48 protein-coding genes (1 of these 48 running past the window's edge) are annotated in these 57,671 nt (G+C 71.7%); 31 read left to right on the top strand and 17 right to left on the bottom strand.

The annotated features are described in order from the left end of the window. The 4 genes from ACFHW0_RS27225 to ACFHW0_RS27210 form a co-directional block, all read left to right on the top strand. Positions 1-1,525 carry the 3' portion of a polymorphic toxin-type HINT domain-containing protein gene (locus tag ACFHW0_RS27225; protein WP_416612104.1) on the top strand. Its footprint begins 8,258 nt before the window's first position, so 1,525 of the gene's 9,783 nt are visible here — the last part of the coding sequence; its start codon lies beyond the left edge, outside the window; its stop codon occupies positions 1,523-1,525. A gap of 58 nt (positions 1,526-1,583) precedes the next feature. Continuing rightward, the gene (locus ACFHW0_RS27220) at positions 1,584-3,959 is read left to right on the top strand and encodes a hypothetical protein (protein ID WP_416612102.1); all 2,376 of its coding nucleotides are present in this window, start codon (positions 1,584-1,586) and stop codon (positions 3,957-3,959) included. 156 nt (positions 3,960-4,115) lie between these two features. Continuing rightward, complete coding sequence (locus ACFHW0_RS27215; protein ID WP_416612100.1) at positions 4,116-6,101, top strand: tachylectin-related carbohydrate-binding protein; 1,986 nt, start codon at positions 4,116-4,118, stop codon at positions 6,099-6,101. A gap of 233 nt (positions 6,102-6,334) precedes the next feature. Continuing rightward, complete coding sequence (locus ACFHW0_RS27210; RefSeq protein WP_416612098.1) at positions 6,335-7,366, top strand: ParB N-terminal domain-containing protein; 1,032 nt, start codon at positions 6,335-6,337, stop codon at positions 7,364-7,366. Here the strand turns inward: ACFHW0_RS27210 and ACFHW0_RS27205 are convergent. Beyond that, complete coding sequence (locus ACFHW0_RS27205) at positions 7,327-7,800, bottom strand: winged helix-turn-helix domain-containing protein (protein WP_416612096.1); 474 nt, start codon at positions 7,798-7,800, stop codon at positions 7,327-7,329. The two genes, ACFHW0_RS27210 and ACFHW0_RS27205, sit on opposite strands and share 40 nt — an antisense overlap. After that, positions 7,797-8,186: a hypothetical protein gene (locus ACFHW0_RS27200; RefSeq protein WP_416612094.1), complete on the bottom strand. Its 390-nt coding sequence runs from the start codon at positions 8,184-8,186 to the stop codon at positions 7,797-7,799. The genes ACFHW0_RS27205 and ACFHW0_RS27200 overlap by 4 nt, the downstream gene beginning before the upstream one ends. 264 nt (positions 8,187-8,450) lie before the next feature. Here ACFHW0_RS27200 and ACFHW0_RS27195 point away from each other — a divergent pair, with 264 nt between their 5' ends. The 9 genes from ACFHW0_RS27195 to ACFHW0_RS27155 all read left to right on the top strand — a co-directional run bounded on the left by ACFHW0_RS27195 (position 8,451) and on the right by ACFHW0_RS27155 (position 19,107). Further along, the gene (locus tag ACFHW0_RS27195; RefSeq protein ID WP_416612092.1) at positions 8,451-8,651 is read left to right on the top strand and encodes a hypothetical protein; all 201 of its coding nucleotides are present in this window, start codon (positions 8,451-8,453) and stop codon (positions 8,649-8,651) included. 116 nt (positions 8,652-8,767) lie between these two features. After that, a complete protein-coding gene (locus ACFHW0_RS27190) occupies positions 8,768-10,129 on the top strand; it encodes a glycosyltransferase family 2 protein (protein ID WP_416612090.1) in 1,362 nt (453 codons plus the stop codon). Continuing rightward, the gene (locus ACFHW0_RS27185; RefSeq protein WP_416612088.1) at positions 10,126-11,148 is read left to right on the top strand and encodes an ABC transporter ATP-binding protein; all 1,023 of its coding nucleotides are present in this window, start codon (positions 10,126-10,128) and stop codon (positions 11,146-11,148) included. Before ACFHW0_RS27190 ends, ACFHW0_RS27185 begins: the two co-directional genes overlap by 4 nt. After that, positions 11,148-11,942: an ABC transporter permease gene (locus ACFHW0_RS27180; protein WP_416612086.1), complete on the top strand. Its 795-nt coding sequence runs from the start codon at positions 11,148-11,150 to the stop codon at positions 11,940-11,942. Before ACFHW0_RS27185 ends, ACFHW0_RS27180 begins: the two co-directional genes overlap by 1 nt. Beyond that, positions 11,935-12,741, top strand: a complete 807-nt coding sequence (locus ACFHW0_RS27175) for an ABC transporter permease (protein ID WP_416612084.1) — start codon at positions 11,935-11,937, stop codon at positions 12,739-12,741. Before ACFHW0_RS27180 ends, ACFHW0_RS27175 begins: the two co-directional genes overlap by 8 nt. Before the next feature lies 1 nt (position 12,742). Continuing rightward, a complete protein-coding gene (locus tag ACFHW0_RS27170; RefSeq protein WP_416612082.1) occupies positions 12,743-14,335 on the top strand; it encodes a hypothetical protein in 1,593 nt (530 codons plus the stop codon). Next, positions 14,328-15,212, top strand: a complete 885-nt coding sequence (locus ACFHW0_RS27165; protein WP_416612080.1) for a TauD/TfdA family dioxygenase — start codon at positions 14,328-14,330, stop codon at positions 15,210-15,212. Before ACFHW0_RS27170 ends, ACFHW0_RS27165 begins: the two co-directional genes overlap by 8 nt. Further along, complete coding sequence (locus ACFHW0_RS27160; RefSeq protein WP_416612078.1) at positions 15,209-17,197, top strand: hypothetical protein; 1,989 nt, start codon at positions 15,209-15,211, stop codon at positions 17,195-17,197. Before ACFHW0_RS27165 ends, ACFHW0_RS27160 begins: the two co-directional genes overlap by 4 nt. After that, entirely contained in the window at positions 17,194-19,107 is a 1,914-nt protein-coding gene (locus ACFHW0_RS27155) for a TOMM precursor leader peptide-binding protein (RefSeq protein WP_416612076.1), read from the top strand. Before ACFHW0_RS27160 ends, ACFHW0_RS27155 begins: the two co-directional genes overlap by 4 nt. A 165-nt stretch (positions 19,108-19,272) precedes the next feature. On the opposite strand, the gene ACFHW0_RS27150 is transcribed toward ACFHW0_RS27155, so the two are convergent. The 8 genes from ACFHW0_RS27150 to ACFHW0_RS27115 form a co-directional block, all read right to left on the bottom strand. Continuing rightward, on the bottom strand, positions 19,273-21,048 hold the full coding sequence (locus ACFHW0_RS27150) for an ABC transporter ATP-binding protein (protein WP_416612116.1): 1,776 nt from the start codon (positions 21,046-21,048) through the stop codon (positions 19,273-19,275). Between the two features lies 1 nt (position 21,049). Next, positions 21,050-22,864, bottom strand: coding sequence for an ABC transporter ATP-binding protein (locus tag ACFHW0_RS27145; RefSeq protein ID WP_416612114.1), 1,815 nt, complete (start codon positions 22,862-22,864; stop codon positions 21,050-21,052). A 253-nt stretch (positions 22,865-23,117) separates the two neighbouring features. Continuing rightward, positions 23,118-24,098 carry a glycosyltransferase family 2 protein gene (locus tag ACFHW0_RS27140; RefSeq protein WP_416612074.1) on the bottom strand — a complete coding sequence of 327 codons (981 nt, stop codon included), beginning with the start codon at positions 24,096-24,098 and terminating at the stop codon, positions 23,118-23,120. Between the two features lie 124 nt (positions 24,099-24,222). Then, positions 24,223-24,759 carry a hypothetical protein gene (locus ACFHW0_RS27135; protein WP_416612072.1) on the bottom strand — a complete coding sequence of 179 codons (537 nt, stop codon included), beginning with the start codon at positions 24,757-24,759 and terminating at the stop codon, positions 24,223-24,225. Further along, entirely contained in the window at positions 24,749-25,135 is a 387-nt protein-coding gene (locus tag ACFHW0_RS27130) for a carboxymuconolactone decarboxylase family protein (protein ID WP_132233950.1), read from the bottom strand. The genes ACFHW0_RS27135 and ACFHW0_RS27130 overlap by 11 nt, the downstream gene beginning before the upstream one ends. 148 nt (positions 25,136-25,283) lie before the next feature. Continuing rightward, the gene (locus ACFHW0_RS27125; protein WP_416612070.1) at positions 25,284-25,811 is read right to left on the bottom strand and encodes an aromatic-ring-hydroxylating dioxygenase subunit beta; all 528 of its coding nucleotides are present in this window, start codon (positions 25,809-25,811) and stop codon (positions 25,284-25,286) included. Beyond that, entirely contained in the window at positions 25,808-27,139 is a 1,332-nt protein-coding gene (locus tag ACFHW0_RS27120) for an aromatic ring-hydroxylating oxygenase subunit alpha (RefSeq protein ID WP_416612068.1), read from the bottom strand. The genes ACFHW0_RS27125 and ACFHW0_RS27120 overlap by 4 nt, the downstream gene beginning before the upstream one ends. Then, positions 27,136-28,302, bottom strand: a complete 1,167-nt coding sequence (locus ACFHW0_RS27115; protein WP_416612066.1) for a nucleotide disphospho-sugar-binding domain-containing protein — start codon at positions 28,300-28,302, stop codon at positions 27,136-27,138. Before ACFHW0_RS27115 ends, ACFHW0_RS27120 begins: the two co-directional genes overlap by 4 nt. 656 nt (positions 28,303-28,958) lie before the next feature. Between ACFHW0_RS27115 and ACFHW0_RS27110 the strand changes: the two genes are divergently transcribed. Further along, on the top strand, positions 28,959-29,267 hold the full coding sequence (locus ACFHW0_RS27110; protein ID WP_416612064.1) for an NIPSNAP family protein: 309 nt from the start codon (positions 28,959-28,961) through the stop codon (positions 29,265-29,267). A 109-nt stretch (positions 29,268-29,376) separates the two neighbouring features. Here ACFHW0_RS27110 and ACFHW0_RS27105 read toward each other — a convergent pair whose 3' ends face one another. Then, positions 29,377-30,246, bottom strand: coding sequence for a peptidoglycan DD-metalloendopeptidase family protein (locus ACFHW0_RS27105; RefSeq protein WP_416612062.1), 870 nt, complete (start codon positions 30,244-30,246; stop codon positions 29,377-29,379). 191 nt (positions 30,247-30,437) lie between these two features. Beyond that, positions 30,438-31,460 carry an Lrp/AsnC family transcriptional regulator gene (locus ACFHW0_RS27100; protein ID WP_416612060.1) on the bottom strand — a complete coding sequence of 341 codons (1,023 nt, stop codon included), beginning with the start codon at positions 31,458-31,460 and terminating at the stop codon, positions 30,438-30,440. Positions 31,461-31,592: 132 nt separating this feature from the next. On the opposite strand from ACFHW0_RS27100, the gene ACFHW0_RS27095 reads away from it, so the two are divergent. The 7 genes from ACFHW0_RS27095 to ACFHW0_RS27065 are packed head-to-tail and all read left to right on the top strand — an operon-like array spanning position 31,593 to position 40,366. Beyond that, complete coding sequence (locus tag ACFHW0_RS27095) at positions 31,593-32,930, top strand: alkaline phosphatase family protein (RefSeq protein WP_416612058.1); 1,338 nt, start codon at positions 31,593-31,595, stop codon at positions 32,928-32,930. Between the two features lie 35 nt (positions 32,931-32,965). Beyond that, on the top strand, positions 32,966-34,339 hold the full coding sequence (locus ACFHW0_RS27090; protein ID WP_416612056.1) for an ABC transporter substrate-binding protein: 1,374 nt from the start codon (positions 32,966-32,968) through the stop codon (positions 34,337-34,339). Continuing rightward, on the top strand, positions 34,336-35,292 hold the full coding sequence (locus ACFHW0_RS27085; protein WP_416612054.1) for a carbohydrate ABC transporter permease: 957 nt from the start codon (positions 34,336-34,338) through the stop codon (positions 35,290-35,292). The genes ACFHW0_RS27090 and ACFHW0_RS27085 overlap by 4 nt, the downstream gene beginning before the upstream one ends. Then, positions 35,289-36,149: a carbohydrate ABC transporter permease gene (locus ACFHW0_RS27080; RefSeq protein WP_416612052.1), complete on the top strand. Its 861-nt coding sequence runs from the start codon at positions 35,289-35,291 to the stop codon at positions 36,147-36,149. The genes ACFHW0_RS27085 and ACFHW0_RS27080 overlap by 4 nt, the downstream gene beginning before the upstream one ends. 20 nt (positions 36,150-36,169) lie before the next feature. Next, positions 36,170-37,504, top strand: coding sequence for a Gfo/Idh/MocA family protein (locus ACFHW0_RS27075; RefSeq protein ID WP_416612050.1), 1,335 nt, complete (start codon positions 36,170-36,172; stop codon positions 37,502-37,504). A gap of 2 nt (positions 37,505-37,506) precedes the next feature. Then, positions 37,507-39,654 (top strand): alpha-N-acetylglucosaminidase TIM-barrel domain-containing protein, encoded by a 2,148-nt coding sequence (locus ACFHW0_RS27070; protein WP_416612048.1) that lies wholly within the window; start codon positions 37,507-37,509, stop codon positions 39,652-39,654. Positions 39,655-39,700: 46 nt separating this feature from the next. Then, entirely contained in the window at positions 39,701-40,366 is a 666-nt protein-coding gene (locus ACFHW0_RS27065; protein WP_416612046.1) for an NPCBM/NEW2 domain-containing protein, read from the top strand. Positions 40,367-40,468: 102 nt separating this feature from the next. Here ACFHW0_RS27065 and ACFHW0_RS27060 read toward each other — a convergent pair whose 3' ends face one another. Continuing rightward, a complete protein-coding gene (locus ACFHW0_RS27060) occupies positions 40,469-41,860 on the bottom strand; it encodes an MFS transporter (RefSeq protein WP_416612045.1) in 1,392 nt (463 codons plus the stop codon). Positions 41,861-41,953: 93 nt separating this feature from the next. Between ACFHW0_RS27060 and ACFHW0_RS27055 the strand changes: the two genes are divergently transcribed. After that, positions 41,954-42,538, top strand: a complete 585-nt coding sequence (locus ACFHW0_RS27055; RefSeq protein ID WP_416612043.1) for a TetR/AcrR family transcriptional regulator — start codon at positions 41,954-41,956, stop codon at positions 42,536-42,538. 219 nt (positions 42,539-42,757) lie between these two features. After that, the gene (ispH, locus tag ACFHW0_RS27050; RefSeq protein WP_416612042.1) at positions 42,758-43,702 is read left to right on the top strand and encodes a 4-hydroxy-3-methylbut-2-enyl diphosphate reductase; all 945 of its coding nucleotides are present in this window, start codon (positions 42,758-42,760) and stop codon (positions 43,700-43,702) included. Positions 43,703-43,795: 93 nt separating this feature from the next. Here the strand turns inward: ispH and ACFHW0_RS27045 are convergent, their stop codons facing one another. Next, positions 43,796-44,725 (bottom strand): isopenicillin N synthase family dioxygenase, encoded by a 930-nt coding sequence (locus tag ACFHW0_RS27045; protein WP_416612040.1) that lies wholly within the window; start codon positions 44,723-44,725, stop codon positions 43,796-43,798. A 178-nt stretch (positions 44,726-44,903) separates the two neighbouring features. On the opposite strand from ACFHW0_RS27045, the gene ACFHW0_RS27040 reads away from it, so the two are divergent. The 7 genes from ACFHW0_RS27040 to ACFHW0_RS27010 all read left to right on the top strand — a co-directional run bounded on the left by ACFHW0_RS27040 (position 44,904) and on the right by ACFHW0_RS27010 (position 54,057). Beyond that, on the top strand, positions 44,904-45,770 hold the full coding sequence (locus ACFHW0_RS27040) for a LuxR C-terminal-related transcriptional regulator (protein WP_416612039.1): 867 nt from the start codon (positions 44,904-44,906) through the stop codon (positions 45,768-45,770). Positions 45,771-46,015: 245 nt separating this feature from the next. Continuing rightward, positions 46,016-49,030, top strand: a complete 3,015-nt coding sequence (locus ACFHW0_RS27035; protein WP_416612037.1) for an amino acid adenylation domain-containing protein — start codon at positions 46,016-46,018, stop codon at positions 49,028-49,030. Further along, on the top strand, positions 49,030-49,788 hold the full coding sequence (locus ACFHW0_RS27030) for a leucyl/phenylalanyl-tRNA--protein transferase (RefSeq protein WP_416612035.1): 759 nt from the start codon (positions 49,030-49,032) through the stop codon (positions 49,786-49,788). Before ACFHW0_RS27035 ends, ACFHW0_RS27030 begins: the two co-directional genes overlap by 1 nt. Positions 49,789-49,805: 17 nt before the next feature. Beyond that, positions 49,806-50,549 carry an N-acetyltransferase gene (locus ACFHW0_RS27025; protein ID WP_416612033.1) on the top strand — a complete coding sequence of 248 codons (744 nt, stop codon included), beginning with the start codon at positions 49,806-49,808 and terminating at the stop codon, positions 50,547-50,549. Next, positions 50,546-51,595 carry a methyltransferase gene (locus tag ACFHW0_RS27020; RefSeq protein ID WP_416612031.1) on the top strand — a complete coding sequence of 350 codons (1,050 nt, stop codon included), beginning with the start codon at positions 50,546-50,548 and terminating at the stop codon, positions 51,593-51,595. Before ACFHW0_RS27025 ends, ACFHW0_RS27020 begins: the two co-directional genes overlap by 4 nt. A gap of 101 nt (positions 51,596-51,696) precedes the next feature. After that, a complete protein-coding gene (locus ACFHW0_RS27015) occupies positions 51,697-53,421 on the top strand; it encodes an acyl-CoA dehydrogenase family protein (RefSeq protein ID WP_416612029.1) in 1,725 nt (574 codons plus the stop codon). 3 nt (positions 53,422-53,424) lie between these two features. Then, the gene (locus ACFHW0_RS27010) at positions 53,425-54,057 is read left to right on the top strand and encodes a transcriptional regulator (protein WP_121396277.1); all 633 of its coding nucleotides are present in this window, start codon (positions 53,425-53,427) and stop codon (positions 54,055-54,057) included. Between the two features lie 28 nt (positions 54,058-54,085). Here the strand turns inward: ACFHW0_RS27010 and ACFHW0_RS27005 are convergent, their stop codons facing one another. The 3 genes from ACFHW0_RS27005 to ACFHW0_RS26995 are packed head-to-tail and all read right to left on the bottom strand — an operon-like array spanning position 54,086 to position 55,935. Further along, positions 54,086-54,574: a pyridoxamine 5'-phosphate oxidase family protein gene (locus ACFHW0_RS27005; RefSeq protein WP_416612027.1), complete on the bottom strand. Its 489-nt coding sequence runs from the start codon at positions 54,572-54,574 to the stop codon at positions 54,086-54,088. A 3-nt stretch (positions 54,575-54,577) separates the two neighbouring features. Then, positions 54,578-55,075, bottom strand: a complete 498-nt coding sequence (locus ACFHW0_RS27000) for a YbaK/EbsC family protein (protein ID WP_416612025.1) — start codon at positions 55,073-55,075, stop codon at positions 54,578-54,580. Beyond that, positions 55,072-55,935 carry a 3-hydroxybutyryl-CoA dehydrogenase gene (locus ACFHW0_RS26995; RefSeq protein WP_416612023.1) on the bottom strand — a complete coding sequence of 288 codons (864 nt, stop codon included), beginning with the start codon at positions 55,933-55,935 and terminating at the stop codon, positions 55,072-55,074. Before ACFHW0_RS26995 ends, ACFHW0_RS27000 begins: the two co-directional genes overlap by 4 nt. A gap of 240 nt (positions 55,936-56,175) precedes the next feature. Between ACFHW0_RS26995 and ACFHW0_RS26990 the strand changes: the two genes are divergently transcribed. Beyond that, positions 56,176-57,408 (top strand): cytochrome P450 family protein, encoded by a 1,233-nt coding sequence (locus ACFHW0_RS26990; RefSeq protein ID WP_416612021.1) that lies wholly within the window; start codon positions 56,176-56,178, stop codon positions 57,406-57,408. Positions 57,409-57,671: the final 263 nt, after the last annotated feature.

Raw genomic sequence — 57,671 nt, 5'->3', positions numbered from 1 at the left:
CCGGAAGGCGGCCAGCGCCATCTCCAGCGGCGCCAGGTGGCTCTACAACAAGGCCCGCACAGCCGTCAGCTGGGTCGGCAGCAAGATCAAATCATCGGCCACCTGGGTCGCCAGCAAGGTGTCGCGCGCATACCGAACGGTGAGCGGCGCGGTCTCGGCGGGGATGACCTGGGCCAGGCAGAAGGCCGAACAGGCGCGCCAGGCGATCCACGAGGCGAAGCGGCGGGTCACCGAGACCGCGCGTCGGGCCATCGAGTACGCGGCCAGGCACAACCCGGTCCAGGCGGTGGCCGCCGCGCTCAAGCCGGTCGTGTCGACCATCAAGACGGTGGTGTCGGCGGCGGCACACATCCCGGCCGCGGTGGTCGCCGGCGTCCGCGACGTGGTGGCCGACACGGTCCGGGGCGCCAAGGTCATCTACCAGGCGGCGGTCCACGCGGTCGGCACGGTCGTCGAGGAGGTCTCCAAGGCGACCGAGGCTGTGGTGGACTTCGCCCAGGCGGCGGCGCCCTACGTGAAGGACGGGCTGAGCATGGTCGCCGACGCCGTCGGCGTCACCGACCTCGTCGACTGCGTGAGCAAGGGCGACCTCGAGGCGTGTGCCTGGACCGTGGCGACGGTCGCCGGCTTCGCCCTCGGTGGCGTCGGCGGCGGGGCGGTGCGCGCGGCACGCGTGGCACGGCTGGCGACGCAGCACGGCGACGAGGTCGCCGACGTCATCCGTGGGGGAACCCGGGTGCCCACCACCCGGCGGGTGGACGACGCCGCCGACGTCGCGTCCTGCGCCACCGGCAACAGCTTCACCGGCGACACGCTGGTCCGGATGGCGGACGGCTCGACCAAGCCGATCAGCGAGGTCCAGGTGGGGGAGAAGGTGCTCTCCACCGACCCCACCACCGGCCGCACGGGCGCCTTCGCGGTCACCGCCGTCATCGTCGGCGAGGGACGCAAGGAGCTGGTCGAGGTCGAGGTGGACACCGACGGCCCGGGCGGTTCGGCCAGCGCCACGGTCACCGCGACCGAGGGCCATCCGTTCTGGTCACCGGAGCGGAACGCCTGGGTCGAGGCCGGCGACCTCGTCGCCGGTGAGGAGTTGCGGACCTCCAGCGGGGGGACCGGGACGGTGCTGGCGACCCGGGAACGTACCGAGCGGGAGCGGGTCTACAACCTGACCGTCGACTCGACGCACACGTTCTACGTGCTCGCCGGCGGGCTGGACCTGCTGGTGCACAACACCGACGCGGGGTGCCCGGTCCACGGCCCGTCGTCCCTGCCCGAGCAGTGGGGCTTCAAGCCCGATGGCAAATGCAAATGCGGCGGCGTCGAACTGGAGGACAGCGGCCTCAGCACGTACAAAGACGTTCTGGACCCCGAGCGCATGAAAGAGCTCGAGGAGGCCATCAAGAGGGGCAGCGAGCGGGCGAGCCTGGGGATGGACGTCCTTGACGAGGCCACAGGGGTTGCGGAAACCGTTCGCGATCTCTGGAAACTGCCGAACGCGCCGGACCCGGCGGACCTTGGCTGACGCCGGTCGCCCGAATACCCCCATCCACAGGCGAACAACAACGACAAAGGGAAGTGACGTGTTGACCGAAGGCACGTACAGATCGCGGCCGGCGCGGCTGCTGACCGTGCTGGTGCTACTGGTGGCGGCGTTGGGCGTGGCCGTCTCGCGCCCGTCGCCGGCCGCCGCGGACGCGGCCGGGCTGGGCGGCGACTACGTGTCGCTGCCGAGAGGCGCCGCGCTGCTCGACACCCGTACCGGGATCGGCGGGCGGACCGGCAAGGTCGGGGCCGGCGGCGTGGTGACGTTTCCGGTCCTGGGCGTCGGCGGCGTCCCCTCCTCGGGAGTGAGCGCGGTCCTGATCCGGCTGGTGACGACGGACGGCACCGCCACCACCTACCTGCGGGCCTACCCGGACGGCACCACCCCGAACGGGGTGTCGATGCTCAACACCTCGCCGGGGGAGCAGGTCTCCAACACCGCGGTCGTCCGCCCCGGCGGCAACGGCCGGATCGCCGTACGGCAGGACGCCGGCAGCTCGCACATCATCATCACCGCGCAGGGATACTTCCGCTCCACCGTCGGTGGCGGCGGCGGGTTCGTGCCGGTCGCGTCGGACAAGCTGGTCGACACCCGGGACGGCACGGGTACGACCAAGGCGAAGATCGCCGCGCAGGGCACCCGCACGGTGACGCTGACCGGCGGCGCGATCCCGGCGACCGCGACCGCCGTGCTGGCCAACGTGATCGCCGTCAACGTGACCAGGCCCGGCTGGCTCGGCGTGATGCCGGCCGGCGGCGGCGCGCCGCCGCACTCGGCGGTGAGCTTCGAGGAGACCGGGCACACCGGGCACCTCACCTCGGTGCCGCTCTCCGCGGCCGGCCAGGCCACGTTCACCAACCAGAGCGGTGCCGCCGTCGACCTGATCGTCGCGCCGTACGGCTACATCAGCGGCGACGCCGGTCAGGGAGCCGGCTTCCGGCACCTCGCGGCCACCCGGCTCCACGACGGCTCGGTCGCGGCCGGTGGGACGGTCGACGTGCAGGTGACCGGAAAGCTCGGTATGCCCACCCGGGGCGTCGCCGGCGTGGTCCTCAACGTGACCGCCGTCGCCCCGTCCGCCGCCGGCAGTGTCCAGGTGTGGCCGACCGGCGGCGCCGTGCCCGCCGTCTCCCAGGTGCACACGCGCAAGTCGCACAGCGTGACCGGCCTGGTCATCGTCCCGCCCGGCACCGACGGCGCGATCCGGCTGAGGCACACGCTGGCCGCGTCCACCCGCCTCATCGTGGACATCCAGGGTTACTTCGCCGACCCGATCCCGGCGGCCCCGGTGGAGTCGTTCGCGGCGTCGGTGGGCGTGCAGGCCGGCCCGGTGACGGGTGCGTCGCTGGGCATGGTCGAGTACGCGTACACGGACAACATCGGCCGGGTGCTGATCGGGCACCAGACCGACGTGGACAACTTCGGCTCGGTGCAGTGGACCGTGGTGTCGGGCAACGAGGCGTTCTCGGGCCGGCCGTCGCTGGGCGTGCTGGGTGACGGCAAGGTGCAGGTGGCGGCCCGCTACTCGGATTCGGACGTGTGGGCGCGCACCCAGACGGCGGTGGGTTCGGCGACGTGGGGTGCCTGGGCCGACTTCGGCGGCTCGATGGCCGCCGCCCCGGCGGTGACCCGGCTGCCCTCCGGCACGATGGCCGTGTTCGCCGTCGACGCCGACGGCAAGCTCTGGGTCTACCAGCAGGCCGGCACCATCCCGGCCTGGCGGGTACTGAGCGACCAGGACTTCGTCGGCACGCCGGTCGTCGCGCAGACCCGTACCGGCGTGCGGTTGTTCCTGCGCACCGCCGCCGGCACGGTGGTCACGGCCGAGTACGTCGAGGGCACCCTGTCCCCCTGGACGAACCTCGGCGGCACCGGCACCAGCACGCCCGCCGTGGTGGTGTACCCCGGCTACCGGACGCGGGTCTTCGTGCAGAACCTCGACGGCAGGATCGCGACGAAGTACCAGGACGCGGCGGGGACGTTCCCGGCGGCCTGGACCTCGCTGGGGTCGTACGTGTCGGCGGGCGCGCCGGCGGCGGTCCTGGACCCGGTGCTGGGCCGCACGGCGGTCGTCACCCGCAGCCCGTCGGGCGCGGTCATGCTGTCGTGGGAGACGGCGCAGGGTTCGGGGGTGTTCGGCGCGTGGTCGGCCGCGATCCCGGACCTGTTCGAGTCGGCGGCGACGGATCCGACGATCGTGCCGGTGACCAACGGCGCGGGGCAGACGTGGCTGATCCTGTTCCGCAACGCCAACAACGCCAGCCGCATCTACGAGCGGCAGCCGGTGACGGGTCTCGCCGCCGCGACCGACCGCAGCTCGACCTCGGGGGCGGAGCGGACCGGGGACGCCGCTCCCGCGGCGGTCGCGCGCGGCGTCTTCGCCGCACACACCCTCCCCGCCCCACCGGCCTGACAGCACACGGGTGGGCGCGGCCCGGTCCGCGCCCACCCGGTACCGGCACACAGCAACGTCACCTCTCGATATTGATCAGTCGGCCGTTCACCGGGCCGTCGCCCCCATCGGGAACCGGCGGCGCCCCGCGACGCCGGCTCGATGGGAAGGCATGTCATGAACCGGTCACGATGGCGCGGCGGGTTGGCCGCCGCGCAGGTCGCGGCGCTGCTGGCGGTGGTCCAGCCGGCTCCCGCGCGGGCCGCCGACACGGTGAGCTGCGCCGCCCAGACGTCGGTCTTCGCCGCCGAACCCGGCGGCCGGCTCTGGCGGTACGCGCTCAACGCGCCCGGTAGCACCAGCCTGAGCTTCTCGGGCCGCAGTCAACTCGGCACCGGCTGGCAGAAGTACGGGCGGGTGATCGGTGGCCCGGGTGGGCGGCTCTACGGCATCAACGCGAACGGGCTGTACCGCTACCGCTGGACGAGCAGCGGCTGGGAGCAGATCAACGGCAGCACCGCCCAGCGGATCAGCACCGGCTTCACCCAGTTCGCGACCGCCGGCGCCCGGGACAGGATCACCGTCGACGAGCGGGGCGACTTCTACGCCGTCGACGCGGAGGGCAGGCTGCGCACCTACCGGTACGACGAGGCGACCGGTGCCTGGGCCTTCTCGAATCGCCTGCTCGACACCGGGTGGGGCCGGTTCAACCTCATCGTCGCCGCCGGCCAGGGTGTGCTGTTCGCCCGGGACGCCACCGACGGTCGGCTCTTCCGCTACCGCTACGACGCGGACAGCCAGCGGTGGATCGACTACCAGTCGCAGCTCGGCACGGGCTGGAACGTGTTCACCAAGGGCATCTTCTCGGCCGGCGGGGACACCCTGTTCGGGATCGAGGCCAGCGGGACCCTGGCGCAGTACCGCTTCCGCGAGGACAACGGCACCTGGGTGCTCCTGCGGCGGACCGCCGGCAGCTCCTGGCACAGCTTCAGCAACGTGGCGGCCGTCACCAACGCCTGCACGTTGGCCGTGTCGCACGTCCCGGCCCGGCCGTCGGTGCCGGTGGCGCAGTACGCTCCGGCGAGCGTGACGCAGGCCAGCTCGAACAGCATCGAGCTCGCGCACACCGACAACATCGGCCGGCTGCTGCACGGCCGGATGAGCCCGGACAACTTCAGCTCGCTGCAACTGACCGCGGTCTCCGGCAGCGAGGGGTTCAGCGGCGTGCCGGCGCTGTCGGAGAACACGCAGAACCTGACGCGGGTCACGGCTCGCAACGTCAACAGCGACGCCTGGACCCGTACCCAGTCCGCCGCCGGGAGCCCCGGTTGGAGCGGCTGGGCCGACCTGGGCGGCCGGATGGCCACCGGGCCCGCCACGGTGCGCCTCTCCGACCAACGTGAGGTGGTGTTCGCGGTGGACGCGGGTGGCGCCCTGTGGGCCCGGCGGCAGGACCCGGTGCACGCGGACCTGCTGGCCTGGCGCAAGCTCGGTGGCAGCGGCCTGACCGGTACTCCGGTGGCGGTGCCGCTGGCCGGCGCGAGCGCCCTGGTCGTCGTCGCCGACCGCGCCGGCACGTTGCAGGCGGCCCTGTACACGGGCGGCACGCTGGGGGCGTGGACCAGCCTCGGCGGCAGCGGCTTCACCGGCACCCCGGCCGTCGTGGTGATGCCCGGCTACCGGCTGCGGATCTTCTCCCGCAACTCCGCCGGCCGGATCGCGGCCACCGAACGCCGCATCGACGGCACCTTCACCGGGACGTGGACGCCGGTCGGCGGCACCGGTGTCGTGCCTGCGGGCGCGCCGAGTGCGCTGCTGAGCCCGGTCACGGGCCGCATCGGCGTCTACGTGCGTGGCACCGACGGCTACATCCACTACGCCGCCGAGACGGCGCAGGGCAGCGGCACCTGGGGCGCCTTCATCCCGGCCCAGGACGCGTTCGAGAGCTACGCCACCGATCCGACCGCGTTCAGCTTCGTCAACGCCAACGGTGCGAACGTGGCCTACCTCGCCCGTACCCCCGCCGGCTCGCTGCGGTTGTACACCGTCCAGGAGCCGACCTCCTGGAACGCCGGCGCGGCCCGTGCCCGTACGACCAGCGCGTCGACCGAGCGTCCGGTCTTCCACCGGCACGTGCTTCCCCCACCGCCTCCCGTCGACTGACCGGAGGCCGGACCCGGAAGGGGCCCGTGGGCTGACCGCCCCCGGGCCCCTTCCCGCTGCCCGGGTGCGACCGGGCCGGTCACGCGGCCCCGGTCGTCGGCCGAGCCTGCGAGCGGCTTGTACGCAGCGTGTACGGCGGTTGTACCCACCGGTCTCCGGGGCGCGCTAGCTTCTAGCTGCCCACCCGACCGACGGGGTTGTCCGGGTCGCTGCTTCCTGATGGGAAAAGGCAGATGTGTCCTGTACCGACGGCGAGGACCGACGTCGCGCTTCCGCAGGCCGCTCCGGCGGAGGAGCACGCGGCGGACGCGCTCGAGCGCATCCGTGGCAAGGCCGAACAGGTGGACGTCGCCCTGCTGCGGAACGGGCTCTCACCCCGGCTCGACGGCATCGACGGCGCTCATGTGCAGCTCCTGGCCGGGCTGGCGGACGAGCTGCCGCCGCTGGTCGTGCACCGGTCGACGATGCGGGTGGTGGACGGGCTGCACCGGCTCGCCGCGGCGCGCACGCGCGGCCAGCGGCAGGTGCCCGTGGTGTACTTCGACGGGACCTCCGAGGAGGCGTTCGTCCTCGCGGTGCGGCTCAACGCGACCCACGGCAAGGCGCTGCGCGTGAAGGACCGGGCGGCTGCGGTGCGGCGCATCCTCGACACATATCCCGACTGGTCGGACCGCTGGATCGCCTCCGTGTGCGGGGTCGCGCCGCGCACGGTCGCCAAGGCGCGACAGGGTGCTGCCGACACCGGTCAGCGGCTCGGGACCCGGATCGGCCGCGACGGCAGACGCCACCCGCTCTCCGCCGAGGAGGGCCGCCGGACGGCCGAGCAGATCATGCGCGAGGAACCGTCAGCCAGCCTGCGCGAGGTGGCCCGCCGCGCCGGCGTGTCCGTCGGCACCACCCTGGACGTACGGCGGCGGATGTTGGGCGGCGAGCCCGAGCTGGTCAGCCACACCGCCGGCGCGGCACGGCCCGTGGCGGCACAGCGGGTCGCGGCGGACGCCGGACAGCTCAGCATGCGCAGGATCCGGGCCCAGTTGGGGTGGCTGGTCCAGGAGCCGGCTCTGCGCTACACGGACCAGGGCCGGGCGCTGCTCCGACTGGTGTCGGCCACGCTGGCGTTCCTCGAGCAGTCCGGCTCGATGGAGGGCGTGGCACCCGTCCACTGCCGGCACTCGTTGGACGCGATCGCCCGTGCCTGCGCCAGCGGCTGGCTCGACTTCGCCGATCAGTTCGGCGACGAGAAGACGCCGTCCCGAGTGGGCTGACCGCCTTCGAACGAGCGGTCGACTGTTGGCGAGGGGTGCCCACTGTCGTCGACGAGCCGGTCGGCGCCAGCCGGACGCTGCCGTGCGCTGTCGGCTGCGCCGCGCGCCCGGGCGACGAGATCCTCGAGGCTGGCCAGGTAGGCGTCGAACCTCGCGCGCCCGTTGTCCGTCAGGCGGACGGAGGTCTGGCGCCGGACGTTGTGGTCCTTGCGGATCTCCACGAAGCCGGCCTGTTCGAGCGTCGTGAGTTGTTTGGACAGCGCGGAGTCGCTGGTGCCGATGCTGTCCCGCAGGAAGGAGAACAGCACCCACTCGGCCGGGGCGAGCAGAGCGCAGATGTTCAACCGGGCGGGGGTGTGCAGGAACCCGTCCAGGCCGGCTGCGGGCAGCGGTGCGCCGGGAGCGGTGGGCGTCGCCGGTCGGGGGCGGTTCACGGGCGCAGGCTGGCGGCCAGGCGCGCCTGCACCGGCCGGCTGAGCAGGGCGATGGTCACGGCGGCGCCGAGGGCACCGATGGTGTTGGGCATCGGCCAGTGCAGGGCGCGGACGACGAACTGCACGGCGATGTCGGCGGCGAGGGCCAGGACGAAGGTCGCCACCAGCGCCACCTTCCAGTGCCGGGACGAGCGGGTCGGCCGGAGCTGGACGCCGCGGTTCCACGCCGTCCCCAGGCCGAGGACCACCAGCAGGGCCCACAGCCAGATCATGTCGGCGTCGATGAGCAGACCCAGGGCGATGACGCCGAGGCAGATGGTCCACAGCGCGCGTGGGGACCAGGCGGCGGTGCCGGCCTCGATGCTCTGACGACGGCGCTCGGCCACCTGTGCCAGTGTCTGTTCTGCTTCGCGTGGGTTCATGGGTCCTCTCCCGAACGGACGATTAGCTTTCCTCACAGGAAAGTAGCGCGTACTTTCCTCGCGGGCAAGTTGAGCCGCCTCCCGTGCCGGGATCGGAAAAGGGCTCTTCGTGGCGCTCAGGCCCGCAGTTCGTCTTTGCTTGACCATTCCGTGACCGGCGAGCCCGCCTGACGTGTGGGAGCGCTCCCTATGCTGCCCGGCGACGATCCCGTCAACTGGAGGTGGAACATGAATGGACCACTCGACCTGACCGCTCTGGACATCACCGAGGTGTCCTGGGCCGAGCAGACCGACGAGACGACCAACCTGTACGCGGTCGCCCCCGCCGGCAGCATCTCGGTCACCGAGGGCGCGAACGACGGCCGGAGCTGCTGTGGTGGCGGCTGCGGCGGGCGTCCCATCCAGTGGTGCTGCATCAACTGCCACTGATCGGGTGAGGGGCGCGTCCGGCGCCGGCCAGCCCGGCACCGGACGCGCCACGGTCGGGGTGCCGGCGCCGTCGGCGCCCCGACCGCACGGGGTGACCTTTGACGGGAGGAAGTCGGATGGCGGCACGGACGGACGACGAGATCGAGCTGAGCGTGGTCATACCGACGCACCAGGACGCGCAGTGCCTGGCGCCGACGCTGCGTTCGCTGACCCGCCAGACGCTGCGCCCCGAGCGCTTCGAGGTGGTGGTGGTCCGGGACGGCGGATCCCCCGAGGGCTACGCCGGCATCGCCCAGGTCGCGAGTGGGATCGACCTGCGCCTGCTGGAGTTCCCCGAGCGGCGGGGCCGGGCGGCCGCCCGGAACGAGGCGGTCCGGCACACCCGGGCGCCCCTGCTGCTGTTCCTCGACGCCGACTCGTACACCTCGCCGCAGTTGCTGGAGCGCCACCTGGCCCACCACGCGGTCCCCGGCCGGCCCGCCGTGCTGCTGGGCCGCCGCGACGAGTTGAGCCTGGCGCACGTCGAGGCCGCGCTGGAGGGCAAGGAGGTCGTGGACGTCCCCCGGCGCCGCGCGGACGGCGGCGGCGACCTGCGTTTCCCACACGGTGAGCCGCCGGGGCAGGAGTGGCTCCGGGCGGGCTGGCTGTTCAGCTACACCCACAACATCTCGGTCGCCCGTGACCTGTTCGACCTGGCCGGTGGCTTCGACGAACGCTTCGGGCTGCGCTGGGGCCTGGAGGACATCGAGCTGTTCTACCGGGTGCACAAGCACCTCGGCCTGAGCGGGCTGAACTTCGCCTTCGACGACGAGGCCCGCGCCTTCCACCTGCCGCACCACCGCAACATCGACCGGAACTGGGCCGAGTTCGCCGCCAACCGGGCGCTCGCCGCCGAGCAGGTCATCGAGTGGGAGTTCTACGGCATGTTGGAGGTGTACGACTCGGTGGAGCGGATCGTGCACTACCGCTCCGCCGTCACCGACTGCGTACGGCGGTCGACCTGCCGGATCGGGCCGGCGGTGGACCGGCTCGCCGACCGCCTCCCCGGCCCGCGCGTGCTGTGGGTGGGTACCGGCAGCGCGGAGGCCGACCTGCCGGCCGAGGCCGTCACCTTCGACTACGCCGCCCCGCCCGGCCCGACCAACCACCACCTGATCGGCATGGACCCGCCGATCGCGCCGGGCAGCCTCGACGCGGTGGTCAGTGTGGACTTCTGGCGGCACCTGCGGTGGGACGACCTCTGCCAGTTCGTCAACGTCGCCGGCCGGCTGGCCGGCGAGGTGCACCTGGTCCGCACCGCGGACCCCGGCTCGGCGTCGCTGCCCCCGGGGCCGGCAGGGCTGGACCACGTGCGCCGCGCCTTCGACGCCGCGTTCACCACCGACCTGACCCGCGTCGACGGGCTCGGTGACGTGCTGACCCTTCGCCCGCTGCCGGCGGCCTTCGCGCCGGTCCTCCCCGAGTCGGCCGGCCCGTGACCGCGCCGCTGATCCGGGCGCGCGGACTGACCAAGACGTTCCGGATGCCGGACAAGCCGCCCGGCCTGGCCGGCTCGCTCCGGCACCTGGTGCGGCCCCGGCACCACGAGCGCACCGCGGTCGACGGCGTGGACCTGAGCATCGGCTCCGGCGAGGCGGTGGCGTACGTGGGGCCGAACGGAGCCGGCAAGTCGACGACGGTGAAGCTGTTGACCGGCATCCTGCATCCGACCTCCGGGCAGGTCGAGGTGTGCGGGGTGACCCCGCACCGGGACCGGCACGCCAACGCCCGCAACATCGGGGTGCTCTTCGGCCAGCGCAGCCAGCTCTGGTGGGACCTCCAGGTGCGGGACTCCCTGGCGCTGCTGCGGGACATCCACCGGATCCCCCGCCGGCGGTACGCGGAGCGGCTCGCCGAGTTCGACGCGCTGCTCGGGCTGGGCGAGCTGCTGCCGGTGGTGGCCCGGCGGCTGTCACTGGGCCAGCGGATGCGGGCCGACCTGGCCGCCGCGCTCCTGCACTCGCCCCGGGTGGTCTTCCTGGACGAGCCGACCATCGGGCTGGACATCATCGCCCGGCAGGCCGTCCGGGACTTCCTGCGCGCCCAGTGCCGGGCCGGCACGACGCTGCTGCTCACCACCCACGACATCGGCGACATCGAGCAGGTGTGCCGCCGCCTGGTCGTCATCGACGGCGGCCGGATCATCTTCGACGGGCCGATGGAGACCGTCCGGCGGATGCTCGCCCGGGACCGGACGCTGCACCTGTCCCTGGACCGGGACTGGGCCGGCGACCTCGACGTCGGGCTGCCCGGCACGCGGGTCACCGCCGGGGGCTCGCCACGGCACCTGTCGGTCACCTTCGACCGGGACCGGTTCGGCGCCGGCGAGGTGGTCTCGGCGGTGTCGTCGGTGGCCGGGGTGGTCGACCTGCGCATCGACGAGCCGTCCCTGGAGGACGTGGTCCGCCGCGCGTACGCGGGCGAGCTCGGCCGGGCGGCCGGAGTGGTCCGGGCCTGATGACGCCGTACCTGACGCTGAGCCGGATGGCCTGGTCCACCGTGCTGGTCTACCGCACCGAGTTCCTGCTGCAACTGGTCGGCAGCGTGGTCCAGGCGGTGGCGCTGTTCGCGGTGTGGCGGGCGCTGTTCGCCGGTGACGCCGACGGCAGCCTGGCCGGGCTCTCCTGGGACCAGATGAAGGGCTACCTGTTCGTCTCGTTCCTCACCGGGACCGTCCTGTCCAGCTTCACCGACGGTCAGCTCGCGCTGCGGGTGCTGGACGGATCGGTCGCGCTGGACCTCGTCCGGCCGATCGACTACCAGGTGGCCCGCTTCGCCGAGTCGATCGGCTACCTGCTCGGCGAGCTGGTGGTGGTCGCGGCGATGGGCACGGCCCTGCTGGCGGTCTTCGGCGGCGCCCCGCTGCCCGACGCGCCCCAGGCCGCCCTGTTCCTGGCCAGCCTCGCCACCGTGGTACCGCTGAAGTTCGCCCTGGTCTACGCGGTCGGGCTGGCCTGCTTCTGGACGGGCAACTTCCACGGGCTCAGCATGTCCCGCGTCGCGGTGACGAGCATCCTGTCCGGCGCGCTGGTGCCGATCGCCCTGTACCCGCAGTGGTTGCAGACGATCTGCGCGTTCTCCCCGTTCCCGGGCATCGTCTCCACCCCGGCGCTGATCTTCCTCGGCGAGGCCCGGGGGACGGCGGCGCTGTCCCTGGTCGGGGTCCAACTGCTGTGGACCGTGCTGCTCTGGCTGGCGGCGCGGCTGTTGTGGCGGGTCGCGGTCCGCCGGCTGGTGGTGCACGGTGGATGACCGACTCCGCCCGCCGGGGACCCTGGGCATCTACCGGCGCCTGCTCGGCGCCCACCTGCGCGCCGTGCTGGAGTACCGCGCCGACGCGCTGCTCACCGTGGGTGCGACGGTGCTCGGCCAGCTCGCCGGGCTGGTGTTCGTCGTGACGATCTTCGCGCAGACCCCGGTGCTGGTGGGCTGGAGCAGGTGGGAGGTGCTCTGCGTCTGCGGGATGGTGATGCTCGCCGAGGGGATCGGGTCGTTGTTCTGCGAGGGCGCCTGGCAGCTCAGCGGCATGGTCAACCTGGGCGGCCTGGACTACTTCCTGGTCCGGCCCTACCCGGTGGTGCTCCAGGTGACCGGCTCGGCGGTCGGCGTCAACGGGCTCGGCAACGTGCTGATCGGCGGGCTGCTGCTCGGCCTGTCCGCCGGCCGGACCGCGGTGGCGTGGACGCCGCTCACCCTGCTGTGGGCGGCTGTCCTGCTGGTCAGCGGGATCCTGGTCAAGACCGCCGTCAGCCTCGCCACCAACGCCCTGGCGTTCTGGCTGCTCAGCCCGTCGAACTCGGTCGCGGTCAGCGTGCACCTGCTCGGTGACCTGGCCCGTTACCCGCTGACCGTGTACGGCCCGGGGCTGCGGTCGTTGTTGACCGTCGTCCCGGTGGCGTTCGTCGGCTACTTCCCGGCCGCGGCGCTGCTGGGCAAGGGCGCCTCGGCCACCGTCGGCGCGTCGACCCCCCTGGTCGCCCTGGCCGCCGTCGCCGGCGCGCTGGCGGTGTTCGGACTCGGGTTGCGCCGCTACGAGAGCGCGGGCACCTGACGTGGCGAGCACGCAACCGGCACGGGAGAAGACCGGCGTCGTCGCCGCCTACCTGAGGGCGGTCGCGGCGCAGTCGGGCGCCGCGCCCGCGACCTACCCGCCGCCGCGCGGCAAGCGGTACCCGGGCAGCCGGCGGTGGCCGCTGCGCTGGCCGGGGCCGGGCGCACCGCCGCTCGGACCGGCCGGCGTCGACCGCCTCAGCGCGCTGCTGCTGGGGTACGCGCCCCGCCGGCTGGAGCTGATCACCAATGCCGCCTTCGCCGCGATGAGCGGGAAACCCGCCGCCTCTCCCGAGCAGGCGCGGATGCTGCCCGCGTGGTTCACGTCCCGGCGCGCGGTGCCCTCCGGGGGCGCGTTCCACGCCGCCGAGCTGTACGTCGTCTGGGCCGGCACCGCCGAGCTGCCCGCCGGGGTCTACCACCACGACCCCGTCCACCACGCCCTGGAACTGCTCCGCCCCGGGGACCCGGGTGCCGCGCTGGACCGCCTGCTCGGTGCCGCCGGCCCGGAGCCGCGCCACGCGCTGGTGGTGACCTGCCGCGTCTTCAAGAACGCCGGCAAGTACCGGGCCTTCGGCTACCAGCTCGCGATGATGGACAGCGGCGTCCTGCTGGGTCAGCTCGCCGGGTCGCCGCTGGCCGGGCCGCTCCACCTGGCCGCCGACCCGCGCACCGCCGAGGACCTGCTCGGGTTGGCCGGCGAGCTGGAGACCGTCGTCGCCGTCGTCGAGCTGCCGGTGAGCCGTTGCGGCGGGGGCGCCGGCGTCAGCCCGCCGCCGTCGGACGCCGTGCCCCCGACGCCGGTCGGGCTGGACGGCGACCGGCACAACCTGGCTGCGGCCGACCCCGCCGTCACCGCCCTGCACCGGGCGGTCCGGGCCGGTGCCCGGCCCGTGCCGCGAGGTCCGTCGACCGACGCCGTCGCGCCACCGACGCCCGCCGGATCGGGGCCGTCGCCGTCCGCCGGGTCGCCGTCCGTCGCGTTGCCGCCGCCGGCCGCGCCGTCCCGCGCCGCCGCCGCCCACCGGGCGTCGGCCAACGACCTCGCGCCGGGCCTGACCGTCGCCCAGCTCGCCGGCATCCTCGCGTACGCGGGGGGCCGCCGGCCCGGCGGAGCGCTGGCCGAGCTGACCGGGCACCCGCACCACCCCGCCCTGTGGTGCCTGGTCAGCCGGGTGGACGGGCTGGCGCCGGGCGCCTACCGGTACGACCGGGACCGGCACCTGCTGTGCCCGTCGACCGCTCACGACGGGGCCCCGGGCCGGGTCCACAACCCGCTGGACGCCGCGATGAGCACGGCCGGCGCCAGTCTCTTCGTCGTGGCCGAGGGCCAGCCGCCGATCGACCGCCTCGACCCGCTCGCCCTGCGGGACCTGTACCTGCGTACCGGCGCGGCGGTGCAGCTCGCCGCGCTGGCCGCGCAGACCGTCGGGGCGGCCACCCGGCCGATGGGCGGCTTCGGCGTCGGGGCCGCCACCGCCCTGCTGGGGCTGCCGGCCGGCGCGGTACCCCTGCTGCAACTGCTGGTCGGCGTACCGAGACCACGGGCCGGCTCGCTGGCCGTGGCGTTCACGGAGGGAAGTGCGGATGCGTGACGACCAGGTGCCGGTGCTCACCGGTACGCGGGAACCGGCGGACGTCCTGGCGGCGGTCGCCGAGCAGGGGGCGGTGCTGCTGCGCGACGGCGGGTGGCGACGGGACACCTTCGTGGCGCTCGGCGACGCGTTGATGGCGCCCGTCGCGTACGCGGGCGGCTTCCACCAGGAACGCGACGTCATCGGCGACGACCGGACGACCACGACGGTCACCCGGGGCACCAGGGGCATGCCGCTGCACCGGGAGGCGTCGTACGCCCCCGGCTCTCCCGACCTGCTCACCTTCCTGTGCGAGCGGCCGGCGGCCGACGCGGGCCGCACCACGCTGTGCGACGGCGTCGCCCTGCTCGGCGCGCTGCCGGCCGGGACGCGGGCCGCGTTCGAGCGGCTGGAGATCGTCTGGGAGAACGCCCTGCCCACCGGCGAGTGGCAGCGGGCGTTCGGCACGGACGACCCGACCGCCGTCCGGACGGCACTGCGGCAGTGGGAGCCGTACCTGCGGCCGTGGGAGTCGGTGCACGTCCGCGCCAGCGGGACCGCGCTGGTCACCGGCTTCGGCACCCGGTGCACCCCGCCCACGCGGTTCGGCGGCGTCCCGGCGTTCTGCAACTCGCTGTTCATCAGCCGGCCCGGCGAGGACGAGTACCACGACCAGCGGCTGCGGGTACGCACGACGGCGGGCGGACCGGTCCCCGCGGACCTGCTGTCGGTCGCGGCAGAGGTCGCGCGCGAGCTGACCGTCGCGGTGCCGTGGCAGGCCGGTGACGTGCTGGTCGTCGACAACTCCCGCTACCTGCACGGCCGCCAGGCGTTCACCGACACCGGCCGGTCGGTCATGGTCCGGATGGGACACCTGCACCAGAAGGAGACGACATGAGGGCGAAACTGCGCGACGACCTGCTCTACGTGCCGGTCGAGAACGGCGTCTACCTGGAGACCGGCCGGGGCAGCACCGAGCTCAGCGGCGGCGCCGCGTACCGCCTGGTCCAGCAGCTCGCCCCGCACCTGGACGGCAGCCGTACGGTGGAGGCGCTCACCGCCGGCCTGCCGCCGGCCCAGCAGCGCGTCGTCGCCGACATGGTGACCATGCTCGTCCGGCGCGGCATCGCCCGGGACCTGGACGCCGAGCCGCCGCACGGGTTGCAGGACTGGGAACTCGACCGGTACCGGCAGGCGATCCTGTACGCCGAGCACGTCGCCGACGCCCCCGCGCACCGCTTCGAGGGCTTCCGCAACTCCCGGGTGCTGGTCGTCGGCGCCGGAGCGGCCCTGCACAGCCTGGTGCAGACCCTGTTCGACCTGGGGCTGCGGGCGGCGACGGTGATGGAGACCGGCGAGGAGCCGGCCGGCGGCGAGGCGTACCGGCGGATCCTGGACCGCTGCCGCGACGGCGACCCGACGGTCACGCTGCGGCAGGTCCCCGACGACACGGCGGGGCCCGGGGTCGAGGCGGCGCTGGCGGCGACGTTCGGCGGGTTCGACGCGGTGCTGCACTGCACCGGCCGCGAGTTGGCGGGCCGGGCGCTGGCCGTGACCCGGGCGGCCCGCGCCGCCGGGATCCCGGCGCTGCACGCGGTACCCGCCGGCGACGCCGCGTGGGTCGGGCCGACCAGCGGCGGTGTCGTCGCCGGCTGCTGGGAGTGCGCCGTACGCGCCGCGCACGGCGCGGGCCCCACCGGCGGCGTCCTCGCCGTGCACGACCGGCCGGACCGGCGGTCGGAGCTGCTGAGCGGGCCGATGGACACGCTGCTCGGCGCGGTCCTGGGCTTCGCCTACTTCCGTGGCGCGGTCGGCGGAGCGGGTGCCGGGGCGAACACCATGACCCATGTCGACCTGGCCTCCGGGGAGACCAGCGAGCACCTGCTCGGCATCCACCCCCGGTGCGGCACCTGCGCCGGGCCGGCCGCCCCGGGCGGGCTCGCCGAGCGGGTGGCCCGGATGGCGGGCCGACCGCCGCTCGACCCGGACACGTTCGCCAGCCGGGTGACGACGCTGATCGACCGGCGGCTCGGCCCGGTCGTCGAGGTGGGCACCGGCGACCACTCCCAGTTGTCGGTGAGCTGCCTGGCGGCGACCGTCGCCGACCTGACCGGCGACGGAGGCGGCCCCCGGGTCGTCACCGCCGTCGGCGCGAGCCGCCGGCAGGCTCTCGTGCGGGCCACGGTCGCCGGGCTCGAACTGCTTGCCGCGGAGGCCGCCGCGACCGGGCGCGGAACGCCGGCCGCCGGGGCCGGCACGGCGACCGCCGAAGTCGAACCGCCGGCCGCCGGGGCCGACGGCGGGTGGTGGGACCCACTGGCCGGGGCCGCCGTGCCGGCGGCCGAGGGGGCGTCGTACCCGGTCGTCGTCGCGGGCGGCCTCAGCTGGGCCGAGGCCCAGGGCCGGGCGGCGCTGCGGCTGGCGCACGCCACCGCGGACGGGCCGCCCGAGCCCGGGCAGGCCGCCGGGGACGGCGGACGGGACCGGTGGCCGGCCGCCGCCCGGCAGCTCGCCGACGACATGGCCGTGCTCGGTCACGAGCTGCACGCCTGGCACTGCGCGTCCGACGTGCCGACGGTGTTCGTCGGGACCGGCGAGCGCTGGCTGGCGCACGCCTGCGCCATCGATGTCCGGGTGGCGTGGGACCTCGCCACCCAGGCCGCCGCCGCCATCCTCACCGGTCGTGGCCCGCACGGCGCCGACGTCGGGCCGGACGCGGGCGCCGGCACCTGGGACGGCGACCTGGAGGCGCTGCTCAAGGGGTTCGCGGCAGGTGGCCGGCGGCTCCTGCTCCGCCCCGTCGACGCACTGCCGGCCCTGCGGGGCGTGCTCCCGTTCGTGGTCGAGGCCACCCTGACCGACGGCACCGGAGGAGAGCGATGACCCGCACGAGGGAACCGGGGCTGCGGCTGGGCGGCGAGGGCGACCTGCACCGGGCGGTGGCCGCGAGCGTCGATCCGCGCACCGCACCGGGCATCGACCTCGTCGTGGTAGACCGGACGGATGCCGAGCGGGTGCTCGCCGCCGCGACCGGGGCGTACCGGGCCGGGCGTGACTTCCTGCCGGTCTACCCGACCCCGCGCGGGGTCCGGGTCGGCCCCTACACCAGGGCCGGCACCCCGGGCTGTCACCACTGTGTCCGGATCCGGGAGGGCCGGGCCCGGGTCACCGGCACCCCGCGGCGCTCGGCGCTGTGGGAGGCCCTCTACGACGGCACGGCGCAGGCGCCCCCACCCGTACTCGCGCCGCCGGTCCGGTCCGTCGTGGCCGCCCTGGTCGCCGACGAGCTGGCCCGGGCGGGCGCCGGCGCGGTCCCCCGCAGCGCCGGGGCGGTGCTGGAGGTGGACACCGCGACCCTGCGCGTCAGCCGGCACCGGTTCATCGCCGACCCGGAGTGCGGACTCTGCGGCCACCTGCCCGACGACAGCCCGGCGGCGGGCAGCCTGAACCTGGTGTCCCGGCCCAAGCCCCGGCCCGACGAGTACCGGGCGCGCAGTCTCGCCGCCGAGCACGAGCGGCTGCTGGACCTGATGGTCGACGGCGAGACCGGCCTGATCTCGACGATGACCGTCTACCACCACCACCCGATGATCCTCGCCGCGGCGATCGGCGGCCCCGCCTGCTGCACCGAGCTGGCCGGGTACGGCCGGACGTTCAGCTACCCGGCCAGCGTCTCCGTCGCCATCGCCGAGGCGCTGGAACGTCTCGGCGGCACCCTGCCCCGGACCAGGCGGACCAGCGTCACCGCCTCCTTCCGCGAGCTGGGACCGGACCGGGCCGTCGACCCCGTGACCCTCGGACTGCCCGAGCGGCCACCGAGCCACAAGTCGGTCCGCTACCACCCGGACCTGCCGGTGGAGTGGGTGTACGGCTACTCGTTCCGGCGCGGCGGTCCCGTGCTGGTGCCGGAGAGCTTCGCCTACTACGGCTCCCACCAGACCATGTTCGGCGTGGAGAGCTCGAACGGCTGCGCCCTCGGCGGGACGATGGAGGAGGCGATCCTGCACGGCATCTTCGAGGTGGCCGAGCGTGACGCCTTCCTGGCGACCTGGTTCGCCCGGCTGCCGGTGCCCCGGGTCGACCCGATGACCTCCGCGGACCCGATGACCCGGCTGCTCGTGCGGTGGCTGGAACGCACCACCGGCAGCCGGCTGCACGTCTTCGACATCACCATGCCGGAGGGGATCCCGGCCCTGTGGCTGATGCTCGTCGACGAGGAGGGCCGGCCGGGCCAGCCCAAGGCGTTCTGCGGCGCCGGCGCCCATCTCGACCCCGAGCGGGCCCTGTGGGCGGGGCTCGTCGAGCTGGCCAGCGTCGCCGACGCCACCCGGGACATGGTCGCCGAGGACACCACCGCGCCGAGCCTGGTCGCCGACCCGGACCTCGTGGTGCGGATGGAGGACCACGCCCTGGTGGCGGCCGCGCCGGAGAGCTGGCACCGGTTCGGCTTCCTCTACGAGCGCGACGAGATCCTGTCGATGGCGCGGGCGTTCCCCGCCGCCGGGCGCTACCGGCCGGCCGACGACCTGCTCGACGACCTGACCGGCGTGGTCGACCGCTACCTCCGCGACGGTCTCGACGTGGTGGTGGTCGACCAGACGGCCCTCGAACAGGCCACGGCGGACCTGACCTGCGTCAAGGTCATCGTCCCGGGGCTGCTGCCGATGGCGTTCGGGCACCGCAACCGGCGCGTCGACCTGCCCCGGCTGCGCGACCTGCCGGTGCGGCTCGGCTACCGGGACACCCCGCTGACCCCGGAGGAGATCAACCCGCACCCGCACCCGTTCCCGTAGCCTCTGCCACGCTCCGACGGCCCACCTCACGGGCGGGAGGCGCAGGCGGCAGGATCATCCCCGCCCGCTTGACGGAACGCAGGGCGACGGCCACGTCGGCGTGCCGGAGGCCGGGGAGCTGGCCGATGGTGCCGGACAGGAACTCGTAGAGCGCGGCGTCGACGATCAGCGATATGCGGCCGCCTGCAGGCTGAAGAACTCGGCGTACATCCCGTTGAGCGCCAGAAGCTCGTCGTGGCTGCCGGACTCTGCGATCCGCCCGTCCGACACGACCAGGATCAAGTCAGCCATCCGGACGGTCGAGAACCGGTGTGACACGAAGACCGTGACGCCGCCGGTACGGATCCCCACGTCACGCGCCGCGTCGGAGTACCGATCGAACAAGGCATGCTCGGTCAGCGGGTCCAAGGCGGCGGCGGGCTCGTCGAGCAACAGCAGCAGCGGATCGTCGCGCATCATCGACCGGCTCAACGCGATGCGCTGCCACTGCCCGCCCGACAGTTCAGCGCCGTTGTCGTAGGACTTGCCCAGGTAGGTCTCCAGGCCGATCGGCAGCCGGTCGATCACCTCCTGCGCGTCTGCTCGCCGGACCGCCCGCTCCACCACGCCTGGTTCGCCGAGTCGAGGCAGGTCACCGAGGCCGACGCTGCTTCTGGCCCGCAGCTCCAGCCGGATGTAGTCCTGGAAGCTGGCGGAGATCCGTCGGCGCCATCCCAGTGGGTCGAGCCGCTGCAGGTCGGCGCCATCTATGGTGATCTCGCCTGCGGTCGGCCGGTAGAACTGGCAGAGCAGCTTGACCAGGGTGGACTTGCCGGCACCGTTGTCGCCGACGATGGCCACGATCGTGCCGGAAGGGATGCGCAGGCTGAGGCCTTGCAGCACGTCGGTATTGGTGCCCGGGTAGCGGAACGCGACGTCACGCAGCTCGATGCCGTCGGTGAGGACGGCGGGCGGTGTCTGGTCAGCCGGCGGGCCGGGTTCCGGCGGCGTGGCGTTGCGGATCCAGCTCAACCAGCCGAAGGCGCGGGCGTTGCGTTGCAGCGCCTGGGCGAGCGCGACGGCGCCGGCAGCTTGCGCGTTGGTTTGCACAGCCAGCGTGATGGCGAGGACAACGTCGCCGACGGTGCGCTCGCCGCTGATAGCGGCGCGGACGACCAGGACGATGGAGCCGATGTACCCGAGCGCAAAGATCAGCTGACCGGTGAACCGCAGGGCCGCGCCGGCACATTCAGCCCGGCGCAACCGGCTGTCCACCTCGCGGCGGACCACCCCATGGCGGCGGCGGAGCTCTCCGCCGAGCCCGAAGAGCCGAATCTCCTTGGCAGTGATCGAGCTGAGGGCCAGATCGAACAGGTGCCAGCTCATGCGGGTCGACTCGGCGGTCACGAGTTCGGCACGTTCCAGCCGCTTCTCGGCCAGCCGCCCGGCGATCAGCGGGGGGGCACCGAAGACCGGCAGCAGGAGCAGCCACGGCTCGATGCGGGCGAGCAGCACAGCGGTCAGGGTGATCTGGGTGAGTAGCACCCCGATCGTCAGGACGGTCTGCACGCTTTGACTCAGCGTCCACGACTGCTGTCGGAGCAGCTCGAAGCGATCTGCGGCGTCCCGCCGTTCGTGCAGCGCCAGCCCGACCGGCCCGTGCGCCAGGTCGCCGAGCTGACGTTCGGTATCCTGCTTGTGCAGATCACCGAGCTCGAAGAAGAAGATGTGGGCGAAGTGCTCCATCGTCAAGCTGAGCAGGACACTCACGGCGGCGGCCGCCGATGTCCAGACCGCGACATCGGTCCGCCGGTCGAGGGCCGCGTCGACTGCCACACTGAGAAAGAGCGCCAGCAGGGGTCCACTCACGGCGCCGAGCATCATCAACAGGGCGGCGGTGATCAGCCTTCCCGGGCTGAGCCGCCACGCCGAGGCCAGCGTCGCGCCGACACTGCGCAGCATTCTATTCACTGCCTTCTCCCTCTTCCTCGGTGAACCGCGCCGCCTGAAGCCGAAACAGCTCCGCGTAGCGACCGTTGAGGGCGAGCAGCTCTTCGTGGGTGCCTTCCTCGACGACGCGACCGTGTTCCAGCACGACGATCCGGTCGGCACGGCGCACCGTGGAGAACCGGTGCGAGATGACCACGCTGGTGACTCCCCGTGTCAGGTCGAGGAACCGCTCGAAGAACGCCACCTCCGACCGCACGTCCAGGTTGGCGGTCGGCTCGTCGAGGACGAGAATGCTGGCGCCACCCTCGACGGCGACGAGAGCGCGGGCGATCGCGATCCGCTGCCACTGCCCGCCGGACAGTTCGGTGCCGCCGGCGTATCGCCGTGACAGTGGAGTCTCCAGGCCGCAGGGGAGATGATTGACGAAATCCGCCGCGCCGGCCCTTTCCAGGGCAGCCCGGACCACCTTGTCGGCACGCTCCGGCTCTGTGAGCATCTCGATCGCGCCGAAGGCGACGTTGTCGCGCACTGGCAACTCGAAGTGGGTGAAGTCCTGGAAGATCGCCGCAACCCGGCGCTGCCACGCCGTGGCCGGGAAGGTCCGGATGTCGACGCCGTCAGCGGTGATCGCCCCGGCCGTCGGTTCGTAGAGCCGGGCCAACAGTTTCACGAGGGTGGTCTTGCCAGCGCCGTTGAGGCCGACGATCGCCAGCGACCGGCCGGCCTCGATGGTGAGGTCGAGGTCGTTCAGCACCGGTAGCCCGCCCGGGTAGGCGAAGGACACCTTGTCGAATCTCAGCACCGTCCTGGGCAGTCCGGCCGGATCGCCCCTGCCGCTCTCGGTGGCGCGGGCGTCGGCTTCGCTCATCCTCTCGATCCGCTCCACCGACCGGTAGGCATTGAGGCCCTGCTCGGTCGCCACATCGGACTCGGCGATGAACCCGCCGATCCTCATGGCGGCCAGGGACGCCTGGAATACGAGTATCAACCCGCCCAAGCCGAGCAGTCCGGCCGTCGTTGCCTGAGCCGCTCCCGTCAGCAGCGCGCCCAGCAGCACGAAAGCGACAAGAACATAGAGAACGTAGGGGCCGTAGAACAGCCGACGCCGGGCCCGCCAGACCGGGAGCGCGGCGTCCATGGCGGCCGACGTGTACTCCTGCTGCAACCAAGGTAGAAGGCCGAAGACCCGCAACTCCTTCGCCGCCGCGGGCTGGAGCAGCATGGTACGGAGATATTCGCTGCGGCGCCGCAGCCGGGCGGTGCTCCGGAAGACCTCCGTGAACACCGACAGGCCGAGGCGGTAGCCGAAGCGGATCGTCAGGGCCGCGACGAGCAGAGCTGGCCCGGCCCACCACACGAAGGCGACCGACGTGATCCCAGCGGCGAGCACGGTCTGTAGGTACCGCGAGATCAGCGCGATCTGACCGGCGCCCGCGGCACCCGGCGACCACATTTCGGTTCGCAGCCGGTCCTTGGCGTCGGCGACGTGATCGAGCAGCTCTGGATCCTCCATGATGGCCACGCCGCCGCTCGCTTGGGAGGCCGCCATCAACCGGTCACGGACGAGATCGTCGAGGCGACGGCGGATCAGGTTGCCGAGCAGTTCCTGTACCGGCAGCAGCAGCTGCACTCCGAAGAACGCGGCCGCCGCGAGGATCAAGCTGGTCCGAAGATCGCTCCAGGCTGCCGACCCGAGCCCGCCGGCTACCGCGTCCGGCACTCGGGCGACCACGGCTGAGGTGGCGAGGATGAACGCGACCGGCAGGATCCCTGCGGCGATCTGGATCATCACGGCGGACGAAACCAGCGGCCAGCCGGCATTGGGCACCAGGTGCAAGATTCTCATTCGCCCGTCAAGGCGCGACCTGTGGCCGTGAACAAATTCCGCCCACACAGACCTCTCGTGCATCGTCACCACCAGGCGCCTCCCGTGCGGCTGTGAACCCTATCGGCGCATGGCAGAGCCCTGCACGTGACGTGCCGACCGAGGCCGGCAACATCGACGACTTCGGCTCGCACAAGTTGTTTCATCAATCTCAATGGAATGAATTAGTGACGTAGGGAAATGTGGGCGTAGTTGTTCATGGATGCGTTTCGGAATCGTCCCCCAGCTCTGCCTGCGCGACAGGAGCAGGAAATTCGCCGACCTCAACCTCAACACGTGATCCAGGAAAGGCTGCGGGGGTCGACCTTGCGCACATCTCGAACTGCTCGTAGAGATCGGTCCAGTTGGCGCCGACCGCAGGGTTGAAGATTGGCGCAAGCATGGCCTGCAGGATCACCTCGGGAGCTTCCTTGTGCAGCGCGATGAATAGGCTCAAGTTCTTCAGCCAGTCCTCGTAGAAAGGCTTATTAGGGCTCAGGGGCGGCCCTTGATGGTAGGCGAAGCTTTCTTCGTCGAAGACGATCTGCGTGCCGGAGCGCCCCAGCCTGTACCCCAACTCGGAATCCTCCAGGCCCCATCCCCGAAATTCCTCGTTGAACCCACCGACGCGCTTGTAGTCGACGCTTGGAACAGAGACGTTGCACGTGAAGAACAGATGCCACGATGTCTTCAGATCGCCACCGAGATCGCTCAGGCGACTCAGCAGGTCCAGTCTGATGTCGCTCTTGATCAAGCTGCCAAGGAATTCCTCGGCGCCGTCCTTGATGAAGCGATCGTCGAACGCATCCGGAGCCCGCAGGTATTTTCTGAAGCCGATGACGGCCTTCTTCTCGGGCATGACGCGGTAGTGGCGAAGATGTCGATCGGTAAAGGTGGGCGGAACCAGTTGATCGCCATCGACAAAAATCAGGATGTCGCCGGTCGCCTCTTCTGCACCGCGATTTCTTGCGGCACTTCTGGATGACGTCGCGGAACGATGAAGATGCAGGTAGCGGAACCGGGAGTCGGCTGTCATATGACGCTGCACCGTTTCTGCTGTCGGGTCGGTCGATCCATCATCAACGATGAGTACTTCGAGGGAATCGGAGGCAGCCAGCTTCTGTGCGCGGAACGTGCGAAGGCATCTGTCCAGCAGCACGGACGAGTTGAATGTCGGCACAATGACTGATGCCTTCATCGGCGGTCTCCATTCCAGATCAGAAGCCGGAATTCCCGACGTGGGAAGCCGGGCATCAAGTTGCTAAAAGTTCGATGTCGAGCCGCCGGCCCGACATTCGACGACCGACGGCGCTGCTGTCGGTCTAATCTACGGTTCCGCCGCGGTCAGGTGACCCGGTCGCGCCGTCCCCTGAAGCGTGACGGGTTTCCGCGCGCCAGGTGCATCCGTCGCCTGACTGTTCGCACGACACCGTGACGTCCGATTCGACGTAGCGGGCGGCGATGGCGGTGTTGAGTTCCTGACAGTATGGACATGGTGATGCGAAAGTCAGTTTGACGCCAGCGCCGGCGGCCTGTTTGCGGTACCGCAGGATCCCACACTCGGCGTTGCGCAGGACGGTGCCAGAGGGCTGGGGCTCGCTGGTCACTGCCGAGTCGTAGAGCAGCAGTTGGCGCTGCAGCCGGGTCATGAAATGGACGGTGGCAGACTCTCCGGCGGGCCGCTGCGATTGCAGTAGGTCCGCAGTGATGCGCGAGTTCGCCTGGATCCACGCGGACACGCCCTCATCGCCGTGCACGCCGAGGATGAACTCTTCGGCGGCCGCCTGGGCCTCGAAGAACCGCTGGCGCCAGAGATCGACCTTGACGGCGGGGTCGAGGGGAGCAGGGTCACTGGTCATGGTCGGTGTCCTTGCCAGCGTCGAGCTCGGCGAATACCTCTTGGGCGATGCGCAGCCCGTTGTTGGCGACCGGCCAGCCTCCGTAGTAGGCGAGCTGGATGATGATTTCGACGATCTTCTCTCGTGGCATCCCGAGGTGCAGGGCGGCGCCGATGTGGCCGCGCAGCTCCCAGTCGGTCCGGGCCAGGGTGACCGCGGTCAGCGCAATCAACTCGCGCTCCTCGATGCTCAGGTGCGGGCGAGTCCAGATCTCACCGAACAAGTGATCGATGGTGAGCTGGAGGAAGTCGGGGTAGGAGCCTGGGCGAGGTTCACGGCCGAAAACGTGCTTGAACATGGCCTCACCCCGCTCATGTCGGGCAAGCGACTGGTCCATCGATCACTCCTTCGTGTTGCCAGGTGGCCTGTCGGACAGTGGTGAATTCCTACGACGCCACGAAGGCGACGAGCAGCGGTACGGCGCAGCCAGAACCAGACCCACCCCTGCGCCAGGGCTGTGTGGAGGGCCGTGTCCCTGCCAGGTCTCAGAGGATGATGCTGAGCTTTCCGTGTTCGTAAAGACTCTCGTGGTCGAGCACCACGAGACGTCTCCGGACCCGGAACGACTCGCCCTCGACGGCGAGTTCGAGCCGACATTTTCCGACGTAGGAGTCAGAGCGCCCGTGCCCGAACCGGTACACGACGACATTCGCCGTGACATCGAGGTGCTTGCCCCGATCAGCCAGGATCTCCACGTTGTTGATCATCCGATTCGTCCGCGACCGGGGATTCTCGCACCACACCTCGCCGTTGAGGAGTTGCTCGATCCGCTGGCGCAGCCGGGCGGCGTTGTCGTCGATGAGCCCGAGCGCATCGGTCGACTCGCCCCGGACGTCGGTAGCCGGCACCAGGTAGCGGATGTCGTCGGTCAGCATCTCGTCGTACCACTCGCGCAGGCGCCACTCGTCGAGCAGCCGCGCCTCACGGAAGAGGAACTGGCTCACCCGGTGCCACAGCCGCATCTGGGCCGTCTCGTCGACCGCCGGCTCGGTGTTGATCGCGTCGGTGGTCATCGCCGTTGCGCCCCTTGCCTCTCGGCCCGCTGAGTGACGTGGTGAGCTTCCTCGTGGTCGTCGTCGCCGTCGTGCATCAGCCGGTCCCACTGCCGCCAGAACTCGCGGGCCGGGAGTTCATCGGTGGTTTCGGGGACATCCTTGGCCATTCCGCGTGACAGGTCGGAGTAGCGGAGCGTGCGATTGAGGTAGCCCCGTTGACAGGACTCGATGATCTCGATGTCGTCGGGGGTGGCGAAGCCGGCGGGACCGAGGAAGGTCAGGTAGTGACTCTTTCGCAGTTCCCGGATGTCCGGATCCTCGTCCTTGGGGGCCAGCGCGACTGAGGTAATGGACATCTGGCCGGCGCCGGCCGGGTCGATCTTGCGGATGGTGATCCCAATCGCGTCGATGATCATCAGATTCGGGAAGATCATCAACGCCCGATTGGTGCCGGTGATCCGTTGAGCGCGTTCGGCGCCGAACCGTTCGACGAACCGTGCGGCCGTCGCCTCCATCCGTGACCTGACCTCGGGGGGGAACATCGGCGTCCAGTAGGCGAGCGGTCGGGCTGCCGCCGGTACCAACTCATTGGCGCCATGCCCCCGTCCGAGAGCGCGGGCGAAGCCGCCTCGTCGTCGCGGTGCCATTGTCCCAAGCGACTCGATGTAGCTCACGTAACGCTTGTGCAGGGCGCGGAAGTGGTAGATGTCGACGCTGTTCTCCATCATGAGCTTCCAGTTGGCCCGAGCCCCGTGCAATTGCGCGCCTTGGATCACCTCCATTCCCACTTCGGACTGGTCGGCGATCAGATCGAGGTACTCCGTCGCGCCCGCCAAATGCTCGGTCAAGGTGCGTGGCTGCTCGGGATCGAAGGTCGCGAACACGAAACCCCGGTAACTGTCGCTACGGTGCCGCGACAGGCCGAAGTCGGACTTGCGGAAGCCTGGGCCGTACCCGTCCGGGAGCGGAACTCCGACCAAGTCACCCCGGTTGGAGAATGTCCAGTCGTGGTACGGGCAGCGGAACGATCTGGCCTGCCCGGCTGACTGCGAGCAGATCAGAGCCCCGCGGTGCGGGCAGCTGTTGGCGAACACCCGAATCACCCCGTCGGAGCCGCGCGCCATGACCACCGGGCGCCCTCCGACATCACGTGACACGTAGGAGCCCGGCGCGGGCACCTCCGATTCGTGCCCGACGTACAGCCAGCAGCGATCGAAGATCTTGGTCATCTCCTGTGCGGCCACGTCGTCGTCTGTATAGGCCCGGCGGTCCACCCGGAATGAGAAACTCTCAAGATCATCGAAGACGATCCGATCGTCCACCGGCCGCTGCAGTTCTATCGTCACTGCTCCCCCTTTCGCTGTAGCTTCTCGCCCATGCTGATGACCAGTTCTGCCGTGCGCGCGGCGGAATCGCCGCACTCGGGCTGCGCCGCGCGCAGCCGCGCCCGGTAGTCCCGGCCGGGATCAAGCAGATTGGTGACAGCGTCAGCGACCGCCTGTTCTGTGACGTCGGCCGGCTCCAATGCCGTCCCGAAGCCCGCGGTTTCTACGAAGTGCGCCTGAATGGGCTGGTCCACAGCCAGCGGGATCACCAGCATTGGTGTCGCCGCCCGGATCGACTCCGCCACCGAGTTGTAGCCGCCATGGGTGATGAACGCATCGGCGCGCTCAAGCACCTCACGTTGTGGCACGTACGGGGCGCTAAGCACGTCAGCGGGCAGCGCGAGTTCCTCAGCGAGATCTCCCACTGAGGCGATCACCTGCGCACCGGTCTTCACCGCCCCCATAATCACCGTGCGGAGGAGGTCGGGCCGCCTGAAAAAGATCGTGCCGAAGGAGACGAACACCAGCGGCCGACCGGGGTCGATCTCCTCCAAGCCGGGAAAGGCGACCTCGTCGCCGCGCTTGCCTGCCGCACCCGGCAACCCGACCAGCTGCACACCGTCGTCGGTGACTGCCTCATCCCCGACGAGCGAGGGAATCGTCGGCATGAGATTGAGAATCGGCGAACGCGCCGAATGAGTCCGGGTCGACCACAACACTCCGCGCCTGGTCAGATAGTCGCCAACCTGTTCGTCGTACAGCCAGCGACCTTGCCGACGCTCCCTTGGACATACTCCGCCGAGATTTGCCCATATCATCCCGTACGGCATATCGGATGCCTGCGCCCCGGCCATCGCTGCCGCCAGTACCGGCAGCGAATCGAGCAGCGTGAAGTCCGGCGCCGTCGCCCGCAGCGCATCAGCCACCTGGTCCGCCACCGGTGACGACTCGAGCATCGGACCGATCTTTGCCGGATCGTCGCTCCACGGCGCCATCTGGACCTCCCCGACCATGTGGACCTCCGCCGCGCCCAGGGCCTGGCGACGCTGTTCACCGAGCGCGCCACCGTCCGCAGACAACAGCAGCAGCACAACCTCATTGCCGGCGGCTTGGAGCGCATTGACCACCGGAATGTACGGGTTGAGGTGACCATGCTGAGTCGTGGTGAGGAAGGCGATGCGCACTAGATCTCCGATTCATGGAAAAAGATGGGGCGAACTCACGATCTGGGCCTGGATCAACCGCCTCGGCCACGAATGCGACACCCGGCATTCAGTGGCGAGTCGAGACCGCTAGCACGTTTGGCAGAACTCCGCCACGCAGTCGCGCAGGCACGCGAAAGCGCCCGGCAGGCGACTGACCCACCGACGACCAGATGCTCCTACAAGGTTTTACGCATTCTCACGATCATTGTGAGGACGCGGCCCAATCTATGTATCCTGCTCGAAACACGCTTGCTACAAGGGGCTCACCGTCTGCGCTGAGGCGACTGCGGAAAGTGTGCCCGAAAGCTTGATCAGTGTCAATGCTTTGAAGTTGTCGGTACGCCCGCAACGCCGCTGACTGCGACCGGACTCCGCCTCGACCTGCGGCGCGGGTCCGGTTCCTCCGCAGCGAAGGCGTGGAGGTCGTGGGCTTACAGACCTTCCGGCCGAGTCGCCGGATTTCATGCAATTCCCTTATCCTCGTAACGTGGTGGCCAGAACTTGAGGGATAGGGTCTTCGGGAGCAGAAACACCGGTGGCCTGCACTCGGCGACGGCGGTGGGCGTCCCGGTCGGCCGCTTGGGCGGCACCGGCCGATGTCTGCCTGACGCTTCCGCGCGGCCTATGGTGGCCTCATGATCACTTGCGTGGTGCACTACACCATCGACCCGACCAGGCTGGAGGCGTTCGAGCGCTTCGCCCGCGAGTGGATGCGACTGGTGGCACGGCACGGCGGTATCCACCATGGCTACTTCCTGCCGGCCGAGGGTGCCAGCGACCGGGCGGAGGCACTGTTCAGTTTCGACAGCCTGGCCGCCTACGAGCGCTACCGCTCACGGTTCGGTGAGGATCCGGAGTTCGTCGACGCGGACCGGATCCGCGACGAGTCAGGATGCGTCCTGCGCTACGAGAGGACGTTCATGCGCCCGCTACTGCCGGACTGAACGCGCCGCGCCGCGCCTCGCCCGTCCCCGGCGCGGCGCCCTGGCCGGCGGGTCGACCGGGGCACCCGGTCTGGTGCCTGGGCCGACCCGCCCTGGTGGATCGTCACTGTCACATGACGTGTACGAAGGTGGCCCAGCCGTATCCGATCTTGACGGGGTTGCCGAGGCCGGCTCCGTTGTGGGGGTAGTACCAGAGGTTTCCGTTGGCGTCGACTCCCAGGGCGTCGGCGGCGCCGTCGCCGCTCCAGTCGGCGGCCATGACGTGCGTGAAGGCCGCCCAACCGTTCCCGATCTTCACCGGGGTGCTGAGACCGGCAAGATTGTGCGGGTAGTACCAGAAGTCACCGTTGGCGGCGACCCCCAGGACATCGGCGGCACCGTCACCGCTGAAGTCGGACACCCGTTCGCCATCAGCCCCCGGCAGGCTGGTGGAAAGGCGGTTCTGGCTCACGGGGGCGGTGCCGGTGGGATAGTTGGTGCCGGTCTCCACCGTATTGGGGATCTCGCGGCTGAGCTGAGAGTCGCAGTAGACGACGTTCCAGTGAAGATGTGGACCGGTCACATTTCCGGTGGCACCGGACGCGCCGATGTGCTGCCCCTGCGCCACCCATTGCCCTCTGTCGACGATGGTGGTGCTGAGATGGGCGTACTGGGAGCATCGATTGTTGCCGTGGTCGATCAAGGCGATGATGCCTCCGCCGCTGTTCCATCCCTCGTAGCGGACGGTGCCGGCGGCCGAGGCGACAATCGGGGTGCCCTGCGGCATGGCGAAGTCGACGGCATGTCGGTTGTAGCCGTCGTTGTGGGAGTAGCCGCTCCCAGGAGTCTGGGTGATGGTGTAGGCGTGTCCAGCCCGGTAAGGCAGCTTGAATGGTGCGCCACTGCCGGCGAGCGCGGATCCCTGGGGAACCAGGATTCCGAGCACGGCGACAAGCGCAGCCATGCTGACTGCGATATCGCGACGCAGATGCGCCTCCATGTATCTGTGTGGAATGTCGACGTTGCCACCGCGTGCCCGTGAGCCACGGGCCTTCGGGCGCGATCTGGCCCAGAGGGTGTCCCAACGGGGCCGAGACTGTCAAGATCGCCAATGGCTCTACGCGCAACGCCGATCCGCCCCGGGGGTGACCCCGGTGGGCTGTGACTCTGCCCTGCGGGCGCGCAGGTCGGTCATCTGGGTGGGGCGGCCACACTGCGACGGTTGGTCTCGCCTGCGGGGGGCGCGGGCGGCAGGATCATCCCCGCCCGCTTGACGGAGCGCAGGGCGACGGCCACGTCCGCGTGCTGGAGGCCGGGGAGTTGGCCGATGGTGCCGGACAGGAACTCGTAGAGCGCGGCGTCGCTCTCCAGCGCGATCTCGCCGCACAGGTTCCGGTCCCCGGTCGTCGCAGAGATCATGAGGACGGCCGGGTGCGCGGCGAGCAGTTCGCCGGCCTGCCCGAGCTGCGTGGGGTTGACGCTGAGGGTGACGAAGGCGTTCACCGCGAGCCCGACGAGGCTGGGCTCGACGACGGTCCGCATGCGCAGGAATCCCGCCGCCATCATCGCCTCGGCCCGCCGCCGTACGGTGGCGGGGCTCGCGCCGCACCGCTCGGCGAGCTGCTGCCAGCCCTGGCGACCGTCCGTGGCGAGGCTGGCGATGATCAGCTCGTCGAGTCGGCTGAGCCGGGACGGCGTCTCGACGGGTGTCTGTTCGTTCCAGTGGTCCGTCCGCTGCGCCCGTAGCTCGTCGACGACCTCGGCCGGCAGCAGGCTCGGGCTCCAGTTGTGTGGCGTGCAGAACCTCCGGATGACCTGGTTGCTCCATATCGCCAGGACACCGTCCAGGCCGGGCAGTTGCTCGAACATGAGCTGGAGCAGGTGCTCGTTGGAGGTGTAGGAGACCTCGGCCACGCAGTCGACGCTGCCCGTGAGCAGCTTGACGGAGCCGCACTCCTGCCACCGGGCCAGGTGTTCGGCGGAGCGGCCGGCGGCGTCCGGGCGGCAGCGCAGCCGCACGAACAGCGAGCGCGCCCGGCGGGTCGCCTCGCCGTCCATGACCCCGATGATCCGCACCGCGCCGCTGCGCAGGAGTCGCGGGACCCGGCGGGAGACGGTGGCCTCCGAGGTGAACACCGCCTCGCCGATCTGCGCGTGGGTGGCTCGCGGGTGAGCGAGCAGGGCGCCGACGATCTGCCGGTCGAGTTCGTCCAAGGATCGACCATTCCCGTCAGCCGAGAGGTTCTGCATGCGCGTATCTTGCATCTCACACTGGCATCTTGACAATCTCCCTCGTGTCTCCGGCAGACTCTCGCCCACGGGTCCGACGGTTCGAGGAGGCAGAGGGTGGCGCATCCGATCAGGCGTTCCAGCGCGGTCAGGGCCGGCGCGGCCGGCGCGGTCGTACTGCTCGCGGCGGCCGTGCTGCCGGCGACCCCGGCGGTGTCGGCACCGGCGGCGACGGCGGGCGGCGTGCGGCCCGCGCAGCACGTGATCATGTTCGACTTCGACGGGTTCGACCCGCGCTTCCTCACGGGGCGCTACGCCGGGCTGGCCGAGCTGCCGAACATCCGGGCGCTCATCGGGGAGGGCACCTTCGGCGTGGCCGACGGGTCGTACTCGTCGTACTCCAACTCGTCGCGGACGACCACCGCGACCGGCGCGTACCCGGCCGTGCACCGCAACACCGGCTACTACTACAACCAGGAGACCGGTCGCGGCGTCTCGCAGGAGCGCTACATCGAGCCCGGCGTGGAGACGATCGCCCACTCGCTGAAGCGGCAGGACCGGACCGCGGCCTACCTCCAGTGGTACGCGGTGCAGAACTACGGCGCCACGTACGGCGACCCCGCCGCGCTGTACACCCAGCCGGGCGGCAACTGCGAGACCCGCGCCGACCAGGCGATCGCGCTGCTGCGCGGCGAACCGGTCAACTCCGGCGGCACCATGGTCGACCCCGCCGCGATCCCGGACCTGATCACCGTCTACTGCGACGACGTCGACGGCGTACTGCACGACGGCGGGTTCTCCGACCCCGACCTGCCCGCCGCCCTGGCCCGCGTGGACGCCCAGATCGGGCGGGTCCGCGAGGCCGCCCGCGAGGCCGGCGTCCTGGACCGGACGGCGTTCGTCGTCACGGCCGACCACGGCGCCCGGGAGTGGACCGTCCCGCTGCTGCCCGAGGTGCTCGACCGGCTCTCCGCGACCGGCCTCAAGGTCCAGGTCGTCGCCAGCTCGGGCGGCGTACCGGATCCGGCCAGCGAGATCGTCGTCGTGCCCGCCCCGCGTACCGCCGACATCACCCTGCGGGGCCGGGCGGACACCCCGGAGAACGCCCGCCGCATCGCCGGGATCATCCGGGGCATCCCGGGCATCGCGGCCGTCCGCGACCAGCAGGACCTGCGCCGGTTGAAGGCCAGCGACAAGCTCGGCGACCTCGTGGTGGAGCCGGTCGAGCCGTACCACCTCTCCACGCTCGCCGACGGCGCCCCCCGCGCCTCGCACGGCGCCCTGCCGGAGGCGCAGGTCCCGATGGTGCTCTCCGGCGCCGGGATCCGCCGCGGCGTCCCGCTGCGCAACGTCGGCCTGGTCGACGTGGCCGCCACCATCACCGCCCTGCTCGGCGTGCGCCCGCCGGCGAACTCGCAGGGTCACGTCATGCGCGGGGCCGTCGAGCGGTCCTGACCGTCGTCACTACGCAGATCGAGGAGAGACAGCAGATGGGTCACCTGACGAAGCGCCGGTTTGCGGCGGCGATCGCCGCCGCGACGGCGCTCACCACGCTCGTCGCGTGCGGCGGGTCGGATTCCGAGGCGGAGACGGCCAAGGAGATCACCTTCTGGACGCCGCAGACGACCCCGCAGCGGGTCGCGGCGCAGGAGAAGGTCGCGGCCCGGTTCACCGAGAAGAGCGGCATCAAGGTCAAGGTCGTGCCGCTCAGCGAGACCGACCAGCAGCAGTCGCTGGCGACCGGCGCCGCCTCCGGCGACGTGCCCGACGTGATGCTGCACAGCTCCACCACCACGGCCGCCTGGCGGTCGCAGGGGCTGCTGAACACCAAGGCCGCCGAGGAGGTCGTCGAGGAGCTCGGCGCCGACACGTTCAACGCGAACGCCGTGAAGGCGTTCAGCCTGGACGGCAAGGTCGGCGCCGTGCCGAGCGACGGCTGGGTGCACCTCCTGGTGTACCGCAAGGACCTGCTCCAGGCCGCGAACGTCAAGGTGCCCACCAACCTCGAGGAGGTGGCGAAGGCCGCCACCGCGATGAAGGCGACGGGGGTGACCGGCATCGCCCTCGGCACCCAGTCCGGCACCGCGTCCGGCACCGAGGGCGTCTACTCGACGTTCCAGAGCGCCGGCTGCCAGCTCGTCCGGGAGGGCACCGTCACGATCGACTCGCCCGAGTGCACCCGGGCGGCCGAGCAGTTCAAGATCCTGCGCGACTCGAGCACGCAGGGCGACTTCGACGTGACCAGCGCGCGGGCGGCGTACCTCGCCGGCAAGGCCTCGATGCTGCTCTTCTCGACCCACATCCTCGACGAGCTGGCCGGCCTCGACCCCGCGAACCCGGCGACGTGCCCGCAGTGCAAGACCGACCCGGCGTTCCTCTCGAAGAACTCGGGATTCATCACCGTGCTCGACCGGAACCACCCCGCCCAGTACGGCGCCACGCTCGGCTACGGCATCCCCGAGGGGGCCAACACCGCCGGGGCGAAGGAGTTCATCAAGTACATGCTGGAGGAGGGCTACTCGGACACGCTCGCCTCGGCGACCGAGGGCCGGATCCCGCTGCGCAACGGCACCAAGGCCGACCCGGACGCCTACCTCGACGCGTGGGGCAAGCTCGGCGTCGGGCCGGACGCCAAGAGTTCCGTCGCCGAGTTGTACGGCCCGGAGATGGTCATCCAGATCCGCGACGGCATGAACGCCGTCGGCCTGTGGGGCATGGGCACCAAGGACTCGCCGCTGGCCGGGGCGGTCACCGCGCAGGGAGTGCTGGCGCAGTTCCTGGAGCGCCTCTACGCCGGAGACCCGCCCGCGCAGGTCACGAAGGCGATGGCCGAGCAGGTCAAGAAGGTCCAGGCCGAACTGTGAGTGCGCCCACGGTGCGGTCCTCGCGCTGGGAGCGGCTCAGCCGCTCCCAGCGGGAGAACCTCAACGGTCAGCTCCTCACCGGCCCGACGCTGGTGCTGATCGCCCTGGTCGTCCTGCTCCCGTTCGCCCTCGTCGTCGTCTTCGCCTTCTCCGACACGAGACTGATCGACATCCCCCGGTTGTCGCCGTCCACCATCGAGTGGACCTTCGACAACATCGCCGACGCCTGGCGGTCCGACGCGTTCTGGGGGGCGCTCTGGACCACCGTCGCGTACGCGACCCTGACCACTGTCGGGTCCATCGGCGTCGGGACGGCCCTCGCCCTCGCCCTGCGCCGCCCCTTCCGCGGCCGGGGGCTCGTCCGCGCGCTGCTGCTGATCCCGTACGTGCTGCCGGTCATCGCGGCCGCGATGATCTGGCGCACGATGCTCAACCCGCAGTACGGCATCGTCAACGCCGTCGGCCAGGAGTACCTGGGCTGGCAGAACCCTGTCGGCTTCCTCAGCACCACCTCGATGGACGTCGCGGGACTGCCCGTACCGGTGTCGTTGCTCGTGGTCGTCTGCTTCGAGGTCTGGAAGTCGTTCCCGCTCGCCTTCCTGTTCGTCATGGCGAGGTTGCAGAACGTGCCCGGCGGGATCGAGGAGGCCGCGGCCCTGGACGGGGCCTCCCGGTGGCAGAACCTGCGCCACATCATCCTGCCCCAGCTGCGGGGGGTGCTCCTGCTGCTGCTGCTGATGCGGTTCATCTGGTCGTTCCAGAACTTCAACGACGTCTACCTGCTGACCGAGGGCGCCGGCGGCACCCAGGTCATGGCGATCAAGGTCTACACGGAGCTGGTCACCCGGTCCGACATCGGCAGCGCCGCCGCCTACGGACTGCTGATGTCGCTGATCCTCTGCGTGCTGCTGGCCGGCTACGTCCTGCTCTCCCGGCGGAAGGAGGCGTTGTGAGCTCGGCGATGCGGCCCTCGCGCCCGGTCAACGTCCTGCGGTGGACGCTCGTCACCGTCGCGCTCGTCTGCGCCGTGGGACCCGTGCTGTACGGGGTGCTGCTCTCGCTGCGCCCGTACTCGGCGGTGCTGCTGGAACCCCTCGACGTCGTCCCCGGCCTCGGCGAGATCGACCTGTCCAGCTACGTCACGGCGATGAAGGACGAGTCGGCGGGTGGCTTCGGGCTCGGCCGGTTCGTGGTCAACTCCCTGCTGGTCGCCCTCGCCACCGTCGCGGTGTCGATCGTCGCGTGCATCTTCGGCGCGTACGCCGTGGCCCGCCTGCGGTACCGGGGCCGGCGCTTCACGAGCGGGATCATCCTCGCCGTCTACCTGTTCCCGGGCATCGTGCTCGCGGTGCCGAAGTTCGTCATCCTGAGCCGGCTGGGACTCTCCAGGTCGCTCGTCGGGCTGCTCGTCATCTACGTCGCCGCCACCGTGCCCGTCGCGCTGTACATGATGCGCAACTACTTCCTCGCCCTGCCGGAGAGCGTCGAGGAGGCGGCGCTGCTCGACGGCTGCTCGCTGCCGACGATGCTGCGCAAGGTCGTGCTGCCGATCGCGCTGCCCGGCGTCGTGGCGACCGCCATCTACGTCTTCATGATCGCCTGGAACGAGTACTTCTACGCGCTGCTCTTCCTCGTGCAGGACCGGTCGCGGTGGACGGCCCCGCTCGGTCTCGCCCAGCTCACCGACTTCCAGGTGCCCGTGACCGTGCTCCTGGCCGGCTCCATCGCGGTGACCGTACCGGTCATCGTCATCTTCTTCCTCGCCCAGCGCTACATCGTCACCGGCCTGACCTCCGGGGCGGACAAGTGAACACCGAAAGGATGATCGACGTGGCAGGCCCTGTGTCACCGGGATCGGGACCGGTACGACTGCTCGTGCTCGGCGCGGGAGGGCGTGGCGCGCACGCGTACGCGCAGTGGTGCCTGGAGCACCCCGAGGCGGCCCGGGTCGTCGCGGTCGCCGAGCCCGACGCGGAGCGCCGCGACGGGCTGGGCGACGCCCACGCCATCCCGGCGGACCGACGGTTCACCGGCTGGCGGCAGGCGCTCGCGGAACGGGGGCCGTGGGACGCGGTCATCGTCGCCACCCCCGACCGGGACCACGTCGATCCCACCCTCCGGGCCCTCGAACTGGGGCACCACGTCCTGCTCGAGAAGCCCATCGCGCCGACCGCTGAGGAGCTGCACCGGCTGACCGTCGCGGCCCGCGGCAGCGCCGGCACGGTCACCGTCGCCCACGTGCTGCGCTACACCCCGTTCTTCCAGACCCTGCGCCGCCTGCTCGACGACGGCCGGATCGGCGAGTTGCAGGGCATCTCGCACATCGAGAACGTGGCGTACTGGCACTTCGCGCACAGCTACGTACGCGGCAACTGGCACCGCGCCGACCGGTCCAGCCCGATGCTGCTGGCGAAGGCGTGCCACGACATCGACATCCTCCGGTGGCTGGTGGGGGCGCCCTGCACGACTGTCGCCTCGTTCGGCGAACGCCGCCACTTCCGGGCCGAGCACGCGCCGAAGGGCTCGACCGAGCGCTGCGTCGACGGGTGCGCCGTCGCCGACACCTGCCCGTACAACGCCGAACGCCTCTACGTCGACCAGCTCGCCGACGTCGACGGGCCGCCCGTCACGGTCGTCACGAACGACACGAGCGTGGCCGGCCGCCGGCGGGCCCTGCGGCTGACCGACTACGGCCGGTGCGTCTACCGGATGGACAACGACGTCGTCGACCACCAGACGGCGGCGCTGCGCTTCGGCAACGGCGTCACGGCGTCGCTGGTGGTCTCGGCGTTCACCGCGTGGAACACCCGGACCCTCACGTTGATGGGCAGCCACGGGCAGATCACCGCGGACATGCGTTCGGGCCGGATCAGCCTGGCGACCTTCACCGACACGCCGCCCACCGTGGAGGGACGGCAGACCGACGAGACGTTCCAGGTCGGCAGCGGCAGCCAGGGGGTCGTCGACGAGGTCATCGAGGCGTTCTCCGGACACGGCGGCGGCGACGCCGGGCTGATGCTCGACTTCACCGGGCGGGTCCGGAGCCGGCTGTCCGGCGAGGACGTCGAGGCGGCCCCCAGCTCCCTGGAGGAGAGCGTGGAGAGCCACCTCGTCGCCTTCGCCGCCGAGCGGTCGCGGCTGAACCGCACCGTCGAGGAGCTGTGACGGTGGACGAGGTCCGTGCCCTCGTGGCCCGCGTCGCCGGCACGGCCGACGACGTGCGGGTGGAGCGGATCCCCGCCGGGGACGAGGCGGCCGTCGCCGAATACGAGTGCCGCGACGGCGTCCTGACGCTGCGCGGGTCGGATCCGGTGGCCGCGGCCGCCGCGTTCGGGCAGTACCTGAAGGCGTACGCCGGTCGTCAGGTGACCTGGGAGCAGCCCCGGCTCGCGCCCCGGCCCACGCCCTGGCCGGACGCGCCCCCGACGCGGCTGACCAGCCCGTTCGCGGTCCGCTACCACCTCAACACCGTGACCTACGGCTACTCGGCGGCGTTCTGGGACTGGGACCGCTGGGAGCGGGAGATCGACTGGATGGCGCTGCACGGCGTCACCCATCCGCTCATGCAGGTCGGCCACGAGGCGGTGCTGGCGGAGACGTTCCGGCGGGCCGGGCTCGACGCGGCCCGGGTCGACGAGTGGATCGGCAGCGCGGCGCACTTTCCGTGGACGTTCATGGGCAACACGAACTCGTTCGGCGGGCCGCTGCCGTCGCGCTGGATCAGCCGCCACGTCGAGCTGGCGCAGCGGATCCTCGACCGGCAGCGCACGCTGGGCATGACGCCCGTCCTGCCCGTGTTCGGCGGGCACGTCCCCCCGGAGCTGGCCGACCCGTCGGCCGGCGAGATCGAGTGGCAGGGCTGGCGTACCCCGATCCTCGGCCCCGACAGCGAGCGGTTCGCGTCGTTGACGGCGGAGTTCCTGGGCATCCAGCGGGAGCTGTTCGGCACCGATCACCACTACGCCGTCGACCCGTTCATCGAGTCGGTGCCGCCGTCCGGGGAACCCGACTACCTGGCGTCGGTCGGCCGGGCCGTCTACCGGGCGATGGCGGACGGCGACCCCGAGGCGACCTGGGTGCTCCAGGGCTGGCCGTTCCACTACCAGCGCGACTTCTGGCGGCCCGAGCGCGTGCGCGCGTTCCTGGCCGACGTGCCCGACGAGCGGCTGCTCCTGCTGGACCTGTGGGGCGAGCACGCCCCCATGTGGCGCCGCGACGGCATGTTCGGGCGGCGCTGGGTGTGGTGCGCCATCCACAACTTCGGGGGCCGCTTCGCGCTCTTCGGCGACCTGGACGGGCTGCGTCGCGACGTCGACGAGCTGCGGCGTACGCGGCCGGCCCGGCTGGCGGGCGTCGGGCTGGCACCGGAGGCGGTCGAGAACAACAGCGTCTTCTACGAGTTGGCCACCGACCTGACCTGGGGCGTGCCCCGACTGGACGACTGGCTGCGGTCGTTCGCCCGGCAGCGCTACGCGTCCGGGCACGAGGACTTCGCCCTGGCCTGGCGGCTCCTGGCCGACACGCTCTACGCGCCGGGGCGCACCCGGTCCATCCCGTCTCCCGTCATCGCCCGGCCGTGGTCGGCCGACGCGCCGTTCGCCGCCCAGCGGCTGGCCGGCGAGTTCGTCCCGCAGGACGCGGAGCCGCAGCGGCAGTCGGCCAACATCGACGCCGAGAACGATCCGATGGTCCTCGGCGCCCTGCCGCGGATCGCCTCGGCCGCCCGGCTGCTGCTCGGGCGGGCGCCGGAGGCGGGGGTCCGGGAGCAGGTCGAGCGGGACGTGGTCGAGCTGGTCGGTCACGTGTTGGCGCAGGGATCGCGGGTCCACATCCGCGGGATGCTGGCGGCCTTCGCCGAGCGGGACGGGGATGGGGTCCTGGACCACTTCGTCCGGTTCCGGGTGGATCTGCTCGACCTCGACGAGCTCGCCGGCACGCGGTCCGAATCGCGCGTCGGCCGGTGGATCGACGACGCCCGCGCGTGGGGCGACTCGCCCGCCGAGGCCGACGTCATGGAGCGCGACGCCCGCAGTCTGGTCTCCGTGTGGGGCCACCAGACCAGCGGGCTGCACGACTACTCCGGGCGGCACTGGGCCGGGCTCGTCCGGGACTACTACCTGCCCCGGTGGGAGCTGTGGGCGACCTGGTTGGCCCGGGCGGCGACGACGGGGCAGGCGCCGGACGTCGGCGTCCTGCGCGCCCGCGTCGTCGCGCACGAGGAGCGCTGGCGGGGAACGATCGGCGGCTGTCCCGCCGCGCCCGAGGGGAACGCCCTCGACGTGGCGGCCAGGATCCTCGACCGGCTCGGGCACTGACCGGCGGCGGCCCGGTCCGCGTGCGCGGAGTTGCCATAATCGAGCCGTGTCTGTCCCGAGACGGCGTCGCTCGTCCCATCCCGCGATCGTCGGCGCGGTCATCGCCGCCGTGGCCACGGTGGTCGCGGCGGCCGTTCCCGTCGCGCTGGAGCTGAACCGCGACACCGGCGGCGGCGCCGCACCGCCGGTCCAGGGCGCCCCGTCCACCGGGCCGCCCCAGCCGACCGCACCGGCGGCGTCCACCAGTACCGATCCTTCCCCGACACCCGCGTCGCCCGCGGTCACCGCGTCACCGTCGCCCCAGGCCGACGTGGTCCCGCTGACCGAGATGCGCGAGATGGACGACTTCGAGGGCTGGGAACAGGAGCCGCTGACCGTGGCCGGGAAGCCGCACCAGGCGGTGCTGACCGCGTCTCCGTGCTGGTTGAACGACCACTACACGGTCACGTTCGTGGTGAGCCGGCAGTTCCGGGTCCTCGAAGCGGCCGTGGGCATCGCCGACGAGTCCCCGAAGGCCCGGCCGCTGCGGTTCAGCGTGCTCTCCGACAGCAAGGAGGTCTTCACCACCACGGTCGGCCTCGGGCGGACCCGCCCGGTCAAGGTGGACATCAGCGACTCGACCCAGGTGTCCCTGCGGGTCAGCACGACCAGCGTCGAGCAGTGCCACGGCGACAGCCTCGGCGCCTGGATCGCGCCGCGGCTACGCCGCTGAGCGCCGGCTCGTCGACGGGGCGGCGTGCCCGCGCGGCCGCAGCGTGCCGGTGTCCGAACCGGTGGTCGGCGGGCGGGCCCCCGCCGACCACCGGCTCGGGGCTCAGTGGGTCGGCCGGGGGGTGAGGAAGAAGGCGAGGACCGCGGCGGCGACGGCGATGACGGCGCCGGTGGTGAAGCCTCGGGAGAAGCCCGCCGTGCTGGTGCCCGCGATGCTGGCCGCGGCCATGCTCGACACGACGGCGGCGCCGAGCGAGGCGCCGAACTCGTGGAAGGTGCTGACGATGCCGGAGGCGAGACCGGCCTCCTGCGGCGCGACCTGACCGAGCGCGACGGCGGACGCCACGACGAAGAGGACGCCCGTGCCGGCGGCGGCGACGCTCACCCCGACGACGAGGGCCGCGGTCCCGTCGACGGCGGCGGGGACCGCCATGCCGGCCGCCGAGACGAGCAGGCCCAGGACGCCGAGGGTGCGCGCCCCGATCCGGCCGATGACGCGGCCGGCGGCGTTCGCGCCGAGCATGGTCGTGATCGCCACGGGCAGGAAGAGCAGCCCGGTGCGCAGGGCGCCGTAGCCCTGGTGGTCCTGGAGGTAGAACGTGCCCAGGAAGAAGACGGTGATCATCAGCGCGGTCGCGACGAGGATCAGCAGCGCCCCGGTCGCCACCGGCCGGCGGAGCAGGAGCCGTACGTCCATCAGCGGGCTCGCGGCGCGGCGCTGGCGGACGACGAACGCGGCGTAGAGGAGCACGGCGGCCACCAGCAGCAGCAGGATCGTCGGGTTGCCCCAGCCGACGTCGCCGGCGCGGATCAGCGCGTAGATCAGCGATCCGGTGGCCGCCGTAACCAGCACCGCGCCGGGCACGTCGAGCCGGGCCGTCGCGCCGGTGGGCGCCTGGGGCGGAAGCTGCATCCGGAGGGCCAGCAGCAGGATGATCCCGACCGGCACGTTGACGAAGAACACCCAGGGCCAGCCCGGCCCGGCGGTGAGCAGGCCGCCGAGGAGGACGCCCAGGGCGGCGCCACCGCCGCCGAGCGCCGACCAGATGCCGAGCGCCTTGTTGCGCTCGTCGCCGTCGAAGATCGTGACGACGAGGGACAGGGCGGCGGGGGAGAGGATCGCCGCCGCGATGCCCTGCCCGACGCGACCGCCCAGCAGCATGGGGCCGCTGGTCGCCAGCCCCGCCGTCAGGGACGCGGCGCTGAACAGCAGGAGGCCGGCGAGGACGAGGCGGCGGGCGCCGAACAGGTCCGCGGCGCGACCGCCGAGCAGCAGCAGGCCGCCGAACGTGAGGGTGTATCCACTCACCACCCACGTGAGGGCTTCCCGCTCCATGCCCAGGTCCGCCCCCATGTGCGGCAGGGCGATCGCGACGACGGTGACGTCCAGGATCAGCATCAGCTGGGCGATGCCGACGAGGCCCAGGATCCGCCAGCGCTTCGGGTGGGGACTCGCGGGTGTGGGAGTTTCGGTTGCGGTCACAGGTTCCGCCATGGCTGCCAGGCTCCTCCGCCAAGTTGAACGGTAGTGTTCAAGTTACGGAGATACGTTAACTCATGCACGACTGTTCGACTTAGGGGAAGTTCCATGACTCGCCCACTCGCCAAGCCGACCCGCCGGGCCGACGCCCAGCAGAACGTGGAGAGGATCCTGGAGGCGGCGGTGACCTGCCTGAGCCGTGACCCCGACGCGAGCGTCAGCGAGATCGCGCAGGCCGCGCGGGTGGGCCGGGTGACCCTCTACGGTCACTTCCCCTCCCGGGACGCGCTGGTGGAGGCCGCGCTGACCCGGGTGCTGGCCGAGGGGGAGGAACTCCTGGCGGGTCTCGACCTGACCGGCGATCCGCGCGACGCGCTGCGCGTCCTGATCCGGTCGAGCTGGCTGCTGATCGCCCAGTCGAGTGCCGTCCTGGAGGCGGCGCAGGCGTCGCTGCCGCCCGAACGCGTGCACGAGCTGCACGCCGAGCCGGCGCGGCGCGTCGACCAGCTGATCCGCCGGGGTCAGGACGAGGGGGTGTTCCGGGCCGACCTTCCGGCCAGTTGGCTGACCAGCGTCCTGCACCACATCATGAAGGGCGCCGCCGTCGACGTGGCCAGCGGGCAGGTGGACCGGGCGGACGCCCCCCGCCTCATCTCCGAGACGGTCCTCGCCGCCTACCGGGTCGACGGATAGCGGACACGTCGGCGCGGCGGGCGGGCGCTGGCGTCAGCGGCGGCACCCGTCGTATCGTCGCGGTCCGACGGCGCGGGCCCGCCACCATCGGCGGCCCCGCCACCATCGGCGGCCCCGGCGCGGTCGGCGCGGGACGTCGTCCCTGGTGCTCCACCAGAACCCCACCGGATTGCGAGGTCGCGGCTCGATACTGCGGAGATGCGTGGGAAGGAGTGCGCGATGTCCGTAGCCGAGTCCGTAACGGTACTGCTCGCGGCACCGCGTGCGTTCTGCGCCGGTGTCGAGCGTGCGATCGAGATCGTCGAGCGTGCGCTCGCCAGCCGGGGCAGCCCGGTGTACGTCCGCAAACAGATCGTCCACAACGCGCACGTCGTCGCCGACCTGGAGTCGCGCGGCGCCGTGTTCGTCGAGGAACTCGACGAGGTGCCCGCCGGCGCGACGGTGGTGTTCTCGGCGCACGGGGTGTCGCCCGTGGTGCGCGCCGAGGCCGCCCGGCTCGGCCTGGAGGTGTTCGACGCGACGTGCCCGCTGGTGGCGAAGGTGCACACGGAGGCGCGCCGCTACGCCGACCGTGGGGACACCGTCCTGCTCGTCGGGCACGCGGGGCACGAGGAGACCGAGGGCACCCTGGGCGAGGCGCCGGACCGGATGCTCCTCGTGCAGTCGCTGGAGGACGCGCGCACGGTCGAGGTGCCCGATCCGGACCGGGTGTCGTACCTGACCCAGACCACGCTGGCCGTGGACGAGACCGCCGAGGTGCTCGACGTGCTGCGCCGACGGTTCCCGGCGCTGCGCGGGCCGTCCTCGGCCGACATCTGCTACGCCTCGACCAACCGGCAGGCGGCGTTGCGTACGGTCGCCGAGGAGTCCGACCTCGTGCTCGTGGTCGGCTCGACCAACTCGGCGAACACGCAACGACTCGTCGAGCTGGCCCGCCGCGCGGGCCGACCGGCCCACCTCATCGAGGACGCGGCGGAGATCCTGCCGGAGTGGCTGGCGGGTGTCACCACGGTCGGGGTCACCGCGGGCGCGTCCGCCCCGCCGCGCCTGGTCGAGGGGGTGGTCGAGGCGCTGCGGGCGCACGGCCCGGTGACCGTGGTGGAGCGCGAGGTCGCCCGCGAGACCATCGAGTTCACCATGCCGGGCGCGGTGCGTTCCCTCTGACGTCGGGCCGCGCCCGTGTCGGGTTGCCGCACCGGCGCGCCGCCGCCCCGCCGGACCGCGCGTGCGGGGCGGTCCGGCGGGGCGGGGAGCCCGCTACGCGGAAGCCTGGTACGTCGACTGCATCTTGTGCGAGAACCACTCCCCGACGGTCACCCGGTCGAGCCCGGCCTCGGCGCTCTCCTGGGCCAGCGGGCGCATCGGCTCGACCGTGGTGTCGTGGTTGGGCAGGTAGAAGAAGGGGATGGAGACGCGCGACGGCGCGTCCGTCCCCTCCGGGTTGACCACCCGGTGCACGGTCGACGCCCACCGGCCGCCGGTCCAGAACGCCATCAGGTCGCCGATGTTCACGACGAAGCTGCCGGGGATGGCGGGCACGTCCAGCCAGTCGTCGTCGCCGCGCCGCACCTGGAGCCCGCCCAGCTCGTCCTCCACGTAGAGCACCGTCAGGCTGCCCCAGTCGGTGTGCATCTCCCGCCGCAGCACGCCGTCTTCGGGCGTCGGGTAGTAGTAGTTGGCGATGATCAGGGACACGTGCTCGTCGAACTTGCTGTCGAAGAAGTCCTCCGGCAGCCCGAGCGCGAGCGCGAACAGCCGCATGATGTCCGCCGACAGCTCGGTCATGGCGGCGATGTACTCGTACCAGACCGCCTTGAAGTCGTCGTCCGGCCAGATGTTCGCCGCCTTCCAGGTGGCCGGGTGCGTGCCCAGCCGGGCGCGCTCCTCGTCGCTCAGGTCGCCCGTCACGTGCGCGGCGAACGCCTCGTACGGGCCGCCCGGGCGGCGCAGCCCCGACACTCCGGAACCGCGGTTCGCGCTCCGGTCCTTCTCCTCCTCCGGTCGGGTGAAGAAGGTCTTGGTGGTGGTGTACATGCGGTTCACCAGGTCCCGGGGCACGCCGTGCCCCACGACGGTGAAGAACCCCGAACCCTCGCACGCCTTGCCGATGGCTGCCGCGATGGCCGCGCGCCCCTCGGCGGTGGTGCGGCCCGACAGGTCGATCGCCGGTACGAAATCCTGGACCACAACGGGTTCCACAACTGCCCGCCTCTCTCGCGACGTCATTACATTGATCGAAGCAATCCCGGGTCACCCGCCGGGAAGCCGCTGCGGCCCCGCTTCCCCCACGTGCGGGTAATTGCTCGACGTACCTGGCGGTAAGGCAATGTTGAGACCGGCAGACATTCACGTGCACGATTGTGTTGTGGCGTACGAGGACGAGCAGTTGTCGCAGATGGTCGGGACGCTCGCCGACGCGGGCCGCCCGCTCTCCGGGGAGGCCGTGGGTCGGCTCGTCGCCGACCCGCCGGGTGTCGTAACGGAGCCGGCCGTGCGCCTGCTCGTCGCCGCCGCACAGGGGGACCCGCTGCTGCTGGCCGCCCTGCGCGAGGGAATCCGTGTCGAGGGCGTCACCGACGGGCCCGGCCGGGCGCGGACGCCGCGGCGGGTCCAGGAGCTGATCCGCGCCACGCTGCGCGGCGCGCCCACCGGATCCTGGCAGCTGCTGCGGGTGGCCGCCGTGCTCGGCCGCTCCTGCCAGCTGGCGGAGCTGGCGGCGATGACCGGGCGGAACACCGCCCAGATGCTGCCCGACCTGGACGCGCTGCTCGACGCCGGACTGCTCGACTGGGTGGGCGACGACCTCGCCTTCCGGCACGAACTGGTGTGGTGGGCGGTGCTCGACGCCCTGCCGCCCGCCGTGCGGCAGGCGCTTCGCGCCGACCGCGACCGCCTGCGCCGGCGCCGGGCCGTGACCGGTGCGTCCCGCGCCGCCGACCTGGCGGCCGAGCCCGTGGCCCCCGCCGACCTGCGGCGCAGGATCGGGCTGCGCTCCGCGCCGGCCGCCCGGGAGCACCGTCCGGACGCCGGCGGCGCGTGGGAGTCGTTCAGCGGCGTCGAGCGGGCCATCGCGCGACTCGTCGCCGAGGGCATGACCAACCGGCAGATCGCGACCCGGGTGCGGCTGTCGCCGCACACGGTCAACTACCACCTGCGCGGCCTGTTCCGCCGGCTGGGCATCTCCTCGCGGGCGGAACTCGTCCGCCACGTGCCGGTCTCCTCCGCGGCGTAGGGACGGTCCGGACCTTCCGGACACCACTGCCACATTACGTTTTCCGGCGCCGTTCACGCTCAATTTGACGAAGGGTCAACCGCGTCCAAAGGACTACCCTGATGAGTAGTGTCAATTCGGGTGCCGTGCTCATTCTGGTAGTCGGGGGAACCGCCGCCAGGCAGTAGTGTCGCCCATATCGAATTTCGTTGGGTCAGCGGCAGGTAAATCCACGGGTACGACCGTGCTCACACCCGAGGGAAAACATGAACATCCGTACGCAACCGCGTGTCCACGAACTCATCGCCGTCCGTGCGGCGTCGCAGCCCGACCGGACCGCGGTCGTGCAGGGCGACGCGCACATCAGCTACGCGGACCTGGAGCGCCGGGCCAACGGCCTGGCCCGCCACCTCGTCGACGGGGGCGTCGGCGCGGACTCCGTGGTCATGGTCCACCTGGAACGCTCCATCGACGCCATCGTCGGCCTGCTCGCCATCTGGAAGGCGGGCGCGGCCTACCTGCCCGTGGATCCGGGGCTGCCGGACAGCCGCGTCGAGGCGTTCGTGAAGGAGACCGACTGCACCACCGTCATCACCCACGGGCGTGACGTGGCGCGGTTCGCCGACCTGCCGGTCAGGGCGCTCACCGCGAGCGCCGCGGACGGCGCCGCGACCGCCCCGTCCGTGGCGGTGGGCGGCGGGGACGCCGCCTACATCATCTACACGTCGGGCTCCACGGGTACGCCGAAGGGCGTCGTGGTCAACCACGAGTCGCTGAGCTACCTGTGCGGGGAACTGACCGGCCGCTACGGCGTCACCCCCGACGACCGGGTGTTGCAGTTCGGCGCGCTCTCCTTCGACACCTCCATCGAGCAGATCACGGTCGCGCTGCTCGGCGGGGCGACGCTGGTGCTGCCCGAGCTGAGCTGGGCGCCCAGCGAGCTGCCGGAGCGGCTGCGCCACCACGGGGTCACCGTGATGGACCTGACCCCCGCGTACTGGCGCCGCTTCCTCGCCGAGGCCGGCGCGGGGGCCCGTGACCTGCCGGTCCGGATGGTCATCGTGGGCGGCGAGGCGGTCAACGCGGAGGACTGCCGCACGGCGCTGGACCTGATGCCCGGGGTGCGGCTGGTCAACGCCTACGGGCTCACCGAGACCACGATCACCTCCTGCCTGATGGACCTGACCGCCGACGTGCTGCCCGCCCGCGGCACGGCCCCGGTCGGCCGGCCGCTGCCCGGCACCGTCGTGTACGTCCTCGACGAGCACGACCGGCCGGTCGGACCCGGCGAGCGCGGCGAGATCCACATCGGCGGTCGCGGCGTGGCGCGCGGCTACCTGACCGAGGACGACGCCGGCCGCTTCCGCGCGGACCCGTTCGCGTCCGAGCCCGGCGCGCGGATGTACCGGACCGGTGACCTGGGCGCCTGGACCGCCGAGGGTAACCTCGAGGTGGTCGGGCGCATCGACCGGCAGGTCAAGATCCGTGGCTTCCGGGTGGAGCCCGGCGAGATCGAGGCGGCACTGGCGGCGCACGACGGCGTCGACACGGTCGCCGTCACCACGTACGAGCACGACGGCCAGCGGCGCCTGGTCGCGTACCACACCGGCCCACGGCCCCTGGACGTCGCGGAGCTGCGCGAGTTCGTCGGCCGCCACCTGCCCGCCTACATGGTGCCGACGGCGTTCGTCGCCCTCGACGAGCTGCCGCTGAAGACCAACGGCAAGGTCGACCTGGCCGCGCTGCCCGCGCCGCGGGCCACGGCGGTCGCGTCGGAGAGCGGCGACGACATGCCCGTCGACCTGGTGGAGCGCGGCGTGACCCGGCTGTGGGGGCAGGTGCTCGGCGTGCCCCGGGTGCTGCCGGACGACAACTTCTTCGCGCAGGGCGGCAACTCGATCCTCGCCGCCGAGCTGCTCGCGAAGATCCGCGGCTCCTTCGGCGTGCTCATCACCCAGGTACGTCCGCTGATCCGGCTGCTGCTGGAGGACGCGACGCCGCGCGGCCTGGCGCGGGCGGTGCGCGAGGCCCGGGAAGGCACGCTCGCCGGCGACGACACCCGCAGGCGGGTGGACTTCGCCGCCGAGACGGAGCTGGACGTGGAGATCCGGCGCGACGTGCCCGACGAGCCGCGCTGGCAGGACCCCCGCCACGTGTTCCTCACCGGGGCCACCGGCTTCCTGGGCATCTACCTGCTGCGGGAGCTGCTGACCAGCACGGACGCGGTGGTGCACTGCCTCGTGCGCGCCGACGGGCCGGAGCAGGGCCTGGCCCGCATCCAGGCCAACGCGCGGCACTACTTCGGCGAGGACCTCGCCGGCCACCAGGCGGCGGGCCGGATCGTCGCCGTCCCCGGCGATCTCGCGGCACCCGGGCTCGGCCTCTCCGAGGCGGCCTTCGACGAGCTGGCGCGCACGGTCGACGTCATCCATCACCCCGGCGGGGCCGTCAACTTCATCTACCCGTACTCGCACATGCGGCCGGCGAACGTCGACGGCACCCGCGAGATCATCCGGATGGCCGCGCGGCACCGCAACGTCCCGGTCCACTACACGTCGACCATGGCCGTCGTCGCGGGCTTCGGCACCGCCGGCGTCCGGCACGTCGACGAGGACACCCCCCTGGCGTACGCCGACCACCTCTCCGTCGGGTACGTGGAGAGCAAGTGGGTGGCCGAGGCGCTGCTGCACCGGGCTGCCGAGCGGGGGCTGCCGGTGGCGATCTACCGGGCCGCCGACATCTCCGGCGACCGGGTCAACGGCGCGTGGAACATCGCCACGGAGATGTGCGCGATGAAGAAGTTCGTGGTGGACACCGGCACCGCCCCGGTCGCGGAGCTGCCGCTGGACTACACGCCGGTGGACGTGTTCGCCGCCGCGGTCGCGCACATCGCCAGGTCGTCCCGGCCCGCCGGCGAGGTCTACCACCTCACCAACCCCGGGAAGGTCAACATCTCGGTGCTGGTCGAGCGCCTGCGGGCCCACGGGCACGACATCCGCGAGGTGTCCTGGGCCGAGTGGCTCGACGAGATGGTGCGGGTCGCGGTCGAACAGCCCGACCATCCGATGACCCCCTTCGCGCCGCTGTTCATCGACCGCTGCGCGACGGGCCAGATGAGCGTCGCGGAGATGTACCTGGAGACGACGTTCCCCGTCTTCTCCCGCACCAACGTGGAGCACGCGTTGCGCGGCAGCGGCATCGAGATCCCCACGGTGGACGCGGAGATGCTCGACCGCTACATCGGCTACCTGACCCGCACCGAGTTCCTGCGGGCCGCGTGATGGGCTGGGAGACGCTCGACCTCACCCACGCCCCCACCGAGGGTCCGGTCGCGTTCGGCGACGACCTGTCCGCGGCGACCCTGCTCGGCGCCTACCGGCACGGGCTGTTCCCGTTCCCGGCCGACACCGAGGAGCGGAAGATCGTCAGCGAGTTCACCTACGAGGCGGACGTCGCCGCCGGTCGGATCGCGGTGCTCGACGGAAGCGCCGACCCGTACGCCGTCGCCTGGTGCTCGCCCGACCCGCGCCCGGTGATCCACGTCGACCGGGCCCGCATCCAGCGCAGCCTGCGGCGGCAGCTGCGCAACAAGGTCGAGTGGACGACGACGCTCGACGTCTGCTTCGACCGGGTGGTGCAGCACTGCCGCGTGGGCCGCGAGCCCCGGTGGCTGACCGACCGGCTCGTGTCGGCGCTGCGCGAGCTGCACACGGCGGGGCACGCCCACAGCGTCGAGGTGTGGGAGGGCGACGAACTGGTCGGCGGCACGTTCGGCGTACGGGTCGGTGGCGTGTTCAGCGCCGACTCCCAGTTCGCCCTGCGCAGCGGCGCCGCGAAGGTCGCGGTCGCGTGCCTGGTGCGGCGCGTCGCGGAGAGCGGCGGCGTGGCGGTCGACGTCCAGCACGACGGCGACCACGCGAAGCTCATCGGCGCGGTCGCGGTGCCCCGTGCCGAATACCTGGCGCTGCTGCGCAGGCACGCCGACGACCACTGCGCCATGCCCGCGGACCCGCTGCCCGCGCGCAGCCTGGCCGCCTGACCGACGGAGGTGACCCCGTGCGCGTGTTGACCCTCGCCGAGCGACCGGACCTGCGGGACGCGATGCTCCACATGGAGGCCTCGTGGCCCGAGTACATCCCGCCCGAGCCGATGGTGATCGGCTGGGCCTTCGACCGGTACCCGGAGCACCAGCTCGTCGTCGTCGAATCCGACGACACGGTGGTGGCCCGCGCGGCCGCCGTGCCGTTCGCGTGGGACGGCGACCCGGCGAGCCTGCCCGACACCGGCTGGGACGCGGTGCTGGGGATGAGCATGCTCGACACCTCCGCCGGCCGCGAGCTCACGGCGCTGTGCGCGCTGGAGATCGCCGTGGTGCCGGGCATGCAGGCCCGGAACATGTCGGGGCGCGTCCTGGCGGCGGTCAAGGACAACGCCCGCCGGCACGGCTACCGCGACGTCGTCGGGCCCGTCCGGCCCAGCGGCAAGCACGCCGAGCCGCACGAGCCGATGACCGGGTACGCCGCCCGCACCCGCGAAGACGGGCTGCCGGCCGACCCGTGGCTGCGCGTCCACGTCCGGGCGGGCGGTGAGGTCCTCGACGTCTGCCCGGCCTCCATGACGATCTCCGGCAGCCTCGCGCAGTGGCGCGCCTGGACCGGGCTGCCCTTCGACACCAGCGGACCGGTCGTCGTGCCGGGTGCCCTGACCCCGGTCGAGGTGAACGTCGACCACGACCACGCCGTCTACGTCGAACCCAACGTGTGGGTCCGACACTCCCTCGCGGAAAGGCATGCCTCATGACCAGCACCGTCCCGGCCACCCTGGCCTCCAAGATCCGCAACCGTGCCGCGCTGATCGAGATCATCGGCGGGTACATGGCCTCGCAGTCGCTCGCGCTCGCCGCCGAGCTGAAGCTCGCCGACCACATCCACGACGGCCTCGTCACGAGCGCGCAGCTCGCCGAGGCGACCGGCACCCACGCGCCGTCGCTGCACCGGCTGCTGCGGACCCTCGTGGCGGTCGGCCTGCTGGCCGAGCCGACGCCGGGCGAGTTCCGGCTGACGGAGGTGGGCGAGCAGCTGCGCACCGACTCGCCGAACTCGCTGTGGGCGTTCACCCGGTTCTTCACCAACCCCACGCTGTTCTCGTCCTGGCAGCAGGTGCGGCACACCATCGAGACCGGTGAGTGCGCCTTCGACCACGTGCACGGCCGGAACGCCTACGAGCACCTCGCCGAGCACCCCGAGCTGTCCGCGCTGTTCAACGTGGCGATGGGGCAGGAGTCGAGGGTGTCCGCCCAGCTCGTCGCCAACGGGTACGACTTCTCCGGCGTCCGTACGGTCGTGGACGTCGGCGGCGGCGACGGCACGCTGCTCGCCGCGATCCTCGGCACCCACGAGCACCTGACCGGGGTGTGCTTCGACAGCGCCGCGGGCGTCGCCGAGGCCGCCGGCGTGCTCGCCACGGCCGGGGTGTCCGAGCGCTGCGAGATCGTGGCGGGCGACTTCTTCTCGTCGGTCCCCGGGGGCGGCGAGCTGTACATCATCAAGAGCGTCTTCCAGGACTGGAACGACGAGAACGCCCGGAAGCTGCTGAGCACGGTGCGCGCGCACATGCCCGCCGACGCGACGCTGCTGATCGTCGGCTCGGTGCTGCCGGACACCGCCAACACCGACAACCCGGTGATGTTCTACACGGACATCAACATGCTGGTGACGGCGGGCGGCCGGGAGCGCACCGAGAGCGAGTTCCGCGCCCTGCTCGCCGACACCGGCTTCACCGTCGAGTGGTGCGGACACGGCGCCGCCGGGCCGCTCTCCCTGATCAAGGCCGTTCCGGCGAGCTGACCACGTCGAGTACCGGGCCACGGGCGCACCCGCTCACGCGAGTCGAACGTGGCCCGGCCCGTGTCCCGATCCAGACCCACCCGCGCAACGGGGAGGCAACGATGTCCAGACCGAGTTTCGGCAGCGAACTCCTGCGCGGCAGGCTGCGGGTCGACCTGCTCGACCCACTGCCCGACGCCGGGCTCGACGCCGACGCCGAGGCGTTCCTCGCGCGGCTGCGCGCGTTCTGCACCGACAAGGTGGACGGCCGGCTCATCGAGCGCGAGGACCGGATCCCCGACGAGGTGGTCGACGGCCTGCGCGACCTCGGCGCGTTCGCCATCAAGCTCCCCGGGGAGTACGGCGGGCTCGGCCTGTCGGGGGTCTGCTACCACCGGGCGCTGATGATCGTCAGTACCGCGCACTCCTCGCTCGGTGAGCTGCTCGCCGCGCACCAGGCGATCGGCCTCATCCAGCCGCTGCGGCTGTTCGGCACCGACGCGCAGAAGCGTGAGCTGCTGCCGAGGTGCGTACGCGAGATCTCCGCCTTCGCCCTCACCGAGCCGGACATCGGCAACGACCCCTTCCGGATGCGGACCACGGCCACCCCCACGGGAGACGGCGGCTACCGCCTCGACGGGGTGAAGCTGTGGACGACCAACGGCACCATCGCCCACCTGATCGTGGTGATGGCCCTGGTCCCGCCCTCCGATAGCGGCCCGGGAGGCATGTCCGCGTTCGTGGTGGAGGCCGACGCGCCCGGGGTCACCGTGGAGCACCGCAGCTCCTTCCTGGGCCTGCGCGGCCTGGAGAACGGGGTCGTGCGGCTGCACGACGTCGTGGTGCCCGCGAGCCGCCGGATCGGGCCGGAGGGGGAGGGGCTCCAGGTGGCGCTCGCCGCGCAGGACACCGGCCGGCTCTCCATGCCCGCCGTCTGCGCCGCCGCCGCCAAGTGGAGCCTCAGGATCGCCCGCGAGTGGTCGGGCGTCCGCGTGCAGTGGGACCGGCCGATCGGCGAGCACGAGGCGGTGGGGGCCAAGATCGCCTACATCGCGGCGACCGCCTTCGCCCTGGAGGCCATGGTCGAGGTGTCCGGCCGGCACGCCGACGCCGGCGTGCTGGACACGCACACGGAGGCCGAGCTGGCGAAGCTGTTCGCGTCGGAGCAGGCGTGGCGGATCGTCGACGAGCTCATGCAGATCCGGGGCGGTCGCGGGTACGAGACCGCGGAGTCGGCCGCCGCGCGCGGTGAGCGCGGCGTCCCCGTCGAGCAGCTCTTCCGGGACCTGCGCATCGGTCGGATCTTCGACGGCTCCAGCGAGGCGCTGCGGGTGTTCGTCGGGACCGACGCGCTGGCGGACGAACAGGGCCCGGCCGACCGGTCGACGCCGTTCACGCCGCCGCCCGGCTTCGGCGACCTGGCCGGGCACCTGTCGTTCGCCGACGCGACGAGCGCCGAGCTGGCCCGGCACCTCGCCGACGGCCGGGAGCGGTGGGGCGAGGCGGTCGCCCAGCGGCAGCTCTTCCTCGGCCGCGTCGTGGACGTCGCCGCCGAGCTGTACGCGATGACCGCCGCCTGCGTGTACGCCAGAGCGCTCGGCGGCACCGCGATCGAGCTGGCCGACGCGTTCTGCCGACAGTCCCGCCAGCGGGTCGCGGAGCTCCGCCGTCGGCTGGGGGACAACACCGACGGCGACGACGTCGCGGTCGCCCGGCGGGTGCTGGGCGGCAGCTTCACCTGGTTGGAAGAGGGCGTGCTCGACGCGTCCATCGAGGGGCCGTGGATTGCCGAGCCCGCACCGGGACCGGCGAGCGGCCCGAACCTGCACCGCACGATTCGGAGGTGACTAGTGGACGAGCACGTGGCAGAGCTGGTGGCACAGGGCCGGCGGTCGCTGGAGCTGGCGCCCAACCGGTTCCTGGAGCTGCTGGAACGCGGTGAGGTGCCGGTCGACCGGCTGCGCGCCCTGGCCGGCGAGCTGTACCACCTGGTGTCCAGCGACCGGAGCAGCTTCGCGTTCCTGGCGGCCCGCTTCCCCGAGCCGCTGTTCCTGGCGATGGCGGGCGCCGAGGAGGAGGCGCTGGGCCTGCTGCCGGCCTTCGCCGCCGCGGTGGGCCTGGGGGAGAAGGAGCTGCGGGCGCACGAGCCGCGTCCGCTGGCCCAGGCGTACCCCGCCTTCATCGTCCGGACCGCCGTGTTCGGGCCGCGCTCGGCGATCCCGCTGGCCCTGCTGGTCAACGTCGAGGAGTCGGGCGGCTTCTACGCCCGGGTGGCCGACGCCCTCCAGGCGCGGTACGGGTTCCCCGACGAGGCGGTCGCGCACTTCCGCTACTTCGCCGAGACGCCGGACGAGGTGCTGGAGCAGGCGGCCGGGGTGGTGTCGGCCGGCCTCTCGGCGGGTGACGACCCGGTGGAGGCCCTGCGCGCGGCGCGGATGGTGCACGCCTACGAGGCGGTGTTCTGGGCGACGATGGCCGAGTGACCCCGGGACCGGGGTGGACCCGCCCCGCTCAGGGCAGGTCCACCTCGATCCGGCGGTCGATCCGGTCCTCGATCCAGGTGCTGGTGTCGACGAGCCACACGCGGTCCACCGAGATCTGGTAGATGCGGTGCTCCGCCGGCGGCAGCAGCGCCGACACGGGCAGGGTGTACTCGGCCCTGCTGGTCTCGTCCGGCAGCAGGGCGTCGTAGAACGTGCCGTGGTGGGCGCGTACCTCGTCGGCGGTCAGCTCCCGGCAGGTGCCGGTGAACTGGGCGCCGTCGACCTCGGTGAGCCCGCCGTCGCCGGTGACGAAGAGCGCCCCGCTCACCGTCGGGCGGGCCGCCACGTGCCGGCTGTGCCGGGACTGCGTCGCGGAGCCGAACAGGAAGCGCAGCGGGTCGGGCAGCCACGCGTACTGCAACACCGCCGTCCACGGCCGGCGGTCGGGGGAGACGGTGGACAGGGACAGGTACTTCGCGTCGGCGACGACGCGGTGCAGCCGGTCGACGAGGTCCATGGTTCAGCCCACCTCCGCGAGGGACGATCCGGCGATGTACGCGATCCTCGGCCCGGCCAGGCGTACGTAGTCGCGCGTGTCCAGGGCGATCGACACGTCGAGCCGGGCGGCGTTGAAGTAGATCTCCGGCTCGTCGAGCAGCCGGGGGTCCACCACCAGTTCCAGGTCGTCGCGGAAGCTGAACGGGACGATCGTGCCGCTGACGCAGCCGGACAGCTCCTCGGCCGTCTCCCTGGTCGCGAACGACACGTAGGTGCCGTCCCACATCTGCCGCAACGCGTCGAGCGCGACCAGGCGGTCGCCGGGCACGACGGCCAGCACGAAGCGGTTCACCTTCTTGCCGAGCTTGACCCGCGCGACGATGCACTTGGCCGCCTGGGACAGCGGGTGACCACGCAGCCGGCTGGCGGGAGAGGTGACCCCCTGCGGTTCGTGCGGGATGAGGCGGAACCGCGCGCCCTGGGACTCCAGCAGCCTGGTCAGCCTCTCGTACGTGTTCATCGCCCGTACTCGTAGAAGCCCCGGCCGCACTTCTTGCCGAGCATGCCGCCGGCCACCATGCGGGCGAGCAGCGGCGGCGGCGAGTAGTGCGGCTCCCGGAACTCCCGGTACAGCGACTCGCTGATGGCGGCCACGATGTCGAGCCCGATCAGGTCGACGAGGCGCAGCGGGCCCATCGGGTGCGCGCAGCCGAGCGTCATGGCCTTGTCGATGTCGGCCACCGACGCCATCCCGGACTCCACCATCCGGACGGCGGAGAGCAGGTACGGGATCAGCAGCGCGTTCACCACGAAGCCCGCGCGGTCCTTGGCACGGACGACCTGCTTGCCGAGCACCTCGGTGACGAACGCGTCGACGGTCTCGACGGTCCGCGCGTCCGTACGCACCGAGCCGACGACCTCCACGAGGGGGAGTACCGGCGCGGGGTTGAAGAAGTGGATGCCCACCACCTGCTCGGGCCTGGCGGTGACGCCACCCAGCTTCACGATCGGCAGGGAGGACGTGTTCGAGCCGAGGATGGCGTCCTCGTCCTCGACGACCTTGTCGAGGGTGGCGAACACGTCGAGCTTGATCGACTCCTGCTCCGACGCGGCCTCGATGACCAGCTGCCGGTCGGCGAAGTCCGTCAGGTCGGCGGTGAAGGACACCCGGCCCAGCGTCGCGTCCCGCTCCGCCTCGCTCAGCTTGCCCCGGCCCACCGCGCGGTCCAACGACGCGGTCAGCCGCGCCCGGCCCGGTACGACGGAGGCCGGCCGCGACACCGCGACGAGCACGTCCAACCCGGCCCTCGCGCACGTCTCGGCGATCCCGGCGCCCATGACCCCGCACCCGACGACGCCGACCCGGCGAATCCTGTCCATGTTTCTGCCTCCGCACACGCGTTAACAAATGGGGTTGCCGCGGAATTCGGTGAGTAGGGCGGGATCGCCGCTCCCTGACACGTGTCGTGAAAGGACGATAGGTTGGTACGCGGGCCCGACGCAATGATCTGCGCCTTTGTCCAGCCGAATTCGTGGCGGGTGCGAGAAAGCGGTTACCCGACAGTTCCCGATCGACAGTTACCTTTTTCTGCGTTCACTCACCATCGTAGGAGGCGCACTATGGTCGACTTCAGCGCTGCCCCCACCACCCAGATCGACAGTCGCGGCGGCAAGTGCCTGTACGCGCAGATCGACGAGTTGCGCGCGGCCGGCCCCGCAGTGGCCGTCGAGCTGCCGGAAGGCATGTTGGCATGGTCGATCACCCGCGGCGACGTGGTCCGGCGCCTGCTGACCCACCCCGGGGTCTCCCGCAACGTCAAGAAGAACGTGCCCAGCTACACCCCCGGTGAGATCAAGTGGCTGTCGCCGTGGGTGGACGTCGAGTCGATGTCCACGGCGGAGGGCCGCGAGCACCAGCGCCTACGGCAGCTCGTGGCGCCGGCGCTGACCCCGAAGCGGATCGACGCGATGCGCCCGCACCTGGAACTCATCGCCGGGCGGCTGCTCGACGACCTGGCCACGCGCCCGTCGGACGAGCCGGTCGACCTGCACACCACCTACTCCCAGCAGTTGCCGACCAGGATGATCTGCGACCTCTTCGGGGTGCCGGACGACCTGCGGCCCGAGGTGCTGCGCATCCTGCGGGTGGTGCTGAACACCGACAACGTGCCGGAGGAGGAGTCGGCCGCGGTCTACGTCGACATGAACGTCGCCATGCGTACGCTGATCGACCTCAAGCGCCGCGAGCCGTCCGACGACCTGACGAGCTTCCTGATGGCGGCCCGGGTGGAGGGCGAGGAGCCGCTCAGCGAGCAGGAGCTGGTCGACATGCTGCTGCTGCTCATCGGCGGCGGCAGCCAGACGACCGTGACGCTGATCGACCACACGGTCCGCGAGCTGCTCGCCAACCCAAACCAGCTGGCGACCCTGCTGGCCGACCCGGCCCGCTGGCCGGACGCGATCGAGGAGGCGCTGCGGGCGCACTGCCCGGTGGCGGCACTGCCGATGCGCTGGGCGAAGGAGGACATCGACCTCGGTGAGGGGGTCGTCATCCGGGCGGGCGACGCCATCCTCATCAGCTACCTGGCGCACGGCCGCGACCCGGCCGTCCACGACAACCCGGGCGTGTTCGACATCGACCGGGAGAACAAGGAGCACCTCGCGTTCGGGGCGGGCCCGCACTTCTGCCCCGGCGCCCGCCTGGCCCGACTGGAGGCGGCCGTCGCGGTGCCGGCACTGTTCGCGCGCTTCCCGCGCCTCGCGCTGGCCGTGCCGCCGGACGAGATCCAGCCGCTGCGCTCGTTCATGGCGAACGACGTGGCGTCGCTGCCGGTGCTGCTGAACCACCGGTAGGCGGACAGCGCGCCGCCCGGCCCGGCTCGCGGATCGGGCGGCGGTGCGGACCCGCATCAGGCGCAGTGGCACCCCCCGGTCGCGCCGACCGTCGGGAGCCGCTGCGCCTGGTCGCGTCCCGGGGGCGTCGGCGCGGTGCCGGCGGGCGATCGTGGCTGGTGTGGTGGTGGTTAGTGGGTGAGTGCGGGGATCTGGATTTTGGCGTCGTGTTCGAGGATGCGTTGTTGGAGTTCTTGGAGGCTGCGGCCGGGTTCGAGGCCGAG

Origin of the sequence: Micromonospora sp. LOL_025 (assembly GCF_048060285.1) — a bacterium.
Taxonomy (GTDB): domain Bacteria; phylum Actinomycetota; class Actinomycetes; order Mycobacteriales; family Micromonosporaceae; genus Micromonospora.
This window is presented reverse-complemented; position numbering and strand designations above follow the sequence as displayed.

Excerpts from the sequence above, each read along its gene's own strand:
- ACFHW0_RS27160 (WP_416612078.1), top strand. The coding sequence starts at position 15,209 with ATGAGGGCGAAACTGCGCGACGACCTGCTCTACGTGCCGGTCGAGAAC.
- ACFHW0_RS27000 (WP_416612025.1), bottom strand. The coding sequence starts at position 55,075 with ATGAACACGTACGAGAGGCTGACCAGGCTGCTGGAGTCCCAGGGCGCG.
- ACFHW0_RS27060 (WP_416612045.1), bottom strand. The coding sequence starts at position 41,860 with ATGGCGGAACCTGTGACCGCAACCGAAACTCCCACACCCGCGAGTCCC.
- ACFHW0_RS27030 (WP_416612035.1), top strand. The coding sequence starts at position 49,030 with ATGGGCTGGGAGACGCTCGACCTCACCCACGCCCCCACCGAGGGTCCG.
- ACFHW0_RS27125 (WP_416612070.1), bottom strand. The coding sequence starts at position 25,811 with ATGACCACCGACGCGATCAACACCGAGCCGGCGGTCGACGAGACGGCC.
- ACFHW0_RS27015 (WP_416612029.1), top strand. The coding sequence starts at position 51,697 with ATGTCCAGACCGAGTTTCGGCAGCGAACTCCTGCGCGGCAGGCTGCGG.
- ACFHW0_RS27155 (WP_416612076.1), top strand. The coding sequence starts at position 17,194 with ATGACCCGCACGAGGGAACCGGGGCTGCGGCTGGGCGGCGAGGGCGAC.
- ACFHW0_RS27110 (WP_416612064.1), top strand. The coding sequence starts at position 28,959 with ATGATCACTTGCGTGGTGCACTACACCATCGACCCGACCAGGCTGGAG.
- ACFHW0_RS27180 (WP_416612086.1), top strand. The coding sequence starts at position 11,148 with ATGACGCCGTACCTGACGCTGAGCCGGATGGCCTGGTCCACCGTGCTG.
- ACFHW0_RS27105 (WP_416612062.1), bottom strand. The coding sequence starts at position 30,246 with ATGGAGGCGCATCTGCGTCGCGATATCGCAGTCAGCATGGCTGCGCTT.
- ACFHW0_RS27020 (WP_416612031.1), top strand. The coding sequence starts at position 50,546 with ATGACCAGCACCGTCCCGGCCACCCTGGCCTCCAAGATCCGCAACCGT.
- ACFHW0_RS27090 (WP_416612056.1), top strand. The coding sequence starts at position 32,966 with ATGGGTCACCTGACGAAGCGCCGGTTTGCGGCGGCGATCGCCGCCGCG.
- ispH (WP_416612042.1), top strand. The coding sequence starts at position 42,758 with ATGTCCGTAGCCGAGTCCGTAACGGTACTGCTCGCGGCACCGCGTGCG.
- ACFHW0_RS26990 (WP_416612021.1), top strand. The coding sequence starts at position 56,176 with ATGGTCGACTTCAGCGCTGCCCCCACCACCCAGATCGACAGTCGCGGC.
- ACFHW0_RS27190 (WP_416612090.1), top strand. The coding sequence starts at position 8,768 with ATGGCGGCACGGACGGACGACGAGATCGAGCTGAGCGTGGTCATACCG.
- ACFHW0_RS27005 (WP_416612027.1), bottom strand. The coding sequence starts at position 54,574 with ATGGACCTCGTCGACCGGCTGCACCGCGTCGTCGCCGACGCGAAGTAC.
- ACFHW0_RS27140 (WP_416612074.1), bottom strand. The coding sequence starts at position 24,098 with ATGAAGGCATCAGTCATTGTGCCGACATTCAACTCGTCCGTGCTGCTG.
- ACFHW0_RS27150 (WP_416612116.1), bottom strand. The coding sequence starts at position 21,048 with ATGCTGCGCAGTGTCGGCGCGACGCTGGCCTCGGCGTGGCGGCTCAGC.
- ACFHW0_RS27055 (WP_416612043.1), top strand. The coding sequence starts at position 41,954 with ATGACTCGCCCACTCGCCAAGCCGACCCGCCGGGCCGACGCCCAGCAG.
- ACFHW0_RS27165 (WP_416612080.1), top strand. The coding sequence starts at position 14,328 with ATGCGTGACGACCAGGTGCCGGTGCTCACCGGTACGCGGGAACCGGCG.
- ACFHW0_RS27035 (WP_416612037.1), top strand. The coding sequence starts at position 46,016 with ATGAACATCCGTACGCAACCGCGTGTCCACGAACTCATCGCCGTCCGT.
- ACFHW0_RS26995 (WP_416612023.1), bottom strand. The coding sequence starts at position 55,935 with ATGGACAGGATTCGCCGGGTCGGCGTCGTCGGGTGCGGGGTCATGGGC.
- ACFHW0_RS27135 (WP_416612072.1), bottom strand. The coding sequence starts at position 24,759 with ATGACCAGTGACCCTGCTCCCCTCGACCCCGCCGTCAAGGTCGATCTC.
- ACFHW0_RS27210 (WP_416612098.1), top strand. The coding sequence starts at position 6,335 with ATGTGTCCTGTACCGACGGCGAGGACCGACGTCGCGCTTCCGCAGGCC.
- ACFHW0_RS27130 (WP_132233950.1), bottom strand. The coding sequence starts at position 25,135 with ATGGACCAGTCGCTTGCCCGACATGAGCGGGGTGAGGCCATGTTCAAG.
- ACFHW0_RS27195 (WP_416612092.1), top strand. The coding sequence starts at position 8,451 with ATGAATGGACCACTCGACCTGACCGCTCTGGACATCACCGAGGTGTCC.
- ACFHW0_RS27215 (WP_416612100.1), top strand. The coding sequence starts at position 4,116 with ATGAACCGGTCACGATGGCGCGGCGGGTTGGCCGCCGCGCAGGTCGCG.